At 73.0% G+C, this 57,671-nt stretch carries 36 protein-coding genes (2 of these 36 cut by a window edge); 21 read left to right on the top strand and 15 right to left on the bottom strand.

Features of this window, described 5'->3' with window-relative positions; translation table 11 throughout:
• Nucleotides 1–1,527: the 5' portion of a polysaccharide lyase 8 family protein gene (locus ACWGIS_RS16545; RefSeq protein ID WP_453363116.1), read on the bottom strand. 930 nt of this gene lie to the left of the window's left edge; 1,527 of the gene's 2,457 nt are visible here — the first part of the coding sequence; the start codon lies at nt 1,525–1,527; its stop codon lies off the left edge, out of view.
• A gap of 1,395 nt (nt 1,528–2,922) precedes the next feature.
• Between ACWGIS_RS16545 and ACWGIS_RS16550 the strand changes: the two genes are divergently transcribed.
• The 3 genes from ACWGIS_RS16550 to ACWGIS_RS16560 all read left to right on the top strand — a co-directional run bounded on the left by ACWGIS_RS16550 (nt 2,923) and on the right by ACWGIS_RS16560 (nt 5,973).
• Nucleotides 2,923–3,402, top strand: coding sequence for a peptidoglycan-binding domain-containing protein (locus tag ACWGIS_RS16550; RefSeq protein ID WP_453363117.1), 480 nt, complete (start codon nt 2,923–2,925; stop codon nt 3,400–3,402).
• Nucleotides 3,403–3,984: 582 nt separating this feature from the next.
• Complete coding sequence (locus ACWGIS_RS16555) at nt 3,985–4,809, top strand: pectate lyase (protein WP_453363118.1); 825 nt, start codon at nt 3,985–3,987, stop codon at nt 4,807–4,809.
• A gap of 195 nt (nt 4,810–5,004) precedes the next feature.
• Nucleotides 5,005–5,973, top strand: a complete 969-nt coding sequence (locus ACWGIS_RS16560; protein WP_453363119.1) for an aldo/keto reductase — start codon at nt 5,005–5,007, stop codon at nt 5,971–5,973.
• Nucleotides 5,974–6,076: 103 nt separating this feature from the next.
• On the opposite strand, the gene ACWGIS_RS16565 is transcribed toward ACWGIS_RS16560, so the two are convergent.
• A complete protein-coding gene (locus ACWGIS_RS16565; protein WP_453363120.1) occupies nt 6,077–6,718 on the bottom strand; it encodes a nucleoside/nucleotide kinase family protein in 642 nt (213 codons plus the stop codon).
• A 258-nt stretch (nt 6,719–6,976) separates the two neighbouring features.
• Between ACWGIS_RS16565 and ACWGIS_RS16570 the strand changes: the two genes are divergently transcribed.
• Genes ACWGIS_RS16570 through ACWGIS_RS16580 form a run of 3 tightly spaced genes read left to right on the top strand, consistent with a single transcriptional unit; the run spans nt 6,977 to nt 10,638 of the window.
• The gene (locus ACWGIS_RS16570) at nt 6,977–7,714 is read left to right on the top strand and encodes a beta-phosphoglucomutase family hydrolase (protein ID WP_453363121.1); all 738 of its coding nucleotides are present in this window, start codon (nt 6,977–6,979) and stop codon (nt 7,712–7,714) included.
• Nucleotides 7,711–10,077, top strand: coding sequence for a glycoside hydrolase family 65 protein (locus ACWGIS_RS16575; protein WP_453363122.1), 2,367 nt, complete (start codon nt 7,711–7,713; stop codon nt 10,075–10,077). Before ACWGIS_RS16570 ends, ACWGIS_RS16575 begins: the two co-directional genes overlap by 4 nt.
• Nucleotides 10,078–10,101: 24 nt before the next feature.
• Nucleotides 10,102–10,638 carry an adenylate kinase gene (locus ACWGIS_RS16580; RefSeq protein WP_453363123.1) on the top strand — a complete coding sequence of 179 codons (537 nt, stop codon included), beginning with the start codon at nt 10,102–10,104 and terminating at the stop codon, nt 10,636–10,638.
• A gap of 7 nt (nt 10,639–10,645) precedes the next feature.
• On the opposite strand, the gene ACWGIS_RS16585 is transcribed toward ACWGIS_RS16580, so the two are convergent.
• The 6 genes from ACWGIS_RS16585 to ACWGIS_RS16610 form a co-directional block, all read right to left on the bottom strand.
• Nucleotides 10,646–12,115: a CAP domain-containing protein gene (locus ACWGIS_RS16585; RefSeq protein WP_453363124.1), complete on the bottom strand. Its 1,470-nt coding sequence runs from the start codon at nt 12,113–12,115 to the stop codon at nt 10,646–10,648.
• A gap of 82 nt (nt 12,116–12,197) precedes the next feature.
• Nucleotides 12,198–12,503 (bottom strand): YkvA family protein, encoded by a 306-nt coding sequence (locus tag ACWGIS_RS16590; protein ID WP_453363125.1) that lies wholly within the window; start codon nt 12,501–12,503, stop codon nt 12,198–12,200.
• A gap of 9 nt (nt 12,504–12,512) precedes the next feature.
• Nucleotides 12,513–13,406 (bottom strand): MBL fold metallo-hydrolase, encoded by an 894-nt coding sequence (locus ACWGIS_RS16595; protein ID WP_453363126.1) that lies wholly within the window; start codon nt 13,404–13,406, stop codon nt 12,513–12,515.
• Nucleotides 13,407–13,525: 119 nt separating this feature from the next.
• Nucleotides 13,526–14,092 (bottom strand): antibiotic biosynthesis monooxygenase, encoded by a 567-nt coding sequence (locus ACWGIS_RS16600; RefSeq protein ID WP_453363127.1) that lies wholly within the window; start codon nt 14,090–14,092, stop codon nt 13,526–13,528.
• Between the two features lie 63 nt (nt 14,093–14,155).
• Entirely contained in the window at nt 14,156–14,536 is a 381-nt protein-coding gene (locus ACWGIS_RS16605; RefSeq protein WP_453363128.1) for a hypothetical protein, read from the bottom strand.
• Nucleotides 14,537–14,838: 302 nt separating this feature from the next.
• Nucleotides 14,839–15,762 (bottom strand): MurR/RpiR family transcriptional regulator, encoded by a 924-nt coding sequence (locus ACWGIS_RS16610; protein WP_453363129.1) that lies wholly within the window; start codon nt 15,760–15,762, stop codon nt 14,839–14,841.
• Nucleotides 15,763–15,932: 170 nt separating this feature from the next.
• Between ACWGIS_RS16610 and ACWGIS_RS16615 the strand changes: the two genes are divergently transcribed.
• Both ACWGIS_RS16615 and ACWGIS_RS16620 read left to right on the top strand, forming a co-directional pair.
• Nucleotides 15,933–16,331 carry a hypothetical protein gene (locus ACWGIS_RS16615; RefSeq protein ID WP_453363130.1) on the top strand — a complete coding sequence of 133 codons (399 nt, stop codon included), beginning with the start codon at nt 15,933–15,935 and terminating at the stop codon, nt 16,329–16,331.
• On the top strand, nt 16,328–17,161 hold the full coding sequence (locus tag ACWGIS_RS16620) for a DUF1206 domain-containing protein (RefSeq protein ID WP_453363131.1): 834 nt from the start codon (nt 16,328–16,330) through the stop codon (nt 17,159–17,161). The genes ACWGIS_RS16615 and ACWGIS_RS16620 overlap by 4 nt, the downstream gene beginning before the upstream one ends.
• 211 nt (nt 17,162–17,372) lie before the next feature.
• On the opposite strand, the gene ACWGIS_RS16625 is transcribed toward ACWGIS_RS16620, so the two are convergent.
• The 5 genes from ACWGIS_RS16625 to ACWGIS_RS16645 all read right to left on the bottom strand — a co-directional run bounded on the left by ACWGIS_RS16625 (nt 17,373) and on the right by ACWGIS_RS16645 (nt 22,130).
• On the bottom strand, nt 17,373–18,671 hold the full coding sequence (locus ACWGIS_RS16625) for a ThuA domain-containing protein (RefSeq protein WP_453363184.1): 1,299 nt from the start codon (nt 18,669–18,671) through the stop codon (nt 17,373–17,375).
• 233 nt (nt 18,672–18,904) lie between these two features.
• Complete coding sequence (locus tag ACWGIS_RS16630) at nt 18,905–20,293, bottom strand: ricin-type beta-trefoil lectin domain protein (protein ID WP_453363132.1); 1,389 nt, start codon at nt 20,291–20,293, stop codon at nt 18,905–18,907.
• A 191-nt stretch (nt 20,294–20,484) separates the two neighbouring features.
• On the bottom strand, nt 20,485–20,688 hold the full coding sequence (locus tag ACWGIS_RS16635; RefSeq protein WP_453363133.1) for a hypothetical protein: 204 nt from the start codon (nt 20,686–20,688) through the stop codon (nt 20,485–20,487).
• A 12-nt stretch (nt 20,689–20,700) separates the two neighbouring features.
• Nucleotides 20,701–20,994, bottom strand: a complete 294-nt coding sequence (locus ACWGIS_RS16640; RefSeq protein ID WP_453363134.1) for a hypothetical protein — start codon at nt 20,992–20,994, stop codon at nt 20,701–20,703.
• Between the two features lie 152 nt (nt 20,995–21,146).
• Complete coding sequence (locus ACWGIS_RS16645; RefSeq protein WP_453363135.1) at nt 21,147–22,130, bottom strand: mannose-binding protein; 984 nt, start codon at nt 22,128–22,130, stop codon at nt 21,147–21,149.
• 542 nt (nt 22,131–22,672) lie between these two features.
• On the opposite strand from ACWGIS_RS16645, the gene ACWGIS_RS16650 reads away from it, so the two are divergent.
• The 4 genes from ACWGIS_RS16650 to ACWGIS_RS16665 all read left to right on the top strand — a co-directional run bounded on the left by ACWGIS_RS16650 (nt 22,673) and on the right by ACWGIS_RS16665 (nt 29,608).
• Nucleotides 22,673–23,518, top strand: coding sequence for a type VII secretion system-associated protein (locus tag ACWGIS_RS16650; protein ID WP_453363185.1), 846 nt, complete (start codon nt 22,673–22,675; stop codon nt 23,516–23,518).
• Between the two features lie 68 nt (nt 23,519–23,586).
• Complete coding sequence (locus ACWGIS_RS16655; RefSeq protein WP_453363136.1) at nt 23,587–24,885, top strand: ricin-type beta-trefoil lectin domain protein; 1,299 nt, start codon at nt 23,587–23,589, stop codon at nt 24,883–24,885.
• 143 nt (nt 24,886–25,028) lie between these two features.
• A complete protein-coding gene (locus tag ACWGIS_RS16660; protein WP_453363137.1) occupies nt 25,029–28,346 on the top strand; it encodes a right-handed parallel beta-helix repeat-containing protein in 3,318 nt (1,105 codons plus the stop codon).
• A complete protein-coding gene (locus tag ACWGIS_RS16665; RefSeq protein WP_453363138.1) occupies nt 28,343–29,608 on the top strand; it encodes a S8 family serine peptidase in 1,266 nt (421 codons plus the stop codon). The genes ACWGIS_RS16660 and ACWGIS_RS16665 overlap by 4 nt, the downstream gene beginning before the upstream one ends.
• Nucleotides 29,609–29,633: 25 nt before the next feature.
• Here ACWGIS_RS16665 and ACWGIS_RS16670 read toward each other — a convergent pair whose 3' ends face one another.
• Both ACWGIS_RS16670 and eccCa read right to left on the bottom strand, forming a co-directional pair.
• Nucleotides 29,634–30,572: an NADP-dependent oxidoreductase gene (locus tag ACWGIS_RS16670; protein WP_453363139.1), complete on the bottom strand. Its 939-nt coding sequence runs from the start codon at nt 30,570–30,572 to the stop codon at nt 29,634–29,636.
• Nucleotides 30,573–30,923: 351 nt separating this feature from the next.
• A complete protein-coding gene (gene eccCa, locus ACWGIS_RS16675) occupies nt 30,924–34,949 on the bottom strand; it encodes a type VII secretion protein EccCa (RefSeq protein WP_453363140.1) in 4,026 nt (1,341 codons plus the stop codon).
• 454 nt (nt 34,950–35,403) lie between these two features.
• Between eccCa and eccD the strand changes: the two genes are divergently transcribed.
• The 9 genes from eccD to ACWGIS_RS16720 form a co-directional block, all read left to right on the top strand.
• Nucleotides 35,404–36,810 (top strand): type VII secretion integral membrane protein EccD, encoded by a 1,407-nt coding sequence (gene eccD, locus ACWGIS_RS16680; protein ID WP_453363141.1) that lies wholly within the window; start codon nt 35,404–35,406, stop codon nt 36,808–36,810.
• Between the two features lie 47 nt (nt 36,811–36,857).
• A complete protein-coding gene (eccB, locus tag ACWGIS_RS16685; RefSeq protein ID WP_453363142.1) occupies nt 36,858–38,444 on the top strand; it encodes a type VII secretion protein EccB in 1,587 nt (528 codons plus the stop codon).
• A 501-nt stretch (nt 38,445–38,945) separates the two neighbouring features.
• Nucleotides 38,946–39,281 (top strand): hypothetical protein, encoded by a 336-nt coding sequence (locus ACWGIS_RS16690; protein WP_453363143.1) that lies wholly within the window; start codon nt 38,946–38,948, stop codon nt 39,279–39,281.
• 85 nt (nt 39,282–39,366) lie between these two features.
• Nucleotides 39,367–39,675 carry a WXG100 family type VII secretion target gene (locus ACWGIS_RS16695; RefSeq protein WP_453363144.1) on the top strand — a complete coding sequence of 103 codons (309 nt, stop codon included), beginning with the start codon at nt 39,367–39,369 and terminating at the stop codon, nt 39,673–39,675.
• A 245-nt stretch (nt 39,676–39,920) separates the two neighbouring features.
• A complete protein-coding gene (locus ACWGIS_RS16700; RefSeq protein WP_453363145.1) occupies nt 39,921–40,382 on the top strand; it encodes a type VII secretion system-associated protein in 462 nt (153 codons plus the stop codon).
• Between the two features lie 122 nt (nt 40,383–40,504).
• Nucleotides 40,505–44,188 (top strand): AAWKG family protein, encoded by a 3,684-nt coding sequence (locus tag ACWGIS_RS16705; protein ID WP_453363146.1) that lies wholly within the window; start codon nt 40,505–40,507, stop codon nt 44,186–44,188.
• Nucleotides 44,189–44,447: 259 nt separating this feature from the next.
• Complete coding sequence (locus ACWGIS_RS16710; protein ID WP_453363147.1) at nt 44,448–44,903, top strand: YbaB/EbfC family nucleoid-associated protein; 456 nt, start codon at nt 44,448–44,450, stop codon at nt 44,901–44,903.
• A 2-nt stretch (nt 44,904–44,905) separates the two neighbouring features.
• Complete coding sequence (locus ACWGIS_RS16715) at nt 44,906–45,283, top strand: hypothetical protein (RefSeq protein WP_453363148.1); 378 nt, start codon at nt 44,906–44,908, stop codon at nt 45,281–45,283.
• Between the two features lie 146 nt (nt 45,284–45,429).
• Nucleotides 45,430–57,671, top strand: the 5' portion of a protein-coding gene (locus tag ACWGIS_RS16720; protein WP_453363149.1) for a WXG100-like domain-containing protein. Its footprint extends 6,229 nt past the window's final position; 12,242 of the gene's 18,471 nt are visible here — the first part of the coding sequence; its start codon is at nt 45,430–45,432; the stop codon falls past the right edge of the window.

A 57,671-nucleotide genomic window follows, 5' to 3' on the forward strand; every position in this document is an offset into this window, starting at 1 on the left:
GGCGGTGACGCCGGGCAGCCGGTAGGGGTCGACGGTGGGCCAGAAGGCGTCGCTGTACTGCCCGTTGCCGAACGTGTCGCCCCACCAGTAGAGCATTCCGGAGCCGGTGTGCCAGCCGCGCAGGTTCTCGCCGTTGCCCGTCTCGTAGTGCGTGATCCGGCGGTCGGCCATGCTGACCGACGCGGTCCAGCCGGGGCGGCGGTGCGTGGCGCGGGCCATGTCGGTGAACAGCCGGTGCCCGGTCGGCTCGGCGATCGCGGACACCGAGGTGTCGTCCGCGACTCCCTTGAGCCGGGCCAGACCGGTGAGCCCGAGCGCGGGATCGCTCAACGGCGGGCTGTAGTAGTCACGTTGCATCCAGCCCTTCACCAGGCCGCGCCACCGCGCGTTCCGTGTGCTGTCCGCGCCCTGCCCGAGCAGCACGATCGAGGCGAGGATCGAGTGCCCGCGCAGGTGGTCGTCCTGCTGGATCTGCTTGGCGTCGGACGCGGACAGGCCGCGGCTGATCGCCCGGCCGGACACGCCGTCCATGACGAGCCCGTTGTGCAGGAAGGGCGCCCACGCGTTCTCCACCGCGTCGAAGAGGATCTGCCGGTTGGGGTCGGTGACCTCCCACGTGGAACCGGCGAGCAGGGTGAAGAGCATGCCGAGTCCGCCCAGCATGACCGACCCGTACGACCCGGTGTACGGGACGGAGGTGTGCTGGACGAACGACCCGTCCCGGTAGAGACCGTCGCCGCTCGTCACGTACGGGAAGACGGGGGAGAGCGCGTCCCTGGCCAGTGCGATCTTCGCGGCCTCGGCGCCCACGACACCCCGCAGCGCCAGCACCCGGCAGAGGTCGACCCGGTTGGCCCCCGTGCTCGTGCCGGTGTAGGCGGCCACGGCCGAGTCGGGCACGAAGTGGTCGACCGCCCGCAGATAGGCGGCGATCCGCGCCGCCGGCAACTGGTCGTACATCAGCACGCAGACGTCCAGCAGCGCCTGTGGGGCGCCGATCTGCCAGCTGTACCAGTTCCCGTAGCGGGTCCGGTTCTCGTTGTAGGCCTCGGAGTAGAGATGGTCGAGGCCGGTGAGGACGGTGTCCCTCAGCCCCGCGTCGCCGGTCAGGCCCGTGCCCTGCTGGCAGTAGGCCTGGGCGAGCGTGCTCAGTCTCGTGTAACTGGAGTTGAGGTTCCCCGAATAGCCGTACGACTCCTGGTCGGTGTCGGGTTCGGGGTCCGCGTACACGAGGTCGGGCCACAGGGAGCCGGTGGCGGGCGCCATCGAGGAACGCAACTGCGCCGCGGTGGAGCCGAGTTCGGTGAGCCTGCTCTTGAAGGGCTCGGCGGTGGGGGAGAACCCCTCGCCCAGGAGAAGGGTGCGCCAGGTCGCGCGCAGGGTCGCAAACTCGTCCGCGGCCCCGGTCGTGTCGGTGGCGGACGGGACGGCGGCACCTGCGACACCTGCGGCGCCGGCGCTGCCGAGAGCGAGTGCGGTGCCGCCGCTCGCGGCGAGGAAACCACGGCGTGACCATCGAGTCGTCATGAGCGCGCTTTCTAGCACGGAATTGTTCAAACGCTCAATAAGTGCGGCCGAAGTGAGCGTATTGATCGGTGTGGGAGGGTGGCGTGGACCGGTGGTGGCCGGGATGAACTCGGCGCGCGCCTGCCACGTATCACTGCTCGGGGACGCCGGAAACCGCGCCCGTGGAAGGAGAGCAGTGTGTCGACACCGCCCGAACCCGGCCCGCGGCCGGAGCGCCCGGCGATCGAGCCCACGCAGGTCGAACGCGGGCGTACGTCGGATTCGCTGGCGGACCTGTTGCGGCAGGTCCGCGAGAGGGAGGCCGCCCGCCGCCCGGCGCCCCCGGACGGCCGGCCCGCACCGGCTGACGGGCTTGCGCCCGATGCCGGGCCCGACTTCGAGTCGCGGTACTCGGCTGAGGGGGGTGTGCCGGATCCTGCGTCCGACTTCGAGTCGCCGTACCCGGAAGACGGGGAGGTGCCTGATGCCGTGTCCGGCTTCGGCCCGCCGTTTCCGGACCATCAGCCCGTAGGCGAGCCTGATTCCGCCGCCGCCTTCGAGGCGCTGTACTCGGCTGACGGGGCGGCGCCGGATCCTGCGACCGGTTCCGAGGCGCCGTATCCGGACCATCGGCCCGTACCCGATCCCGATCCTGCCGCCGTCTTCGAGGCGCTGTACTCGGCTGACGGGGAGGTGCCGGGTTCGGCGTCCGGCTTCGAGTCGCCGAACTCGGAAGGCGGGGCGGCGCCGGACCCTGCGACCGGTTCCGAGGCGCCGTTTCCGGACCATCGGCCCGTACCCGATCCCGATCCTGCCGCCGCCTTCGAGGCGCTGTACTCGGCTGACGGGGCGGCGCCGGATCCCCCGTCCGACTCCGAGTCGCCGACCTCAGACGACGTGCCGGTGCCTGAATTCGCGTCCGCCTTCGCCCCGCCGTACCCGGCCCATCAGCCCGCACCCGCACCCGATCCCGGGTCCGCCTTCGACCCGCCCTACCCGCAGTACCCGCCCCCGGCCGGACGCGCCCCTGACGAGAAGTACGAATTCAACGCCACGCCCCCAGCGGCTCCCGCGTCGCCCGCCCCGGGCGACGCGACGGAGGAACTGCCGCCGCCCCCGGTAGGCAGGCCACCCGCGTCGGACGGCGCGGGACCAGCCACCGCAAGCACGGCCGCCGGACGCCCGGTCACCGGAAGCACCACTCCCGGACGTCCGGCCACCGCGAGCACGGCCGCTGAGGGCGACCTCGGTCCGGAAGGCCCGGCGGGCAGCCCGGTCGGCGGAAGGCGAAGCCCCCGGCGGCGACCGGCGGCGGGATGGGCGGCCGGAAAGGGGGCCGTGGGCGCGTCCGTGAGGCGGGTGGCGGCGGGCCGGGGGACCGGGAAACGGGCGGTCGGCAGGGCCACGGAGGGAGCGGTGGGCCGGCGCTCGGGGGCGAGGGCCGCGCGGCGACGGCACCTGCGGCGGCCGGTGGACGGCCCGGTCCTGCGTCGCGCCGCGATCGGCACCGCCGTGGTCGCGGCGGCGGTGCTCGGGTTCACCGTCGCCATGCTCCTGCCCGGTGACGACGACGCCCGTGCCGACCGGCCGACCGCCCCGGCGGGTGCTCCGGTGGGGTCCGCCGACGGCGTGCCACCGGGGGAGGCCGACCCGGACGGCGCGGGCACCCTGCGCGAGGGTGACAGCGGCCCGGCGGTGGCGGAACTGCAGAAGCGCCTGCTGCGTATCCCGGACGTGTACGTGGGCGGGTCGGCCGACGGCACCTACGATGCCGTCCTCACCGCGGCCGTGGCCCGTTTCCAGCTCTGGTACGGGATTCGCGGCGACGAGACCGGCGTCTACGGCGACGACACACGCCACGACCTGGAGGCGCGGACCACACCCGCCGCGAGGTGAAGCGGCGCCCTGGCGAGGAAGCGCCCGGCAGGCTTCCCCCGGACGGCACCCGCCGTGAAGCCTCCCCTGACGCCTGACGCCTGACGCCTGACGCCTGACGCCTGACGCCCGCCCGCCGCAAAGTGAACCCCGCCCTCAACACCCAACGGAAGCCCTGCCTGCCCGAGTTGAGCCTCGGGTGCCCACCACCCCACGGATCGCCGGCCGACCGCGAGATGAGCATCGGGCATCCGACCGACCAACCCCGAACCTGCCGCGCCGAGTTGACCGAATGCGTCCTGCGCGACTCGTTGACTAGAAAGCGCTTTCCCCATACCTTCCCGTTCAGCGACGTGACCCGCGGGTGTCACCCCACGTACGGCCACTCGGCCGCTGGAAGCCCGGCGACCAGGGGCGGTTCGGCTGCCGAAGCACTCTCCGGCTCCCGCGCATCGCGCCCGCAGGCGCACAACGTTCAGCATCACGTGCGTAGTTCACTCCGCTGACCCGCGGAACGGACCGGAAGGGATCCATCCGCATGCGTACGGCTCCGGCGCCGCTGCCGGAGAGCTCCAATCCCCCACGCACAGAAGGAATCGGGACATGACCTCATCAGCACGCCCGCACAGCCGGCGCCGCCCCACGCGGCGCCGTGCCCTTCTCGGCACGCTGGCCGCCCTCGGGCTGACCGGCAGCACCTTCCTCGTGAGCGGCATGGCGGGCACCGCCGACGCGGCGGCGGCCTGGCCGACGCCGACGAGGAACGTGCCGGTCACCGCGACGAAGGCGGTCTCCGGCACGTACGACGGCGGCCTGCAGCGGTTCTACGGCAGCGGTGACCTCGGCGACGGAGGCCAGGACGAGGGCCAGAGCCCGCTGTTCAACCTGGCGGACGGAGCCGTCCTGAAGAACGTCGTCATCGGCTCCCCGGCGGCCGACGGCATCCACTGCGCCGGCACCTGCACCCTGCAGAACGTGTGGTGGGAGGACGTCGGCGAGGACGCCGCCACCTTCAAGGGCAAGTCGTCCTCGGCCACGTACACCGTGACCGGCGGCGGCGCCAAGTCCGCGTCGGACAAGGTGTTCCAGTTCAACGGTGCCGGCAAGCTGACCGTCACCGGCTTCCAGGTCTCGAACTTCGGCAAGCTGGTCCGCTCCTGCGGCAACTGCTCCACCCAGTACAAGCGCACGATCGTGGTCAGCGACGTGGACGTGACCGCGCCGGGCCAGTCCGTCGTCGGCATCAACACCAACTACGGTGACACGGCGACGCTGACGAAGATCCGCATCCACGGCGACAGCAGCAAGAAGATCAAGCCGTGCGTCCGGTACACGGGCAACAACACCGGAGCCGAGCCCACCCAGACCGGCAGCGGCCCGGACGGCACCTACTGCAAGTACACGGCGTCCGACATCACCTACAGCTGATCCGGTGTTCCGGCGGCCCGGCGACCCGCCCTCCCGCGGGTCCGCCGGCTCGCCGGGCGCTTGCCGGCGCGCCGGGCGCCGGAGTGTGTGCGGGGCGGGGCCTGCCAGCGGTTCGAGGCGTGCCGACGGGATCTCTCTTGGGTACCGTCGGCCTGGGGTGACGTGCGCCCCGCCTCCGTGACGGCAGGAGTGAACATGCAGTACGTGAAGCTGGGTTCGACGGGCCTGGACGTGTCCCGGATCTGCGTGGGATGCATGAGTTTCGGTGTCCCGGACCGCGGCACACACGAGTGGACCCTCGACGAGGAGGCGTCGCGCCCCCTGATCCGGCAGGCCCTGGACGCGGGGATCAACTTCTTCGACACGGCGAACGTCTACTCCGACGGCACCAGCGAGGAGATCGTCGGACGGGTGCTCGGCGACCTGGCGCGCCGCGACGAGGTCGTCATCGCGACGAAGGTCAACGGCGCCATGCACCAGGGGCCCAACGGCCGCGGACTGTCGCGCAAGGCGATCATGACCGAGATCGACAACAGCCTGCGCCGCCTGGGCACCGATTACGTCGACCTCTACCAGATCCACCGCTGGGACCCGGCCACGCCCGTCGAGGAGACGATGGAGGCCCTGCACGACGTGGTCAAGGCGGGCAAGGCCCGTTACATCGGCGCGAGTTCGATGTACGCCTGGCAGTTCTCCAAGGCCCAGTACACCGCCCGGCTGAACGGGTGGACGCGGTTCGCCTCCATGCAGAACCACTACAACCTCCTCTACCGCGAGGAGGAGCGCGAGATGCTGCCGCTCTGCGAGGACCAAGGGCTCGCCGTCCTGCCGTGGAGCCCGCTCGCCCGCGGCCGGCTGACCCGCGAGTGGGACACCGACAGCGCGCGCAGCCGCACCGACGAGTTCGGGAAGAAGCTGTACCAGGAGGGCGACCGCGTCATCGTCGACACCGTCGGCCGGATCGCCGCCGAGCGCGCGGTGCCCCGGGCGCAGGTCGCCCTGGCCTGGCTGCTGCGGCAGGACTCCGTCACCGCCCCCATCGTGGGTGCCACGAAGGCCCGGCACCTGGACGACGCGGTCGCCGCCCTGAGCCTCGAACTGAGCGACGAGGAGGCCGCGGAGCTGGAGCGGCCCTACACGCCGCGCGCGATCAGCGGTCACTGACGTCCCCGCCCGGTGGTGCGCACGGCACCGCCGGGCGTGCCCGTTCTTCCGGAGTCACCGGGTTCTCTCGTGCGGGCGGGGAGCCCGGCCGGTGTGCCCGCGCTCAGCCCCGCGGGACGAGCGTCCCCGGCACCACCAGGTCGGCGTGCTCGCGTGTCGTGGCCACCAGCTCGGCGTTGCGCCGGTCCGTGCCGCCGACCCAGGCCACCGCCGTGTCGTGGTCCTTGCCGAAGCGTTCATGGCGGGCGACGAGACGGCGTACGCGCTCCTCCTCGTCGAGCTCGCAGAACCAGACCTCGTCCAGGTGCGGCCGCACCCGCGCCCAGTCGCCGTCCGGTACGAGGAGGTAGTTGCCCTCCGTGACGACCAGGCGCGCGCGGCGGGGGACGGGGACAGCACCCGCCAGGGGCTGTTCAAGGGTGCGTTCGAAACCCGGCGCGTACACGACGTCGTCCTCGTCCTCGCGCAGCCGGCGCAGCAGCGCCGCGTAGCCCGCCGCGTCGAACGTGTCGGGGGCGCCCTTGCGGTCACGGCGGCCGAGCCGGTCCAACTCGGCGTCCGCCAGGTGGAAGCCGTCCATGGGGACGTGCGCGGCCCAGGGGGTGACGCCCTCGTTGAGCGCCGCGACCAGGCGCTCCGCCAGCGTCGTCTTGCCCGCGCCGGGACTGCCCGCGATGCCGAGCAGGGCGCGGCGGCCCGGTCGTACGAGCGCGGCCGCTCGCTTCAGGAGGTCGTCGAAGGTCATGGACGCGTTTCTTCCGTTCGGCGGTCGGGTGGCCACGCCGGCAACCGGCGGGCCGGTGCCGGCAGGACCGGCGGGACTGGCAGGGATGACGCTCCCCGTCTCGGGCACACGTTTTCCCAGATCGTGGAAGGAGTATGAACCGACGATGCCCGCAGCCGGACAGCACCACCGCGCCAGGCGCCGCGCGGCTGACGCACGCGATCGGCGTGTGGCGCCCGCCACCCGCTGGGAGGGCGCCGCCCTGGGAAGGTTCTCACCATGACGCAGCTCGGTCTTCCGAAAGAAATCCAGGCCTGTCTCTTCGACCTCGACGGGGTCATCACCAAGACCGCCGTCGTGCACGCCGCCGCGTGGAAGCGAACCTTCGACGACTTCCTGCGCCGGCGCGACGGCGACGGCTTCCGTCCCTTCTCGGACGACGACTACGACCGGTACGTGGACGGACTCCCGCGCGCCGACGGCGTGCGCTCCTTCCTCGCCTCGCGCGGCGTCGAACTGACCGAGGGCGGCCCCGACGACCCGCCGGACGCGGAGACGGTGCACGGTCTCGGCAACCGCAAGAACGAACTGCTCCTGGAACTGATCCGCACCGACGGCGTCGAGGCCTACGACACCACCCTGCGCTACATCCAGGCGGCCCGCGCCGAGGGACTCCTCACCGCCGTCGTCTCCTCCAGCGCCAACTGCCAGGACGTCCTCAGGTCGATCGGCGCGGAGTCCCTCTTCGACGTCCGGATCGACGGTGTGGTCGCCGCCGAGCGGAAGCTGCCCGGCAAGCCGCGGCCGGACACGTTCCTGGCCGCCGCCCGCGATCTCGGCGTCGACGCGTCGGCGTCCGCCGTGTTCGAGGACGCGCTGGCCGGCATGGACGCCGGCCGCTCCGGGCACTTCGGGTACGTCGTGGGTGTGGACCGCGTCGGCCAGGCGGACGCCCTGCGCGAGCACGGCGCCGACGTCGTCGTGGCGGACCTGGCCGAACTGAGGGAGCAGCGTTGATCACCCACACGTCGTACGCGGTCGAGCCGTGGGCGCTGCGCGAGCACATCCTGCACCTCGACGTGCTGCCGCAGAGCGAGTCGGTGTTCGCGCTGTCCAACGGGCATGTCGGCTGGCGCGGCAACCTCGACGAGGGGGAGCCGCACGGTCTGCCGGGGTCCTATCTGAACGGCGTCCACGAGACGCACCCGCTGCCGTACGCGGAGGCGGGGTACGGCTATCCGGAGTCCGGGCAGACCGTCATCAACGTCACCAACGGCAAGATCATCCGGCTGCTCGTCGACGACGAGCCCTTCGACCTGCGGTACGGGCGGCTGCGTTCGCACGAGCGGGTCCTGGACCTGCGCACCGGTCTGCTCACCCGGACCTGCGAGTGGACGTCGCCGGCCGGTTCGACCGTGCGGGTGCGGTCGACGCGCCTGGTGTCCTTCACCCAGCGGTCGATCGCCGCCGTCGCCTACGAGGTGGAGGCCGTCGGCAGCGAGAGCCGCATCGTCGTCCAGTCGGAGCTCGTCGCCAACGAGCAGCTCCCCGGCCACAACGGCGACCCGCGGGCCGCGGTGGCACTGGACTCGCCGCTGGAACCGGAGGAGCAGTTCGCGAAGGACCGGCGGCTGCGGCTGGTGCACCGCACCCGGCGCAGCGGCCTGCGGGTGGGCGCCGCCGCCGACCACGCCGTCGACGGCCCCGAACCGACGACCACGGACAGCGAGAGCACCGACGACGTCGCCCGCCTCACCGTCACCTCGGTCCTCGCCCCCGGGCAGACGCTGCGGGTCGAGAAGTTCGTCTCGTACGGCTGGTCCAGCACGCGGTCGCTGCCCGCGGTGAGCGACCAGGTCGACGCGGCGCTCGCGGCGGCCACCAGGTCGGGCTGGCAGGGCCTCGTCGACGAACAGCGCGCCTACCTGGACGACTTCTGGGCGCGCGCCGACGTCGAGGTGGACGGTGACGAGGAGATCCAGCAGGCGGTCCGCTTCGCCCTCTTCCACGTGCTGCAGGCGGGTGCCCGCGCCGAACAGCGGGCCATCCCGGCGAAGGGCCTCACCGGCTCCGGCTACGACGGGCACGCCTTCTGGGACACCGAGACCTTCGTACTGCCCCTGCTCATGTACACCTCGCCGGGTGCGGTCGCCGAGGCGCTGCGCTGGCGCCAGAACACCCTGCCGGCCGCCCGTGAAAGGGCCGCCCTGCTCGGGCTGAAGGGCGCGGCCTTCCCGTGGCGGACGATCGCGGGATCGGAGGGTTCGGCGTACTGGCCGGCCGGCACCGCCGCGTTCCACGTGAACGCCGACATCGCCGACGCCGTGGTGCGCTACGTCGCCGTCACCGGTGACCGGCACTTCGAACGCGACACGGGGGTCGAGCTGCTGGTGGAGACGGCCCGCCTGTGGCGCTCGCTGGGCCACCACGACCACCACGGCAGGTTCCACATCGACGGGGTGACGGGCCCGGACGAGTACAGCGCGGTCGCCGACGACAACACGTACACCAACCTGATGGCCCGTACGAACCTTCTGGCCGCCGCCGAGGTCGTCGAGCGCCACCCCCGGCAGGCCGCGGCCCTGGGGGTCGACGACGAGGAGAGCGCCGCCTGGCGCGACGCCGCCGAGGCCATGCACATCCCGTACAACCACGAACTGGGCGTCCACGAGCAGCACTCCGGGTTCACCCGCAACCAGCGCTGGGACTTCGCGGCCACGGGCCCGGAGCAGTATCCGCTGATGCTGAACTTCCCGTACTTCGACCTCTACCGCAAACAGGTCGTCAAGCAGGCGGACCTGGTGCTCGCGATGTACAAGTGCAGCCCGTTCTTCGACGAGGAGCACAAGGCCCGCAACTTCGCCTACTACGAGCCCCTCACCGTCCGCGACTCCTCCCTGTCGGCGTGCTGCCAGGCCGTCATCGCCGCTGAGACCGGCCATCCGCACCTCGCCTACGACTACCTGATGGAGGCGGCGCTGATGGACCTGGAGGATCTGGAGCACAACACCCGCGACGGCCTCCACATCGCCTCCCTCGCCGGTGCGTGGATGGCGCTCGTGGCGGGCTTCGGCGGGATGCGGCACCAGGGCGAGCGGATCGAGTTCGCGCCCCGGCTGCCCGAGCGGATCAGCCGGCTCGCGTTCCACCTGGAAACGCTGGGCCGCCGCCTGCGCGTGGAGGTCACCCCGGCCGCCGCGACGTACACCCTGCTGTCCGGCGAACCGCTGACCGTCCACCACTACGGCGAGCCCCTCACCGTCGACGCGGACAAGGCACGGAAGCGCGACATACCGAAGACCCGGCAGCGGCCGGCACCGGAGCAGCCGCCGCACCGGCGCCCCAACAGCGGACTCCTGGGACGCGTCGACGGGGGGTGAGCGGGCCGGACGTATGCTCACGGCATGAAGCGCGTCCTCGTGGTCGGGATCAGCGGCGCCGGGAAGTCCACCCTGGCGCGCGCCCTGTCGGCCCAACTCGGCCTGCCCTACCACGAGATGGACGCGCTGTACTTCGCGGGGCCCGGCTGGGCGGTGAACGAGACGTTCACCGAGGACGTCGGCCGTATCACCGGGTCCCCGGGCTGGATCGTCGACTCGCTCGGCTATCCGGAGGTCCGCGACCTGCTGTGGGAGCGCGCCGACACGGTGCTCTGGCTGGACTACGGGCGACGCGTGATCATGCCGCGCGTCCTGCGCCGTTCGCTGCGCAGGACGCTGACACGCGAACCGATCTTCGGCGGCAACCGGGAGACCCTGGCCGACTGGTTCCGCGCCGATCATCCCGCCTGGTGGGCGTGGTCCCGGCACGGGGAGCGGCGCGCGGAGATCGGCCGCCGCGCGGGGGACGCCCGGTTCGCTCCGCTGCGGGTCGAGCGCTTCACCACCCCGGGTGAGGCCACCCGATGGCTGCGGTCCCTCACGGCCACCGAGTCCGGCTGAGACGACGTCAGCCGCCGAAGAGCTGGGTCCAGTACGTGCCCGCCGGGCCGCCGCCCGCGTAGCCGACGCCGAGGTGTGTGAAGGCCGGTTTCAGGATGTTGGCCCGGTGGCCGGGGCTGTCCATCCAGCCGCGGACGACCTCGGCGGGGAAGCGCTGACCACAGGCGATGTTCTCCCCGACGGAGCGGTGTCCCGAGCCCGCGGCGGCCGCCCGGTCCCAGGGCTCCCGGCCCTCCGGCGAGGTGTGGGAGTAGAAGCCGCGGACGGCCATGTCGGTGCTGTGCGCCTGCGCGGCCCCGGTCAGCCGGGCGTCCGTCGCCAGCGGGCGCAGACCGGCCGACGTCCGTTCGGCGTTGGTCAGCGCGAGGACCTCCGCCGCCGTCCGGGCCAGTCCGGCGGGGGAGAAGGGGCAGGCCCACAGCGCCGTCCAGAACAGGTCACCCGAGCGCGGCGCGGCGGCGCTGCCCACTCCGACCCGGCCGAACGCCGGTGCGCACAGGGTGAGCCGGGACCGCTCCGTCGAGAGGCAGTAGTCCACGAACTCGCCCGGGGTGCGCGGGCCCGACACCAGGTGCTCGCCGACGGTCAGATACGCGTACCCGGTCGCGGTGAGGCGCTGGTGGACGGAGACGCCGTCCGGGGTCTCGGCGCCGAGGCGTCCGGTGGCGGCCATCGCCGCGGCGTGCGCCTGCGCCGCGGCCGTCAGCCGGGCATCGGTGAACACGGGCGGGGCGCCCGCGGCGGCACGTGCGGCGTTCACGCGGGCGAGGAACTCGTCCGGGGCCCGGCCGACGCGGGGGTCGGCGCCGGGCGGCCGGGCGGCGGGCCGGAGCGGGACGGCCCCGGGTGAGGATCGGGGTGCGGGGACGGGCCGCGCCACGGGAGTGGTGGCCCGCGAGGCGGGGCCGGGGGTCGTGGGACCGGGTCTCGTGGGGGTGGTCCCGGGGGAGGCCGCGCGGGTGGTCTCCGGTGCGCGGCGGCCCGGCTCGGCGGGTGTCTCGTCGACGACGTCGACGCCGAAGTCCCGGGCCACGCCCGCCAGTCCGTCGGCGTACCCCTGTCCCAGCGCGCGCAGCTTCCATCCGGTGCCGCGCCGGTAGATCTCGGCGATCAGCAGGACGCTCTCGCTGCCGGGGCGCGGCGGCGCGAAGCGGACGAGGACCCGCCCGCCCGGCCCGCTCACGTGCAGTACGGGCACGGGCAGCTGGCCCAGGGGCGTGTCCGGGTCGGCGGGACCGACGACCACGCAGACCCGGCAGGCGCCGGGCCGCAGCCCCGCGGGATCCACGGTCAGGCCCTCGCCCGTCAGCCGGACCCCGGGCGCGCCGGGCTGGTTGTAGAACACGAAGTCGCCGTCGCTCCGGACCTTGCCGCCGTCGTCCGTGACGAGCGCGCTGATGTCGAAGGGGCCCGGCACCCGGAGCGTCAGAGTGCCGGACGGGAGGGGCACGTTGCCCCCGGGAACAAGCTCGCTCATCGCGCCGCCCGTCGGGTGTCGGTCGTCCGCAGCGGCCTGCCGAACGGGCGGCCCGCCGTCCTTGGCCGCACCCCTCGGGCCGCTACTCCGACAACGCGCGGCCGGTGCCCCGCGGTTCCCTCGAAGGCACGGCGGTGCGCAGCGACCTGAGGGCCAGCAGCAGGACCCCGATGTCGTCCAGGTAGACGGGGTCGGGAAGCAGGTCGGTGGGGAGCACGAGATAGGCGACGGCACCCCAGAACACCCAGCGGGGGCCGGCCGGGAGCCCCGCGCGGCGCAGGTCGCGGCGGGCCCGCACGAGCCGGACCAGCAGCGCGACGGCCACCGCCAGGACGGCCGCCGCGAGGACCGCGCCGACGACGAGCAGGTTCCGTGTCGTGAATTCCATGTCCGCGTCCTAGTCGTCGTCGGGGGCGTCGAGGCGGCAGAGGACGAAGTCGGTGAAGGCGTGGCGTCCGCGCCGGTCCCCGACCTCGTCGATCGCCGCGCGGATGTCGCGCAGCCGCTCCGGCGGCAGTTGCAGCGGCGGCTCGTCGGGCTGGTACGTGGTGCGCACCGGGTAGTCCTCGCCCGGACGCCGCGTCATCTCGATGTGGCAGCCGAGGACGTGGCTGACGGGCCGGTCCGCGCAGAAGGCGATCAGCCGGTCGATGCTGCGGGTGAAGGCGGGCCAGTCGTCCACGTAGAGGCGGCCCGGGTAGACGGTGTCGCCGGTGAGCAGGAAGCCGGTCCGGGGGTCGTAGTACGTGACGGCCGCCTCGTGGTGCCCGGGGGTGGCCAGGCACTCCAGCACCCGCCCGCCGAGGTCGACGTGCGCGATACGGCCCGGGTCGTCGGTGAAGCCGAAGAAGGCGAAGGCACTGTCCAGGGCCGCGTCCACCACGCGCGTGTGCGGGCGGCCGGCGAACTGGCCGTCGGCGGCTACGTGGTCGCCGTGCGGGTGGGTGTGCAGGACGAGCAGCTCGTAGCCGTCCCGGGGGTGGGCCGCAAGCCACCGGTCCACGAGCCCGTCGACCACACGGCGCAGCGGGAAGAACGCGGGCGACGCGGTCGCCCCGGTGTCGATCAGTATGGCGCGGGCCTCGCCGAACAGCAGGAAGAGGAACGGCGCCTCGTAGTCGACGGCCTTGTTCTGCCGCAGGACGACGGTGTGCTCGTCGTACACGTGGACCTGGATCTCCGGGTCCGTGTCGTGCTTCGCCGACGGTGATCCGTGGATCCACCGCACGTCGAGCGAGCGCACGCCGGGGGATGCTGCGGTGACGAGGCCCTGCGGCCCTGGCGCGTCCACGACGGCTCCTTCGCTGTGCCGGCCTGCCGACCGGGTACGGCTCACCTCCCGCCCGGGACAGGCACGGCCGCGCCGCCGCGGGGAAATTACCACGGCTCGCGTACCCGTCCCGGCGCCGATCAGGCGTCGGGCGAGGGATAGAGCCACAGCCGGAACAGGCGGCTGAGCCCGGGCATGATGACGTAGGTGAGCAGGGGCAGCAGGACGAGCGGGAACACGGCCGCCCGCAGCGGCAGGGGCCAGGCGGCGGTCCGCGGCGTCACCAGCCACTGGATCAGCAGCGTGCACGGATAGGCGCCCAGGAACGTCGTGAGGGCCATCTTCCAGCGCGCGGGTGCCCGCACCGCGGTGCCCGGGAGGCTGAACCAGGTCTCCATCCCGGTCGTCGACTGCCGTTCGCTGTCGACCTCGGTGGCGACGCCCTCGATCCGCGCGTGCCAGGTGGCGCGCTCGGGCGATTCCAGCCACTCGGTGAGCCGTTGCGCGTCGGCGAAGCGGAGCACGGCGTGGCTGAGGTGGCCGTCCTCCGGGCGCAGCCAGGAGACGCCCTCGTTGCCGGTGAACTGTCTCGCGCAGCGCGTGATGCCGCGCGTCCACTCCTCGAACTCGGCCTCGCGCCCTGGACGGACCTTCCAGGTGAGTACGGTCGTGATGGGGTCGCCGTGCCGGCCGTGAGGGGTGCTCATGTCGACATCGTGTGCCACGGGCGGCGCCGGTCATGCACCGGCGCGCCCCCGGGCGGGACGCGGTCAGTGGGAGCGGGCGGCGCCGCCGTCGACGAGGGCCTGGCTGACGGCCCTGATGCTGCGGGCGATGTGGTGCAGCTGGCGGACCTCGGCCGCGTACATCTTGATGGTGTGCTCGATGACGGACTCGGGGATGCCGAGGGCCGGGAGTTCGGCGCGCGCGGTCTGCAGGGCGGTCCGCGCGACCCGGATCTCGTGCTGCACCTGGATCTGCGCGTGGCGGGCGAGCAGTACGGGGTGGCGCATGAGCGCCGGGTAGCTGGCGTAGCGGGCCGGCACCAGGTCGCGCAGCCACTTGGCGGCCGACCTCTCCCAGTCGTAGCTGCCGGGATTCTTGACCTGGCACGGCCAGTCCGTACTGATCGGCGAGTAAGTCAGGGCCATGTTCTTCGCTTCCGGGGGACGTCGGCGGCTCGGTGCGGGTTCTGGGGCGGCCCCGACCTAGGGGATGACCGGGGCCGCCGCCACGGCACTCGTGAACGAGTCCCGTTCCGAGCACCCGGAACCCGTTGGGTAGGAGCGGACGGCCCCGGGTGATCGTCGGACGCGACCCCGGAGGCCTCTGGGGTCACGATCCGCAAGGAGTATTTATATATACCGCCGGATACGCAAGGACATGAAAAAATTCATGCGCGATATGGGACGAATAGTCCAGTGATGACATGGTCACGCACCGTGCCGTGCCGTCAGTCCCTCAGGAAGAAATGGTGCTCCTCGGCGATCTGCTCGTACTCCTCCAGGCGGCCCTGCGTCCGCTCCGGGTCGGCGTCGGTCATGGCCTGGAGCAGGGCGGAGGACATCACCACGGGGGCCGCGTAGGAGTCGAAGACCAGCCGGGAGCCCGTCCCGGTGGCGAAAGTGACGTCGGCCTCGTCGGCCAGCGGACCCAGCGCCAGGTCGGTGACCAGCGCGACCCGCAGCCCGGCCCGGCGCGCCACCTGCACCGCCGTGAGCGTCTCCTGGGCGTGCCGGGGCATGGCGAAGGCCAGCACCCAGGTGCCGCCCGCCTCCCGCGACTGGAGCAGGGCGTCGTACGCGACGCTGCCGCCCCGGGTCACCAGCCGCACGTCCGGGTGGATGCGCCGCGCGGCGTACGCGAAGTACTCGGCCAGCGACACCGAGATCCGCAGGCCCAGCACGGTCAGCGGGGTCGAGCGCGACAGCGCGCGCCCGACGTCGATCACCCGGTCGGGGTCCGCGAAGTCGCGGCGCAGGTTCTCCAGGTTCTCGATCTCGGCGTCCACCGCCGCCTGCAGCTCGTTGCTCCGGTTCTCCGCGGGCGTGGCCGGCGTGCTGCCGAGCGTGGCGAGCGCGATCGCCTGGAGCCGCTCCCGCAACGCCGGGTAACCGCTGAAGCCGACCGCCGCGGCGAAGCGGGTCACCGAGGGCTGGCTGACCCCCACCCGCTCCGCGAGATCGGTGATCGACAGGAAGGCCGCCTCGGTGATGTGCTCGATCAGGTACTGGGCGATGCGCCGCTGCCCGGGCGAGAGCCGGGGGCCGTCGAACAGCTCCCTGAGCTGGGAGGTCGGGGCCGCGCCCGCCTCCGGTGCCGTCCTGCCCGAGGTGATCGCAGATGCCTGCGCGCGTGCCTGCTGCGGCGATGGCACCGGGCCGCCTCCTTCGTGTCCCACGAGGACTCAACATAGCTCACTGTCCGTGCTGACCTGGGCGGGTACGGCCACAAGCAGGTGGCCGCCAACCCGTTTCACCGCCACCCGCGGGGTACCCGTGTCACCACGAACGCGTCTGTGCGCAGGCGAGAGGAAGAAGGTTTTCGATGAGTACGAGTCCGCTGGCCGCATCACAGGTACAGGTGGTGCTCAGCGACTGCTCCGCGGCCGACGCCGGGAGACTGTTCGCCGCACTGTGCAGCCGCTTCTCCTCGGACCGCTGTGCCGAGGACGAGCCCCATGAGACCGAGGGGAACCGGCCCACGATCTGGACCGGCACCTTCGACACCTCCGGCCCGTCCGGAGACACCCCCGTGCCGCCCGCGCAGCTCTCCGCGCCGGTGACCGCGGAGGTCCAGGGCGGTCCTCTCGCGGTCAAGCACCTGCGTGAGGCCCTCGCCGAGGCGTTCACCGTGCACCAGGTGGGCGGAGAGGCCGGTGACCAGGAGGTCGAGGTCCAGCTGCGCCTGGAGAACAAGCCTGAGTCCGGGAACAGCGCCATATGAACGCGGACGCGGTGGCAAGGGGAGGGCGATTCCGCGTCCGACGAGCAGCGACCGGTTCGGCGACGGAGACCGCCGCCAAGGCAGGACTGGCCGCACGTGGTGTGATCTATCTGCTGGTCGGCGTGCTGGCGCTGCAGATCGCCTTCGGTGAAGGGCACCGCCAGGCGGACCGCAGCGGTGCGCTGGAGGAGATAGCCGCGCAGCCCTTCGGGGCGGCGCTGCTGTGGATCCTGGGCGCCGGCCTCGTCGGCATGGCGCTCTGGCGGCTGTCCGAGGCGGTCTTCGGAGCGGTCGGCGAGAACGGCCGCTCCTGGCGCAAGCGGCTCATGTCGGCGGCACGCTGCGTCTTCTACGCGTTCGTCGCCTACTCGGTGCTGTCCTTCGCCGCGGGCTCGGGCGGCGGGCAGTCCAGCGACAAGCAGTCCCGGGACGTGACGGCCCGGGTGCTGGAAATGCCCGGCGGGCAGTGGATCGTGGGCGCCGGCGGCGTGGGCATCATCGGTGCCGGTGTGTGGATCGCCGCGCGGGCCGTGATGCGCAAGTACCACAAGCACATGAAGCTCGGTGAGATGTCCCGTTCGACGCGCCGAGTGGTCGACATCTCCGGTGTGGGCGGCGGGGCGACGCGCGGCGTGGTGTTCGCCGTCGCCGGTGCGTTCGCGGTACGGGCGGCGGTCGCCTACGAGCCCGACAAGGCCAAGGGGCTGGACGACACGCTGAGGTCGTTCGCCGAGACCCCCGTCGGACCCTGGCTGCTGGCGTGTGTCGCCGCGGGTCTCGTCCTGTTCGGGGTGTTCTCCTTCGCGATGGCCCGCTGGCGCAGGGTCTGACGACCCACCAGGAACAGCGGCACACGGCCGGCTCCCGCTCAACGGGGGCCGGCCGTTCGGCGTCACGAGCCCCTTGTGTCCTCAACTCCCGCGCTGGCATTGCCAACTGACGTTCCCTCACCAGCGCCCGCACGGCTGGTGACGGACGCGCCGGTGCCCCCGTCGCACGGTGGCGGCGGGGGCACCGGTCCGATCGGTCGGGGCAGCGCGGTCAGGGTTGCGCGGTCAGGGCGAAGCTCTGCACCGAGGAGTCGTCACACGTCCGCTGGGTCAGCTGGACGCTGTTCGCCGCGGTCGAGGCCGCGCTCAGGCACTTGCCGCTGTGCCGGGCGACGAAGTGGTACCGCCCGCTGCTCTCCTTCACGGGACGCCACTGCTGGTTCGTCCCGCTGGACCAACTCCAGAGCTGGAGAGGCGCGTTGTCCGCCGTGGAGCGGTCGACCACGTCGATCACCTGCTGCGGGTTGCCCCGGACGGCGATCCGCGTGTAGCCGCTGTCCGTGGTACGGAACTGGAACTGCTGCGCCTGCGTGCCGTTGCAGGTGTACTGCTGGACGGCGGTGCCGTTCGCCGTGGCGGCGGAACGGGTGTCCACACAGGTGCCGTTGGCCTGGTTCGTCAGGGAGTACCAGGTGGTCTCGGAGATGCCGTCCGCCGGGGGCGTCGCCGGGTCGGCGCCGCCGAGCCACTTCAGCCCGTCCAGCAGGAACCGGTTCTGGGTCTCGCTCGCGAACGTCGAGGACAGACGCGTGTTGGTCGCGTAGTTCATCGCGTTGTGCCCGAAGTTCGCGTACAGCATCCGGTAGCGGGCGTTGGTCCACAGGATCGGGTAGTAGCCGCTGTACCAGGACTGGTCGGGGTCGGTGCCCAGGGGGAAGCTGCCGGGGTCGACGGAGGCCAGGACCTTGATGTCCGGGTTCTGCCGCAGGTCGTTGGTCCAGCTGTACCACTCGCTGACCGACGAGGTGAAGCCGGCCGGCAGGTTCCTGGTGGCGGCGTGGGTGCCGTTCTCGACCTTGAGCTTCGCGCTGGTCGGGCCCCAGGTGTTGGACTTGAAGTCGCCGCTGCCGAGGAACTGGTTGTGATACCAGGGCCAGGCGGCGGCGTCGGTCGTGAACGCGGCCACGTGGAAGCCCATCCAGGCGCCGCCACCTCGCATGTACTGCTCGAAACCGGCCCGTTGGGCCGCGGTCCCCGGCGCGTCGTCGAGGAACAGGACGACCTGGTAGGCGTTCACGCCGCCGTTGCTCAGCAGGTTCCAGTCGGTGCTGGGCGTGTAGGTGAAGCCGTTCGCCGCCGCCTGGCGCGGGAACCAGTCGTTCGCCTCCTTGACGAAGTCGATGTGCGCCGCGTCGTAGGTGCCGCTGTAGAGCGCCAGCACCTTGAAGGGTGTCGCCGCGGGAGCGGCGGGAGCCGCGTGGACGGGTGTCACCGCCAGGCCGAGGAGGGTGGCCAGCAGGAGCAGCACGCGCAGTGCGGCGCGGGCCGGTACGGATCCGGTCGCGGACATCGGGGCATCGGTCCCTTCGGTGCGGCTCACGGGTGACTCACCATGGGCATCGCGGCGGTAGTAGCAGCGGTGGTGGCCCGGGCCGGTGCGGCGGGCGCCACTCCGGTCGCGGTGGCAGCCACGAGGGCGCAGACGCCGATCAGTCCTGATGTCCGGCGGTGGCCGGGTTCTCGCGTCGATCTGGGCACGGCTACTCCTGTGAGGTGGGGGGGTGGGGAGCGTGAACCGTGCGCTCAGCCGGTGTACTTGGCGAAGATGCTCGTGAACTGCCACGGGGTCTGGGCCACGCCCGAGCAGGTGTCGTCGTTCGGGTAGGCGCCGGGGCAGGGCCGGTCGCGGTTGGCTGACCAGAAGGTCAGGCGGGCCAGGTGGTGCTGCTGCGCGTAGCCGAGGATCGTCTGGAAGTCGGCGGGGGTGACGGTCTCGTTGACGTCGGTGATGCCGTTCATGGACGAGATGCCCATGCCGCGGTAGGCCTGGTCGTCGCTGTAGCCGTACGCGCTCTTGAGCGCTGATTTGAGGCCCTCGGCGGCCCGCAGGGTGAGCGTCCCCATGTTCTGGCCGGCGCCGCCGAAGTCGAACGGCATGATGGTCCAGCTGTCGACGGTCAGGCCGGAGGCGGCGGCCCGCTTGATCAGGCTCGTGTCGGGACCGCTCTGGCCGGTGCCGATGGTGACGTACACCTTGATGCCGGGGTTTCTGGCCTTGACGGTCTTGAGCGCGTCCACGGTCCGCTGCTGGACGGTGCCGTTGCTGTAGGCGTCGGCCTCCAGGTCGATGTCGATGGCCTTCAGCCCGTAGGTGTCGATGACCTTCTGGTAGGCGGAAGCGAGTTCGCCGGCGCTGGAGCAGGAGCTCTCCAGCTTGTTGCCGCTGTAGCCGCCGAAGGACGGGATGACGTCGCCGCCGTTCGCCCGCACGGTGTTGACGGTCTGCTGGTCGACGCCGCCGGTCAGCGGGCGGCCGCCGTCCCACTGCGGGTTGCAGTAGCCGTTGCTGAGGACGAAGGCCAGCGTGAACCACTTGACCCCGGTGGCGTTCATGACGGTGGCCGGGTTGGGCGGGCTTCCCCAGCCGTTGTAGAGGTACGGGGCGACGGCCATCGGTGCGGAGGGGGTCGTGCCGCCACCGCCGGCGGCGGGCGCGGTCCACTTCTGGTTGGCGGCGCCAGTACAGCTCCACAGCTGCACGGGGGTGCCGTTGGCCGAGGTGTTGCCGGTGACGTCCAGGCACTTGTCGGCCTGCGGGTTGACGATGTCGCGGGCCGCGGTGACCGTCCACCTCTGGTTGGCGCCGCCCGTGCAGTCCCACAGTTGCAACTTGGCCCCGTCGGCCGTGGAGTTGCCGGTGATGTCGAGGCACTTGCCCAGCGCCCGGATCGTCTGGTCGGAGCCCACCGTCCACTGCTGGGCGGTCGTGCCGTTGCAGTCGTAGATCTGAACGGCGGTGCCGTTGGCGGTACTTGCCCCGGCGACGTCGAGGCACTTGCCGCCGAGCCCGGTGACGGTGCCGGTCGCGGCTGCCGCGGGCGACACGGTGAGAGCGCCTGCCGACAGGGTCAGGGCTGCTGTCGAGAGGGTGACACGGAGCGCGGTCGAGCGCGCGCGGGAACGTCCGGCCATAGGGATCACGGCCCTTCACTGGTGGCTGACGGTGGGGGAGTTCATGTACATGGAGTTCACGTACATGAACATCGAGCGCATTCGTGGAGGCTTGGTGATCGGTGAACCTAAAGGTCTGAACCAGACACGTCAAGAGGTGAAGCGAAGGGTCCCGGGAACAGGCCTGGCGGCGCGAGGAGTTGAAGGGCGGCTCAGAACGCCTGGAGGTGGACCCCCGCCCGGCCGCCGTCCAGCGTCTCGACGTAGACGTCGATCCACTGCACACCTCCGCCGCGCTCGTCCCCCACGCACGGAGGGCGGACCCCGGCCCAGCGGGGACGGTCCAGGGCCTGGGGTTCGGTCAGCCCGAGATGGCCGGAACGCCGCCCTTGCGGGGCGACGTCCTTCGTCCTCACCTACAGGGACTGTCAGGAGCCCAGATCGGCCGCGATGCGCTCGCCCTTTCTGCCGCTGGTGACGAAGGAGAGCGGGTGGACGTCCTGCTGCGGATTGATCCGGACGGCGCCCCCGGTCCCGGTGGCGTCCTCGGGCACCGCCCCACGCATGAACGCGGAAGCCTCGGCCGCGCCCGCTTCCTTGTCCCAGTGCCGGTCGCGTCCCTCGGCCGCGCGGTGGTCGTCCCCGTCCGATCCGGTGCAGGAGGCGAGGAGGCCGCCGGTCACGAGGACCGCGACGAGGTGGGTGCGGCGTCGGGTGTTCAACGCTCCTCCTCGCCGCCGCGGGACACGTTCACGCGGTGGCCTTCGCGGGCCCCGGCGTGGAGGCACGGCGGGCAGGCGGGTCCGGTGGTCGTCTCGCGGTCCGCGCGGTGTGCTGCGCGTGGCCGAGGCCGGCGACCGGACCCGGCACCGCGTCAGGTCGACCAGACCACCCCGCCGTTGTGCAGGATCACCACCTTGCCGTCCGCGCGCAGGACGAGCTGGGCGTTCTCGTGGCCGTGGCTGCGGGAGGCCCAGATGGGACGGTCGTCGCCGTTGTGGATGACGAGGTTGCCGTCCTGCTGGAAGATCGCCCGGTGGTCGGACCCGAAGGTCATGGACGCCCAGATCGCCTTGTTGTGCTCGTTGTAGACGACCAGGTTGCCGTCGGTCTGCATGATCATGCGGATGCGGTTGGTGGACCAGGACTGCCCGACCCGCAGGACGCTGGTCGCATAGACGGTCCTGGTGCCCCAGTTCGGCTTCGGGTCCGCCTTGGGCTTGGTCTCCGCCTTCGGCTTCTTCTCGGGTGACTTGCTCGGCTTCACCGACGGCGAGGGCGCCGGCGGAGCGACGGCGGCCTTCGGGGCCTCGCTCTTCTTCGGCTTCTTGCGGCTCGGTGACACGCTGGGCTTCTCCGCCACGTAGTCGTCGAGCGCGGCGGGCGCGGAGCTGGCGTTCAGGACGGTGTCGGAGCCCGCGGCCAGCCCCTTGGCCGAGCCGGGACGCTCGTCGTCCGCGCTGCCCGCCAGCAGCAGCGGGATGGCCACCAGGACGGCGCCGGCGATCGCCGCACCCGCCAGGACCGGCTTGCGGGGGCGCCCGGTGCCGACACCGGTCTCGGACGTGACGTCCGGCGGCGTCGCCGCGACGGCCACCGCCGTGGCGGCACCCTCGTCGGGCTCCTCGGCGGGCTCGGCGGCGGCCGGGGTGCCCGACGGTGCGGGGGCGGCCGGGGACGCGGGCCCGGTGGCGGTCCCCTCGGTCTCCGGGGTGCTTCCGGACTCCGCCTCGGGGGCGGCGGCCACGCTCGGGGCCTGCTCGTCCGGCGCCGGGGACGGGGGCGGGGACCCTGCCTCCGCCGCGCGGGCGGCGGCCGCCTCCGCGTTCGCGCCGGGGGTCTGGGGCGTGGGGGACATGCGGTACTCCTCCTCGGTGGCGGAGCTGTCGGTGGCGGGCACGGACCCGCGCGGCGGGCGGGCCGGTGAACACCGGTTCGCTCGGCGGGCATCGGTCACGTGCGCGTCGGGCTGCGCCGGTTCGGCCCGGTCCGGTCTTCGCCGGGCGCGCCGGTCCGTCCACGGTGGCGGCCGCGGCCGGTCCGAGGCCCTCCGAACCGCGAAGTCCCCCCGTACGGACCTGGCTTGGACGTCCGGGCGGAAGGCGCGTGCATGTTCGACGGGCCCGCTGGCGTACCCAACTTAGCCCGTCACAAGGGCGACAGCAGCACCGGCCGTCCCGAAGGCCACGCCGCTTTGTCCCCCCACGCCTCACTGCTCCCGGAAAGTTCTCCGAACGGGCAGGAAACGGGCACGTGAGAGACCCCATACGGGCCCTTCCTTGGCGCATACGGAAGGGGCGTGTGTGGCATCCTGTTGGCTCCCCGATCTGATCAGTGTCGGCGTGCGCGCCTCCGGCGCGGCACCCAAAACCCCGTACGGACCGAAGAGTTCAGGTGAAGATGCGGCCCGGAGACCGGCAAGAGGGCAGGCATGACGCCCCGTCCGCGGTGCCCGACGCGGCCGGCCCCACCGCCCCCGAGCCACTCGTGGCCGAGGCCCCCGAGCCGGGCGGGAGCGCCGACGCTCCCGAGATACCCGAGGCCGTGTGGGACGCCGCCCGCCGGGCACCGGGGCACTGGATCGGCGTCGTCGACCCGGAGTGGACCGAGGAGCGGACCCCGCCGGAGTGGGCCGTGGTGGGGGAGTGGCAGTCGGACGAGAGCGGCGGCGTGGGCGACTACCGGGCCAACCCCGCCTACCGGCCCTCGGCGCGCGTCCTCGGCTGGCCCGAACCCACCGACCCCGTGGACGCGGCGGCCCAGCGCGCCGCCACCGGCTACGGCTCGGTGGACGAGGCGATCGCGGCGCTCGCGGACGCCGAGGTCACCGTGGTGAGCGGGGCGGACGGCCGCCCGCTCACGGCGGCAGGCCAAGACGGCACGCCGGTGGTGCTGTTGTTCACCTCACCGGTCCACGCGTTCATGTCCCCGGCACTTCGGCACGGCACGCTGCCGGCCGGGGACCTGGCCCGTTCACTGAGCGGTTCCGGCACCCACTTGCTCGCCAACCCCGGGGCCGCGGCGCCCCTGCTCGTACCGGCGGACAGCCTGCTCGACCCCGTACGGGCGGCGGGAGTTGCACCAGCACCAGCACCAGCACCAGAACCAGCACCCGCGACCGGAGCCGTCGACGCCGGGAGCGACGACGGCGCGGCCGGCACCGGGGCCCCGGCCGGCCCCGCGGTCTCATCCCCCGACGACGACCCCGCTCGACCCTGGCCCCACGCCACCGGGAGGACCACGTGACACGTTCGGCCCAGCAACCCCCCACCTCCCCGCGTGCCGCGTCCGCGGCGGACGGCGAGGAGCCGGCCGTGACCACCGCCGCCACCGGGGTGCCCGCGCCGGGCTCCGAGCCGGAGGAGACCCCGGTCGCGGCGGGCGCCGAGGGCGGCACGGCCCCCACGCGGACCGGTGAACCCGAGCCCGACTCCGAGCCGGCCGAGACGACGGCCGCCGCCGAAAGCGAAGGCGGCACCGGCACGTCCGCCGCGAACACCGATGAAGGTGGCATCGGTACGTTCGCCGCGAACACCGGCGAAGGCGGGACCGGTACGTCCGGCGCGTACACCGGCGAAGGTGGCACAGGCACGTCCACCGCGAACACCGTCGCAGGCGACCCGGCTTCGGGAGTCACGACGGCCGCAGCGGAACCCGGTGCCCGTACGGAGACCGGTGAGGCCGAGGGGGCGGCCGTCCCGGGCCGGGCCGCGGAGCCCGACGCCGAGAGCGATCCCGGTGCCGCCGCGGCGGCCAAGAGCCGGCTGCCCGCGCTCGTACGGACGATGACCGCGACCGCGATCGACCGGCCGGAGCAGGAGGCCCGGCCGGTGGGGCGGCCCGGCAGGGCGGTGCTGGCGGGAGCGGCCGTCGCGGGCGCGCTGCTCGTGTCGGTGCCCCTGCTGATGCTCGGCGGCAACGACGACAAGGACCGCAAGGGGCCCGCGTCGGCCGGAACCGTCCTCGGCGGCGACGCCCAGGAGGCGCCGGGCGAGTTCGCGGCCGCCACACCCAGCACCCGTTCCCCGGGCGCCGACGCCAAGGACTCCGGCGACAAGCGGAAGAAGCCGGAGAAGAAGGGGTCCGCGTCCGCCGCCGCGAAGGCCCCGGAGCGAACCGGCGCGAAGGGCACCGCCGAGAAGGAACAGCCGACGAAGCGGGACGGCGGGACCGGCGCCGACAGCGGCGACGACCAGCCGGCGAAAGCCGGTTCGGGCGTCACCCTCGGGGCACCCGTCTCGCTGCACAGCCACCTCTCTGGCCGCTGCGTCGACGTACCGGACGGCGACTTCTCGGACGGCAAGCAGCTCGTCGTGTGGGACTGCAACGGCAGCGCCGCGCAGAAGTGGCAGTTCGCGTCCGACGGCACCGTCCGGACCAAGGGGGGCCTCTGCCTGGACGTGGCCGGCGCCGACTACAACGACGGCACGCCCATCCAGATCGCCTGGTGCAGCGACAACAACGCCCAGAAGTTCGTCCTCAACGCCAGCCACGACCTGGTCAACACCGTCGTCGGCAAGTGCGTCGACATCAAGGACAACGACAGGGGGAACGGGGCGCGGCTCCAGCTGTGGAGCTGCGCCGGGACCGACAACCAGAAGTGGAGCGCGTGACCGCACGCCCGCCGGGCGGGACCGCACTCCCGATGTCCCTCCGTCTCGCGGGCGGGGCATGATGGCACCGTCGGCTCGCCGGCACACGCCCCCGAGAAGGGGGACGTTCACTGAAGACGCCCCCGTGGCAAGGAGGTCGGTGCGTGGCGCGCCAGGTACTGTCGGTCGGCCCGGGAGACCGGGACCGCTACCGGACGATCGGTGAGGCACTCGCGGCTGCCCGGACCGGCGCACTCATCAGCGTCCGGCCCGGCACGTACGCGGAGAACCTGGTGATCAACACCAGGGTCACCCTCACCGCCGCCGAAGGGCGGGGAACGGTCGAGATCCGGCCGCGCTCGGGCAGCGTGATCGCGCTGCGCGCCGACGCCGTGATGCTCTCCGAACTGACGCTGCGCGGCGGCGACGCCGAACTGCCGGCCGTGGACGTGCGGCGCGGACAGGCCGCGCTCGACGGCTGCGAGATCGTCGGAGCCGCCTGGACCGCGCTGCTGGCCGGCGGAACGGGCTCGCTCGCGCTGCGGGAGTGCCGGATCAGCAACGCGCAGGGAGCCGGCATCGTGGTCACCTCGACCACGCCCACCACCGTGGAGTCCTGCACCTTCGAGCACCTGGGCACCAGCGGCCTGGTCCTCGCGGAGCAGGGCGAGGCGCGCGTCCGGGGCTGCACGGTGCGCGACGCCCGGGGCAACGGGCTGCTCGCCAACGACGACTCCCGCGGCACGGTCGAGGACTGCGACATCTCCTCCACCGACAAGCCCTCCATCGCCCTGGAGGCGAACTCCTCGCTCTCCGTGGTCCGCACCGTCGTGCACGACACCAGCACCGGCGTGCACCTCAGCAGCACGGGCCGTACGACGCTGGAGGACGTCCGCGTGACCGGGGCGTCCGGGAACGGGATCACCCTCGCCCGGGGCACCGACCCGGTGCTGCGCCGCTGCCGCGTCTCGCGCACCCGCGGACACGGCGTGCTGGTCACCGACCGGGCGCGCGGCACCTTCGAGGACTGCTGGGTGGACGGCGCGCAGGGGGCGGCGCTGCGGGTCGCCGGGGCCGCCTCCCCGGCCCTGACCGGCCTGACGGTCCGCGACTGCGAGCAGACGGGACTCCTCCTGGAGGAGGACTCGGCGGCGGAGCTGGACCGCCTCGAAGTGATCGGCGGCTCGCCCGCCGTCGCGGTGCGCGGCGGCGCCAACCCGCTGCTGCGCCGGGCCCGCCTGGTGGAGCCCGCCGGTGACGGCATCTCGGCCGCCAAGGACGCCCGCGGCCGGGTCGAGGACTGCGAGGTCGTCCGGCCGACGGGCGCCGGGGTGCGCGTGGCTGCCGGCAGCACGCTCTACCTGGCCGGGGGCGGCGTCTCCGACACGGCCACCAGCGGACTGGTCGTGGAGGACGGCGGCAACGTCACCGTGCGCGACTTCCGCGTCGAGATATCCGGCGAGGACGGTGTGGTCGTCGCGGCCGGCGGTGAACTGACCGCCAACCGCACCTCCGTGCACGCCGCGCGGGGGCACGGGTTCCTGCTCCGTGAGGGCGCGCTCGCCTCGCTCAGCGGCTGCGAGGTCTCGGGTGGCGCCCAGGACGGCTTCCGGGTGGAATCCACCGCGCCGGTCTCCCTGGTCAACTGCCTCGCCCGGGAGAACGAGGGCGGCGGCCTGGTGCAGACCGCGCCCGGCGACCGGCTGGCCGTGGACGGCCTCAACAGCACCGGCAACGGCAAGCGGGACGCCTGGGGTTCCGGCAGCGCCGAGAACACCGACCCGGCCGGGTCCGGCGCCGCGGACGCGCCCCCGCCGGACCGCGCCGACGGCCCGCTCGGCGCCCTCAACGCGCTGATCGGCCTGGAGAACGTCAAGCAGCAGGTGCGCACCCTGGTCAACCTGACCCAGCTCGCCCAGCGCCGCGAGCAACTCGGCATGTCCGCACCGCCGATGAGCCGGCACCTGATCTTCGCCGGTCCGCCCGGCACCGGAAAGACGACGGTGGCCCGCCTGTACGGGGCGATCCTCGCCGAACTGGGTTCGCTGCGCAGCGGACACCTCGTCGAGGTCTCCCGCGCCGACCTCGTCGCGCAGGTCGTCGGCGGCACGGCCATCAAGACGACCGAGACCTTTCAACGAGCGCTCGGCGGTGTGCTGTTCATCGACGAGGCGTACACCCTCGCCTCGGACAGCGGCAACGGCGGCGCCGACTTCGGCCGCGAGGCCGTGGACACCCTGCTGAAGCTGATGGAGGACCACCGCGACGACGTGGTGGTGGTCGCGGCCGGGTACTCCCGTGAGATGGAGTCGTTCCTGGGCTCCAACCCCGGTCTGGCGTCCCGCTTCTCGCGGACCGTGGAGTTCGAGAACTACTCGGTGCCCGAACTGGTCGCGATCATGGAGAACATGTGCGCCCAGCACCAGTACGAGCTGGGCGAGGGCACCGCGGCCGCGCTGGCCGCGCACTTCGAGGCGATGCCGCGCGACAGCGGGTTCGGCAACGGCCGTGCCGCACGCGGGGTGTTCGAGGAGATGGTGGACCGGCAGGCGGTCCGGCTCGCCTCGCTGCCGCAGGTCGGTGAGCACGATCTGCGGCTGCTGCTGCCGGAGGACGTCTCCGCCACCGCGGCGGCGCAGGCGACGCAGACCACCGCTCCGGCCGACGACCCGCTGACCCGTCTCGGCGACATGATCGGCCTGGCCGAGGTGAAGCGCGAGGTCGCGGACCTGGTCAACCTCATCACCACCGCCCGCCACCGCGCCGCCGCCGGCCTGCCGGTGCCCTCGCTGAGCAACCACCTGGTCTTCACCGGGCCGCCCGGCACCGGCAAGACCACCGTCGCGCGGCTGTACGGGGAGATCCTGAGCCAGCTCGGCATCCTGGACCGGGGGCAGTTGGTCGAGGCGGCCCGCGCGGACCTGGTCGGCCGCTACATCGGCCACACCGCCCAGCTCACCCGCGAGGTCTTCGAACGGGCCCGCGGCGGCGTCCTGTTCATCGACGAGGCGTACACCCTCACCCCGCGCGGCGGCGGCGCCGACTTCGGGCAGGAGGCGGTGGACACCCTGCTGAAGCTGATGGAGGACCACCGCGACGAAGTGGTCGTCATCGTCGCCGGCTACACCGACGAGATGGAGCGTTTCCTCGCCTCCAACCCGGGCCTGTCCTCCCGCTTCCCGCGCCGGATCGGCTTCGCCGACTACTCCTCCGAGGAACTCGTCACCATCGTCCGCGCCCAGGCGGCGGGCATGGGCTACGAGTGCGGACCCGGCACCGGCCCGCTGCTCAAGGAGTACTTCGACTCGCTGCCCCGGGACCGCTCCTTCGGCAACGCCCGGCTGGCCCGCCAGGTGGTCGAGTCGATGGTCACCCGCCAGGCTGGGCGGCTCAGTTCACTGGCCGCGCCCACGCTCGACGACCTGCGCATCCTGCTCCCCGAGGACATCGTGTCCGCGGCACCGAAGGTGGCCCCCCGGTGAGAACGTCCACCCGCGGGGTCGCCCGCCTGCTGTCCTGCACGGGCCTCGCCGCCGCGCTGGTGCTGCCCGCGGCCGGGCCCTCCCCGGCGCTCCCGTCCCGGCCCCCGTCGGCCGACGGGAAGAAGGGCCAGGAACTGCCCGGCATGCCCTCGGCGCTCGCCGCCGGCTCCGGGGCGCAGGACTGCACGCCCGCCTCCCGTGAGAAGGCCAGGAAGCAGGACTGGTCGCGCCAGCGCCTCGACCTGGACCGGCTGCACGGCTACAGCACCGGTGCGGGGGTGACCGTCGCCCTGATCGACACGGGCGTCGATCCGGACGCCGCCGGACTGGACGGCCGGGTCACCGCCCCCGGCGCCGCCGCCGAGGACTGCGTCGGGCACGGCACCTTCCTGGCCGGGCTCGTCGCGGGCACCGGCGAGGGTGACGCGCCGCTGACCGGGGTCGCCCCGGGCGCGGAGATCCTCGCCCTGCGCGGCACCGACACCCGCGGCCGGGCCAGCGCGGCCCTGGTCACGGCGGCGGTGCGCGAGGCGACCGAGGCGGAGGCCGGGGTGATCGCGGTCGCGGTGGCCCTGCCGCGCCGTGACGCCGAGTTGAGCCGGGCGGTGGCCGAGGCCCGGGAGGCTGGCGCGGTGGTGGTGGCCGCGGCCACCCCGGACCCGCCGCGGAGCGGCACCGACGAGATCCCGGCCCGCACCTACTGGCCGGCCGGCGAGCCCGGCGTCCTGTCGGTCGCCGACATGCTCCCCGGCGGCGGACGCCCGGAGAACGCGCTGCCCACGAGCGGGATCGACTTGGCCGCGCCGGGCGCGGGGGTCGTCTCCGGCGGCCCGCGCGGTGACGGCCACTACCTCGGCGCCGGCGCCTCGGTCGCCACGGCCTACGCCGCCGGGGCCGCCGCCGCGGTGCGTGCCGCCCGCCCCGGCGACTCGCCCGCCGCCGTGGCGCGCCGCCTGACCGCGACCGCGTATCCCGCCGACATCCCCCAGCTCGACCCCTACGCGGCCGTCACCACGGTCCTCGGCGGCGCGGGCGGAGCCACCGGCTCAGGGCGGACCGCGGTTCCCCTCAGCGTCCGCGACACCTCGTCCGCCGACCGTGCCACGGACCGCGCCACGCTCTTCGTCCTCGCCGGCACCGGCGGCGTCCTGGCCCTGCTGTGGGCGGCCTACGCCGTCCCCAGGGCCCGGGCGCGGGGCTGGCGCCCGGCGGAGGCGGGCGCGGGCGCGACGGCGACGGCGGGCGCGACGGAGGAGGACTGAACCCTGTTGCCGACTCCCTGGTGTACTAAGGCACGAGGACGATCTTGCCCTGTACCCGGCCGGTCTGGCTGAGGTCGTGGGCCTTCGCGCACTCGGTGAGCGGGAAGGTCTCGGAGACCGTGGGGCGTACGCCGTGGGTGTCGACGAATGCGGCGAAGGCGGTCAGCACGGCCGGGGTGGGCTCCAGGGAGAACTCCACGAACCGGATACCGAGTTCGGCGGCGCGGGCCGTCACCTCGGTACGGTCCACGCCGACGCCGACGACGTCGACCAGGACGCCGCCCGGCTCCAGGGTGGGCAGCGAGCGCGGGCCGTAATCGTTGCTGACGGTGTCCAGCACCACGTCGATGCCGCGCAGCGCCCCGAAGTCCTGCACCGTGTAGTCGATCAGCTCGTCGGCGCCGAGTCCGCGCAGGTGGTCGTGCTTGGCGGCGCGGGCCGTGCCGATGACGTACGCGCCCCGGGCCTTGGCGATCTGTACGCCGAGGTGGCCGACCCCGCCGGCCGCGCCGTGGATCAGGACTCGTCCGCCGGGCTGTACGTCGGAGAGGGTGACCAGGGCCTGGTAGGCGGTGAAGCCGGAGATCGGCAGGGCGGCGGCGCCGACGTGGTCGAGGGTGCGCGGCTTGGGCGCGATCCGGTCCTCGGGGACCACCACGTGGTCGGCGTGACTGCCGTGTGGCGGGAGGGTCCAGCCGTAGACGTCCTCGCCCACCGAGAAGCGGGTGGCGCCCTCGCCGACGGCCTCCACGGTGCCGCTGTACTCGTGGCCGAGCACGAACGGCGGCGGGCCGAAGAAGTCCACCTTGCCGATGCGGACCTTCCAGTCCGCGGGGTTCATGCCGGCGGCCCGTACCCGGACCAGGACCTCGCCCGGGCCCGGCGAAGGGAGGGGTGTCTCGGCGAGTTCCAGTACGTCGGAGCCGCCGATGGTCCGCTGTGTGATCACCCGTGTCGTCGTCATGCGGGTCATTCTGGGCCCGGTGATCCGGGAGCACAGCGGTTCCACCCCAGCCGAGTGGCAGCTCGGTTCCCACCGGTTCGGTCGCCTTTCCGGACAGCCGGCACCTCAATCGCGCGGCAGCCGCTCAAGGTGCCTGCGGATTCTCACCGTTGCTCTGCCCACCAACTGGCATGAGCGGCTGAGACACAGGCACCGCAGCGAGAGCCCGACGTCCCTTGCGGCGCCCTGGTACGGCTGAGGCGTTCACGGGCCGGTCCTCGCGAGGCGTACACGAACGGAATCGCGAGTCGTACGCCAACGGAAGCGGGGGCCGTCCCGGGCGGCCCCCGCTTCCGTCGTGCCCGGGGCCCGTCAGTCGGTGGCGGACTCCGGTACCAGTGCCGTCTGCATCAGCCTCGCGCGGCGGCGCGCGATGTGCAGGGCGCGGCCCGGGGGAAGGTTCCTGGGCTTCGCGTTGCCGAACAGGCGGCCCTCCGTCGGCGGGCAGGAGAGCAGCACGGCCGGGTTGTTGGCCTCGTCGAGGCGGCGGATCAGGCCGTCGCTGAGGCCGCGCCCCGCACCCATGGCGCTGCGGGCGACGACCAGGTGCAGACCCATCTCGAAGCCGAGCGTCAGGTACTCGAACAGCGGCTCCATGGGGCTCTGGAACGAGCTGCCGGAGACCATGTCGTAGTCGTCGACGAGGATGAACAGCCGGGGTCCCGTCCACCAGTCGCACGTGCGCATGCGGCTGGGCGCGATGTCGGCGCCCGGGACACGCGTCTTCATGGCCCGGGCCGCGCCCTCGATGGTCTCCTTGAGGTTGTCCAGGGAGATCACGTGCCCGATGCGGTACTCCTCGGGCACGGTGTCCACCAGGGTGCGGCGGTAGTCCACCACGATGATCTTCGCCTCGGCGGGGGAGTAGCGCGAGGTGATGCCCGCGGTGATGTTGCGCAGCAGGTTGGTCTTGCCGCTCTCCGTGTCGCCGACCACGATCAGGTGCGGGGTGCGGCTGAAGTCGTGCCAGACCGGTTCCAGGGCGTCCTGGTCGATGCCCAGGGCCAGGCGCATGCCGCCGCCCTCGGTGGACTCGGGCGCGGGGAGTTCGGCGGCCGGCAGCCGGTGCGGCAGCATCCGGACCTGCGGGGCCGGCGCGCCGGGCCAGTGCCGGGCGATCTCCGCGACCAGGTGGGTGACCCCTTCGCCGAGGTCGTCGAGGGAACCGCTGCCGTCCAGCCTCGGCAGACCGGCGAGGAAGTGCATCTTGGTGTCGGACGTGATGCCGCGACCGCCGCTGCGGGGCACCGAACGGGCCTTGCGGGTGTCGATCTCGGAGTCCATCGGGTCACCCATCCGCAGTTCGAGGCGGGTGGCCGACTGGTCGCGGACCTGCGCCGACAGCTCCACCCAGCGGGTGGTGGTGATGAGCAGGTGGATGCCGTAGTTGAGGCCGCGCGCCGCGAGTTCGTTGAACTTCGGTATCAGGTCGTCGTAGTCCTGGCGGACCGTGGACCAGCCGTCGACCACCATGAACACGTCGCCGAACGGCTCGTCGGGGAACTCCCCGGCGGCCCGGCGGCGGCGGTAGGACTGCATCGAGTCGATCGTGTGGTCCACGAAGAACTGCTCGCGCCGGGCGAGCAGCGTCATGACCTCGGCGACGGCGCGGTGCACCCGCTCCGGATTGAGCCGCGCCGCGACCCCGCCGACGTGCGGCAGCGCGGCGAGCTGCGAGAGACCGCCGCCGCCGAAGTCGAGGCAGTAGAACTGTATTTCGGCCGGTGTGTGGGTGAGGGCGAGGGCGCCGATGAGGGTGCGGGCGAGCGTGGACTTGCCGCTCTGCGAGCCGCCCGCGATGGCGACGTGACCGCCGGCCCCGGACAGGTCCACCACCAGCGGGTCGCGGCGCTGCTCGAACGGCTTGTCCACCAGGCCCACCGGTACGCGCAGCTTCCCGGTGCCGCCCCAGCCCGCGGCGGTCAGGCCGCGCTCGGGGTCGACGGTGAGGCCCCCGGGCAGCAGCGCGTCCAGCGGCGACGGCTCGTCCAGCGGCGGCAGCCACACCTGATGGGCGGCGGGACCCGAGTCGCGCAGCCGGTCCAGGGCGACGGCCAGCAGCGTCTCCTCGTCCTCCTCGCTCTCCGGTTCCGGCTCGGGGGCCGCCTCCAGCGTGCGCGGCACGACCCAGCCGCTGGTCCACGGCACCACCTGACTGGCCACCCGCGCCTGCACCACCGCGCCGGTACGGCGGCGGTAGGTGCCGGACGAGTACGCGGCACGGAACCGGGTCAGCGACTCCACGCCCGACTTCAGGTAGCCGCTGCCGGGCTGCGCCGGGAGCTCGTAGGCGTCCGGCACGCCGAGCACGCCCCGGCTCTCCATGGCGGAGAAGGTGCGCAGGCCGATGCGGTACGAGAGGTGGCTCTCCAGCTGGTGCATACGGCCCTCGTCCAGGCGCTGCGAGGCGAGCAGCAGGTGCACCCCGAGGGAGCGGCCGAGGCGGCCGATCATCACGAAGAGGTCCATGAACTCCCGGTGTGTGGACAGGAGTTCGCTGAACTCGTCGACGACCACGAAGAGGCTGGGCAGCGGGGTCAGGTCGGCGCCCGCGGCACGGGCGCGTTCGTACTCCAGGGCGGAGGTGTAGTTGCCCGCCGCGCGCAACAGCTCCTGGCGGCGCATGAGTTCACCGTGCAGGGCGTCCTGCATGCGCTCCACCAGCGCGACCTCGTCGGCGAGGTTGGTGATGACGGCGGACGTGTGCGGAAGTTCCTCCAGGCCCAGGAAGGTGGCGCCGCCCTTGAAGTCGACCAGGACGAAGTTCAGGGTCTCGGAGGAGTTGGTCAGCGCGAGACCGAGCACGAGCGTGCGCAGCAGCTCGCTCTTGCCGGAGCCGGTGGCGCCGATGAGCATGCCGTGCGGGCCCATGCCGCCCTGCGCGGACTCCTTGATGTCGAGTTCCACCGGGCGGCCGTCCACACCGACCGCCACCGGGACCCGCAGCCGCCCGGCGCCGGTGTGCCGTGCGAAGAGCGTGGCCGGATCGTGCCGGTGCAGGTCGGGAATGCCGAGCAGCGTGGTCAGTTCGACGTCGGCGTCCAGCGGCTGGGCGATGTCGGTGCCCAGGCTGATCCGGCGCGAGGTGAGCAGCCGGGCCAGTGACTCGGCACCGAGCGGGCCGAGCCGGTCCGGGCGGCCGAGCGGCACGGAGCGCTCCTTGCGGCTGCGGTCGGTGCGCACCAGGCTCACCCGCTCGGGACCGACGGTCAGCCGCAGCGTGTTGCGTCCGGGCCGCCAGCGCAGCGCGCCGGACACGTCGAGGACGACCGCGTTGCGGTAGCCGTGCCCCTCCCAGCGATGGCCCTCGGGGACGGTGACGCCGTCCAGGACGACGACGGTGAAGGGCTCGTCGCGGCCGGGACGGCCGTCCGGGTCGAAGCCCGGACGCTCGGCGAACTCGGCGCCCAGCAGGTCGTCCAGCTCGGTGAGGTCGGCGGTGATCCGCCGGACCTGGCCCGCGCCGTCCTCCTCCTGTGGATGCAGCGCGTGCGGCAGCCACTTGACCCATTCCCAGTCGGGCCGGCGCTCGTCGCTGACGCAGATCGCGAGCCACAGCTCCTCGGGCGCGTGGAACACCGCGAGCTGGGCGAGCGCGGCGCGCACCAGGGAACGCACGGCGTCGGTCGGGTCCTGGGCCGGGGCGCCGCCCGGGGTCCGGGTTCCGTCCGGCTCCCCGTTCGGTGTGACGCCCGGTGCGGCCGGCGCCCGCGCGGCGGTGTCCTCAGGACGCAGCAGGATCCGCGCCGAAGAACGCAGGTACAGGCCGAGCGGCTGGTCGGGGACGGTGGAGTAGGCGCGGATGAAACGGCGCAGGGCGTGCGCGCACAGCGGTTCGAGGTCCTCGACCGGGCGGGTGGAGACCGGCTGAAGGGTGAGCGCGAGCTGCTGCTCCCCGACCGCGAGCCGGGCCTCGCCGAAGTCCTCGTCGGCCGGGCGGCGCTCCCACAGCCGCGAGGTGCGGGCCAGGGAGCGGAGCGAGGCGGGGTCCGGGTGGCGCCAGGCGAGCGCCCGCTGCTGCTCCACGATGGTGGACCGGACCCGCTTGCGGGTCTGCGCCAGGTAGCGGAGGTAGTCGCGGCGCTCGCCCTTCAGTCGCTGCTTGCGCTCGCTGGAGCGGCGCATCAGCTGCCCCAGCAGCATCGCACCGGCGGAGAGCGCCATGACGCCCATCGCCAGATACATGAAGACGCCGTTCCCGCCGCCGGGGCGCAGGAACATCAGCATCATCGACACCGACATGAGCGCCATCGGCAAATAGGTCCATATCGCCGAGGTGTCGGGCACCGTCTCGGCGAGGACCGGTGGCTCCTGCAGGGTCAATTGGCCCTCGGGCATCTCCGGTCCGCGTCTACGGGCCGGCCGGCGAAACAGCACCACACTCAAGGAACGAAACCTCCGGTTTCACTGGCTTTCCGGCCCGCGCCGAATACCGGCGCACCCGGCAGCGGGAAAGACCGTACCGGGCTCATTCTCCGGACCGCGCGTCATGCGGTGAACGCCGGGGTGAATGTTTCGAGCGGATGGCGGCGACGGTCAACTCCCGTGAAGGACAACTCCATACCGGACATCGAGTCCGGTCCGCAGCACGATCCGGCGGGCGCAGGCAGTAGTCTGCATTCACGGAACGCGACCTGTCCATGCGGGAGAGACGGTCGCCGACGGCGCGGACACAACTCTCCTGTTTCATACCCCCCGTTCGCCGCCGCGCCGGGCTTCCGTACTCTTCGCAGGTGCCCCTCGCGGGGAAGTCCTCGTGCCAAAGCCCCCACGGAAGACGAGAGTTCAGCTGATGACCGACAGCGCTGTGGCCGAACTGTGCCGCCTGACCGTACGTGCGCCGAGCGTCTCCGTCGATCTGGCCGTACCCGCCGACGTGCCGGTCGCCGATCTCCTCCCGACGCTGCTGCGCTACGTCGGCGAGGAAGCCGAGGAGGCGGGCCTCGACCACGCAGGCTGGGTGCTCCAGCAGCTCGGCGACGCCCCGCTCGACGAGGAGACCACCCTCGCCCGCGCCGGGCTCGCCGACGGCGCCGTGCTCTACCTGCGCCCGCACACCGAGGCGCTGCCCGAGGCGCGGCTCGACGACCTGGTCGACGGGATAGCCGACACCGCGGGCCGCAAGCTGCACACCTGGCATCCCGGAGCGGCCCGCGGACTCCTGGTCGGCACGGCGGCGGCCACCGTCGCCGCCGCGCTCGCCCTGGTGCTCTGGCCCGGTGCGACCGGCTCCGGCCGCCTCCAGGTCGCCTTCGCGGCCGTCACCGGGCTGCTGCTGCTAGCGGGCGCCGGTTCGGCCAGCCGCGCGGTCGGCGACCGCCTGTCCGCCACCGCGCTCGCCCTGCTGGTCGCGCCCTGCCTGGCCCTCGCCGGCTGGCTGCTGCCCGGCGGCGACCTGACCGGACCGGACGCCGCCCAGGTCGCGGGCGCACGGCTGCTCGCCGCGGGTGCGGCCGGCGCGGGCGGCGCGGTCCTCGCCCTCGCCGCCACGGCCGTCGGCGCCCCGGCCCTCTTCGCCACCGCGGTCGTCTCGGTGGCGACCGCGGTCGCCGGCGCCCTGATCGGCTACTCCGGCCTCGGCGTGCCGGCCTCGGCGGCCCTGGTGGCGACCGTGGTCGCGCTCGCCGCCGGAGCGGTGGCACCCTTCGCCTTCAAGCTGGCCGGCATGCGGCTGCCCTCCCTGCCGTCCTCCGCCGCCCAGCTCCAGGAGGGCATCGAGCCCTACGCGGGCGACGAGGTCGCCGAGCGCACCGAACTGGCCGGGCGCTGGGTCACCGCGCTCTTCGCCGCCACCGGCGTCATCGCCGCGGCCGCCCTGGTCGTCCTCACCGACCGGCCGAACCTCCCCGAGGTGCTGACCGCGCTCGGACTGAGCCTGCTGCTGCTCCTGCACTCCCGCGGGCTCGTGCACATCGGGCAGCGGCTCACCCTCGCCGTGCCCGGCGTCTGGGGGCTGCTGCTGCTCGCCCGCGCCTGGGCCGCGGACCACGACGGCGACGGACGCGCGGTGGTCTTCGCGGTGCTGCTCGCCGCCGCGGCCGCGCTCGTGATCGCCGCCTGGACGGTGCCCGGCCGCCGGATGCTGCCGTACTGGGGCCGCGCGGCCGAACTGGCCCACACCGGACTGGCGGTGGCGCTGCTGCCGGTCGCGCTGTGGGCGGCCGGGCTCTTCGGCTGGCTGCGCGGCCTGTTCGGCTGAGCGCACCCTCCGTACGCCGCGGCACGACAAGGAGTTGAGGAGAGGCCGTGCAGTCCAAGAGAGACCAGGTACACGCCCACACGTTCATGATGGGCAGACTCAGTTCGAGCCTGCTCATGGCCGACCCGGACGCCCCGGAGAGCCCGCTCGGGCGCACCACCCGCGGTGTGGTCTTCGGGGTCCTGGCCACCGTCCTGATCGGCGCGGGCGCCACCGTCTACGGCCTGCTGCGCCCCGGCGGGAACGACGGCTGGCGTGACGGCGAGCACCTGGTGGTCAACCGTGACACCGGCGCCCGGTACCTGTGGACGGGCACCGACGGCGTACTGCACCCGGTGCGCAACTACGCCTCGGCGAAGCTGATCGGCGGCTCCGACCTGGCGACCGCCGACGTACGCACCCCCTCGCTGCGGGGCGTCCCGGTGGGCGCCCCGGTGGGCATCCCCGGCGCCCCGGACGTCGTGCCCGCTCCCGGGCAACTCGACGACGGGGCCTGGCACATGTGCGTCACCGGGCCGGACGGGGCGCTGCCCGACACCTCCGGCGCCGTGACGACCGGCGGGGTGGGCAAGCCGGGCGCGACGACCGTGGCGGCCGGTACGTCCCTGGACTCCCGCGCCATCGGCCGCGACCGCGGTGTGCTCGTGAGCGGGCCGGACGGCGCGGAGTACCTGGTGTGGCGCGGGAGCCGGCTGCCGCTGGACCGTGACTCCGACGCCCGCAACGCCCTCGGCTACGGCTCCCGGAAGCCGATGCCGGTCTCCGCCGCGTTCCTCGACGCGCTGGCCCCCGGCCCCGTCCTGAAGCCGCCGGTCGTCCCCGGGCGCGGCGAGGAGGGCCCCGTCCTCGGGGGCGAGGCCAGCAAGACCGGCCAGCTGTTCAAGATCAGCGTGCCCGGCGGCGACAGCACCTACCACCTGCTGCGCAAGGACGGCCTGGTGCCGCTGACCCGGCTCGGCGCCGCCCTCGTCCTGGGCGACCCGGCCACCCAGAAGGACGCCTACGAGGGGCAGTCGCCGCAGGTGCGTACGCTCGGTGCGGACGCGCTGCGCGAGCACGCGGCGAAGGACGCCGGTGACGCCGCTTCCGCGGAACTGCCGGACGCGCCGCCCCTCCCGCAGTCCACGGAGCGGGGCACGGCGCTCTGCGCACAGGTGGACGGCGACAACGGCGGCGTACGGATCAGGTCGGTACTGGTCCCGCTGACCCGGCTCGCCCCCGTCGCGGTGTCCCAGGGCACCTCGCAGCCGCTCGAACCGGCCTGCGTCCCGACGGACGCGACGGTCGTACGGCCCGGGCACGGCGCCCTCGTGCGGGCGCTGCACGCGAGCGGCGCGGCACACGGCGCCACCACCTACCTGGTGGCGGAGAACGGCGTGAAGTACCGGGTGTCCGCCAAGGAGTCGCTGGCGGCCCTCGGGTACGAGCCCTCGGACATCGGCTCGGTCCCGGCACCGCTGCTCGCCGCCTTCCCCACCGGCGCGGACCTCGACCCGGCCGCCGCCTCCGGCGCCACGGAGCCCAGGGTCACGGCTCCGGAGTGCGGCGCCGGCCGCTCGCGGAAGGCGGGGAGCGGTGAGGAGCCGGACAAGCCGGGCGACGCGGCCGCGGCGGACACCGGTTCCGCGAACTGACAGCGCGCACCGATGCCGGCAAGAAACGCATACGGGTCACCGGAAAGGAACGGGCGAAGGAGAGCCAGGGAAAGAGTCAGGCCGAAATCGGCGCCCTATGGCGTGAATTCGCCAGTGCCGTCGTGTGTCATCACGCCGGTCACCGCGGAGAAAGCTCAGAACAACCTCAAATTGTTCGGACGGAGTGCCTTCCTGGATTCCCGCGGCTGCGCGCACAAAGCCGCGTCGGCCCTCTGCGTGACCGTTCGGCCCCTTCGCGTGCCCGCTTTCTGCCCGCTTCGCGAGTCGTCACAGGCAGTCCGCGCCCGGCTTCTCCCGGCGACCGGGCCCGCCTGTTCATCCCGCTGCAACGTACGCACAACTCCGTTGCCATGCGGGCGAATTCCGGCGGACCGGCTCTTGCTCACATCCTTCCTGCACGCATTGCGCGGAACCCTGTTTTCTCTTTAGCCTCAGCAGGCAACGGTGCGTTGAGGCGCGCCTGAACGAAGGGAGCGTGACATGGCGGACAGCGCCGCGAGGAAAGCGGACTATGCCAAGGGCTTGGGGGGCGTCTCCTCCCTGGAGACGGCCCGCGACCAGGTCGAGAAAACGCAGAACAACGTCGCTGAGATCGCCGCGCGTTCCGGCGTCGGCGGCGACGAGGGCCAGGCCCTGCTGAAGCTCTTCCGCAGCTGGAACGCCGAGGCGCAGAAGGTCGTCGTCCAGATCAGCACGATGATCGACGCGCTCCAGGAGAACGTGACCTCCGCCAACCGCCTGGCGAAGGAGAACCAGGACCTGACCGAGGTTCTCAACAGCAAGACCAGCCAGGGCGTCTTCGAAGCACTGAGCTGAACCACCCGCGGTACCGGCCCCCTTCGGTGCGGCCGGACTTCGTGAGCTTCCCGGGCCCCGCGCCCGGCCTTCGAGAGGAGACGTCATGGCCGACGGCATCATTGACGTGCAGTACCCCAAGGTCCAGCAGGCCATCGAGGAACTGATGGACCAGACCCAGGTCATCATCAACACCCTCAACACCCTGGAGGACGAGCTCAAGCCGCTCGTCAGCACCTGGGAGGGCGCGGACCAGGAGCAGTACCGCGTCGTCCAGGCGGAGTGGGACAACGCCACCAAGAACATGGCGCGGCTCCTCGGCGACAACGGCGAGCTGATCCGCACCATCCACGACAACCACTCCCGCGACGAGCGCAGGAGCGCCGACAACTGGGGCAACGTACGCGCCCGTTGAGCCATCGGCCGCCGGTCCGCCCGCGGTAGCCACTCCGTCCTGAGACCGGGCCCGGCGTCGCGCGCGGGCGACGGGGAACGCCGGACCGTCCGCATGGCGGCGTCATGCGGGCGGTCCGGGGCGGGCCCCGTACGGCCCGCCGCGGCCGAGGGCCGCGATACCGGCCGCGGCACCGCCCGGTCCGCCCGTCAGGGCCGCCCCGTCCCGTACTCCCGTCCGGCACCTAGCAGCAGGAGATCGTCCCAATGGCCGGTGAAAAGGCCGACGTCAAGCACTTCGACCTCAAGCAGATGGAGAACTTCCGGGACAACGAGGTACAGCCGGTCCACACCGCCGCGAAGAAGCACCGGGAGGAGGGCGACGGCGCCAGCATCCGCCCCCTCGGCCACCTCGTCGACGGACACACCACCCCGGACAACCTCGACCAGAACAAGCAGCTCCTGCGCATCGGCAAGATGGTCACCGACCCGCTGGTCTCGGGACCCAAGCTGATCGAGGGCGTCCGCACGGCTGCCGAGGCCGTCGACAAGCTGCTCGGCGACCAGATGGAGCTGTTCAAGGAGCTGAAGGAAGCGCTCACGGACACCATCGAGGAAGCCAACAAGACCAAGGACAAGAACCTCGGGGCGATCGACGCGCAGACGCTGCTGCAGACCTTCGAGGAAGTCGACACCCTCACCGCCGGCAGTGCGGAAGAAGAGGACTGACCCCGCACGTGCCGGCGGTGGCCACGGCCGACCGGCGCGCCCCCTCACAGACACACGCCCGCGCGACCGTACGAGGACACGGTGCGCGGGCACGGACGACAACCGACCAGAAAGGGCGCCCGGTGGCCGATCGCTACGACCCCAACTCCGGCACCAACCTCGACAAGTTCGACAACGCCGGCGACCCGTCGAGTGACACCTGGGCCACCCTGGTCACCCACATCACCGGCTATCCCGTGCCGGACCGCAACACCATCTTCGACACGCTCCGCTCCGACCACGGCGGCAAGCTCTTCCGGATGGACATCAAGGAGCGCAGCCTCAGCCTGATGGTCAAGGACTCCGGGTTCCTGACCAACACCGGCGAGGACTACGACATCTTCTTCTTCGACGGCGGCAAGAAGAGCAAGATCATGCAGGCCCGGATCGTGTTCGAGGGCCGCGTGAAGGCCGGCGAGGAGATCATCTTCGCCAGTCCGGGTGCCGACAACGTCAACGACGCCCAAGTCCGTGAGGGCAACGAGTTCACGGACTACAACAAGGACAAGATGTCGACCATCCCGCTGGCCCGGTACATGAACGGGCCGCGGACGGCGCTTCTCGAACTGCTGAGGGGCGGCACGCAGAACGCCCGGTTCAGCAACCTGGGCGTCGGCGGCAGCGACGCGGTGGACCTGAACTCCTTCAACAGGACGGGTGAGTCCTTCGACTACGCCGCCAAGTTCTTCCGGGACCACGCGATCGTCCTCAAGGACTGGGAGGACCGCTTCGGCAAGGACGACGCGAGCTGGAAGGGCGAGGCCGCGGAGGTCTTCCGCAGCCTGCTGACGAAGATCCGCGAGAACTACGACGCCTACATCGAGACCTTCGACTCCAAGGCCGGCACCGGCGACGAGACCGGAACCGGCAACACGGTGTACTCGCGCGCCCTGTCCCTCGGCCGCAAGTACCTGGAGGACGCCGCCGGCAAGCTGCTGGACGCCTGGCTCGCGTGGGCCAAGTCCCCCTACTACGACCCGCATCAGGTGCTGCGCTACGTCCTGGACGAACTGGCCCAGTGGGTCGACGCCAACAACGTCTCCAAGACGAAGATCACGTCGACCAGCAACCGCTACACCACCACCGTCCGGCACAGCCCGCAGGGCGGCTTCGCGCAGGTGCACCCCGAGTACGGCGACCTGACCGACATCGCCAACTGGGCGAAGGTCGGCGACAAGGCGGTCAAGGTCTGGAGCCAGGGCGTCGCCGAGTACCTGGGCAAACCCGCGGCCACGGTGCAGTCCGACCTCAACAACCGCTTCCTCGAACTCGGCGAGGACTTCGCGGACAACGTGCCCAAGCCGAAGTCGACCGGCACGGCCTCGGACGCCTACGAGAAGAAGCAGCGGGAGAAGGAGAAGGAGGAGATCAAGAAGCAGAACGAGGAGAACAAGAAGTACCAGGACGAGCTGCGCGCCGAACAACAGCGGCAGCGCGAGGAGGACAAGAAGTACCAGGAGGAACTGCGCGCCGAACAGCAGCGGCAGCGCGAGGAGGACAAGAAGTACCAGGACGAACTCCGCGAGGAGCAGCGCAAGGAGCAGGAAGAGGCCAAGCGCGAGGCCGAGGAGCTGCGCAACGAGCAGAACCAGCAGCGCGACGAGGACAAGAAGTACGCGGACGAACTCCGCGAGGAGCAGCGCAAGGAGCAGGAAGAGGCCAAGCGCGAGGCCGAGGAGCTGCGCAACGAGCAGAACCAGCAGCGCGACGAGGACAAGAAGTACGCGGACGAACTCCGCGAGGAGCAGCGGCGCGAGCAGGAAGAGGCCAAGCGCGAGGCCGAGGAGCAGGCCAAGTCCGTGCAGGAGAGCCTCGGAGGGCTCAACGACCCCGACGCGCTCACCACCGAGAACCTCGACGGCCTCGACGACCTGCTGAACCAGAACAACGCGGTCACCACCGAGAGCCCGGGCGACTTCGGGGACATCAACGGCGACGGGCAGGGCCAGACCGACCTGGGCCCCGTCACCCAGAACCTCGGCAACCTCGGCGGACTGAACGCCGGGGGCGGCGCCCTCACCACCCCGACCGGCGGGAAGACCCAGGCCGACGGCGGCAAGCTCACCACCGACTTCCCGGACGGCAGCAGCACCTCCTTCGACCCGGACAGCGGGGTGCTGACCTCCACGTCGCCGGACGGCACGGTCACCACGCAGGACCTGGGTGACGGTCTGAAGGTGACGAACCCGGACGGCTCGGTGACGTCGCTGGGTGACGACGGGAAGCTGACGACCACGTTCCCGGACGGCACGACGCAGACCGTCGACCCCGCGACCGGCCAGGCGGTCACCACGAACCCGGACGGCAGCACCACCACGACGGACCTGGGCAGCCTTACCGACCTGAACGGCAGCCTCAACGGCGACGGTGTGCTCCAGGGGCCGACCGGCACCGACACCCAGCTCAACAACGCGGGTGACCTCACCACCGACTTCCCCGACGGCAGCAGCACCTCCTTCGATCCGGACAGCGGGGTGCTGACCTCCACGTCGCCGGACGGCACGGTCACCACGCAGGACCTGGGTGACGGCCTGAAGGTGACCAACCCGGACGGCTCGGTGACGTCGCTGGGTGACGACGGCAAGCTGACGACCACGTTCCCGGACGGCACGACGCAGACCGTCGACCCCGCGACCGGCCAGGCGGTCACCACCGACCCGGACGGCAGAACCACCACCGAGAACCTGGGCAGCCTGGGCGACCTCAACGGCCGGAACAACCTCGGTGGGCTCGGCGATCTGGGCGATCTCGGTGATCTGGGCGACCTCGGCTCCGACGTGACGACCGAGACCATCGGTGACCTCGGGGACATCAACGGCGACCGGTCCGGCCTGGAGACCCCGACCGGCGGCCACACGGCACTCGACGACAGCGGTGACTTCACCACCACCTTCCCGGACGGCAGCACCGCGACGTTCGACCCGGACAACGGGATGCTCACCACCACCGACGCGGACGGCACCACCACGACCACCGACCTCACCCACGGGGCGAGGGTGACCAACCCCGACGGTTCCACCACCGTCCTGGACAACGGCCAGCTGACCACCACCTTCCCGGACGGCAGCAAGCAGGTCATCGACCCCGACACGGGCATCGCGACCGTCACCGACCCCCGGGGCCACACCGAGCGGGTGGACCTGCACGACCTCAACTCGCCGTCCGGACGCGACGGTTTCAACATCCTCGACGGTCTCGGCGACCTGAACACGAGCGGCGGCGGGACCACCTCCCGGGACGTGCCCCTCTCCGAACTCGGTCTCGGCGGCAGCGGCGGGGGCGGGGCCGGCGGAGCCTTCGGCGGCGGCCTCTCCGGTGGGGACTCCCTGTCCTCGGACGCCTTCGGCGCGTCCGGCGGCTCCCCTCTCGCGGACGGTACGGCCGCCTCGCTCGGCGCCTCCTCCCCGGCGTCCGGCGCCCCCGGTGCCCCGGGCATGCCGGGCAGCCCCGGTATGCCGATGGGCGGCGGCACGGGCGGCATGGGCGCGGGCGGTGAGAAGGGCAACGGCGAGCGGGTGCGCGCCGTGCTGGTCGACGCGGCCGAGGAGAGTGAACGCCGCAACCGGCGCCGGCGCAGCCCGTGGAACCGCCAGGAGGACAACGACACCTTCCTCGCCCCGTCCCGGGTCAGCACCACCGGCGGCGACTCCACCGAGGAGGAGGCGGCGCCTGGACGCAGGTCCACCAGCTCCGCCGACTACCTGGAGGAGGACGAGGACGTGTGGGGCACCGAGGAGGGCGGCACCCCGGCCGTCATCGGCCGGTGACCGGCGTACGGACCCGGCACGGCCGGCACGGGGAGACGAATCCCACCCGGCCCCGGCTTCCCCGGGCCGGGCTCCACCAGGCAAGATCGGCAGGGCAGTTGAAGGACACGGAACCGGAGTCGGCCCGGCAGCCGGACGCGGGGACCGCACGTGCGGGCATGCCGTCCGTACGGCGGGCCGTACGGGACGGGCTTCCGGCCGCACGCACCGGCCGGTGGGCGGTCGTGCACACGGACCGAAGCAGAAGGGCGGGGCGGGCGTGACGGAACCGCTGGACAAGCGCCTGGAGAAGGCGATGGCCGAACTCCAGGCCGCCCAGGAGGCGGTCGCGCGCACCGAACGGGAGCTGCGGCAGGCGTCGTTCGCGGTGCTCTCGTCCGACCGCGCCGTCCGCGCCAGGGTCGGCCCGCAGGGGGAGCTCACCGGGATCGAGTTCCTGGAGAACAAGTACCGGGACATGTCCCCCCAGGAGCTGGCGGCCAGCGTCCTGGAAGCGGCGAACGCGGCACGCGTGAAGATGAACCGGCACGTGATGAAGGCGATGGCGCCCTTCACCGAGCCCAGTAGCAACGTGCCGGAACTGAAGGGCTTCGAGGTGGACTGGGAGCGGATCTTCGGTCCCGAGGTCCTGCGCGAGGACGACGAGGACACGGTGCGCGGCGGCGAGGCAACCCCCGCCTGGCGGGACGCGCTCGGCGAGGACGGGGAGGACTGACCATGGGGGAGCGGTACTACGTGGACCCGCAGCGCATCGAGGCGCTGGCAGGTCAGCTGGAGGAGATCGGCACTCTGGCCAGGAGCATGACGGAGGAGTTCCTCGACGAACTGGCCCCCACGGTCAGCTGGCCCGGCACGGAGGGCGAGTTCGCCGAGAAGGCCAAGCCGCAGGAGCAGAAGGAGCGGCAGACCACCAAGGACACCATGATGTCCATCCGGGACGCCCTGGTCGGCATCACCGACGCCACCCTCAGCCAGGTCCGGTTGATGAAGACCACCCGTGACGGCAACATCGAGGCGATCGAGCAGAACAACCGGGAGCTCGACACCCACGGTCTGGACGGCAACGACGGCCCGGGCGGGCATGGCCGCCGCTGACCTGAACGCCGTCGGCCGCTCCCGCACCGCGCCGGGAGCGGCCACGCCGTGCTGCCCGAACTCCCCCCGGGGCGGCGCCCGATGAGTCTGACCAGGCCGGGCGCGACCCCGGTGTGCCGCCGTGACTTCCCTCGGGGCGGCGTCCGATGAGCATGATGCCGTCGCCCGAGGTCAACGCGATGATCTTCATCCTCACCGGGGAGAGGCTCATCGACGCCGACGAGGACCTCGCCTACGAGAGCCGCCGGCCCTACTCCGGTCTGGGCCGCAAGCTCGACAGGATGTCCTCGCTGATCGAGAAGTCCGTCCACGACATCGCCGAGGTCATGCCCGACGACCTCGCCAAGTCGTACGCCAAGGCGATGGGCATGCTCATCGACGACGGCGGCAAGAACTACCTGCGCGACTTCGCCGAGCAACTCGACAAGATCGCCGAGGGCCGGCGCAAGACCTCCATGGACATCATGGAGTCGAAATGGCAGGTCATCGCCGAGGTCATCCGGCTGCTCATCGAGATCGCCCTCTACCTCGCGATGTCGTTCTTCACCGGCGGCGCCTCGGCCAGCCAGATCATGATGGCCAAGCTGCGCAGCCGGTTCATGATCCTCACCACGCTCAGCCACCTGCTCCAGCGGCTGCACCTCGCGCCCTCGCTCACCGAGGCCTTCGCCGAGGCGTTCACCACCTTCGCCGTCCGCCTGGCGATGATGAACTTCGCCCCGAACGGCCGCCGCCCCGACGGCTTCGACTGGAACGACATCCTCAAGTCGGCCGCGTTCGGTGCCGCCGCGGGCTTCCTCACCAGCATCTTCGACGACCTCGCGAAGAACATCGTCAAGAGCTACGACAACAACTTCCTGAAGAACGGACCCGACCTCAACTTCAAGAACAACCCCAACCTGAAGAACCCCCCGAACCTCGACATCAAGAACAACGGCCCGAACCCCAGGCCCGACCCGGACCCCACACCCAACCCCCACGACAACACCCCGAAGGACCGCCCCGAGCCCACCCCGTACGGGAACGGCCCCGACGGCAGCCGCACGCCGGTCACCTTCCGGAACGACCCCCTGTCCTTCCGGAACAACACCAACCTGTGGCGGAACAACCAGATCCTGCGCCACAACGCCGACCGGCCGGGCGCGGTGGCCGGGCACTACGGGCTGAAGGGAACGGCAGACTTCCTGGCCGCCGGATCCGGTGAGGCGCTCGCGGAGATCCTCATCAAGGGTGCCTTCGACGGCGACTGGTCGACCAACTGGTCCACGTTCGTCGGCGCGGGTCTCAGCAGCCAGGTCGAGGCCACGCTCAGTGACACCGCCCTGAACACCGGCGCCGAACTGCGCCACGCCATCGACAAGTTGAGCAACCCGCCGACCGTCTCCGGTGGCAGCGGCGACACCGGCTCCGGCACGCGCGATCCCGACTCCGCGCGGTCCCACGACGACTCCGACCGCACCGACGGCGCCTCGGGCACGGACACCCCGGGCCCTTCGGGCGGCAGCGCTTCCGCAGGCCCCTCGCCCTCACCCTCGTCCGCCACCCGGCAGGGCACGGGCACGCGGGACTTCGCCGGCGTCGACTCGCCTCCGCCGTCGTCCGCCACCGGGGACCTGCCTCCGTACACCAGCGTCGACCCGCCGGCGTACACACCGGGCCCGCTGCCGGTGACCGCCGCCGAGAACGAGCTGTGGCAGCAGATCCACACCGGCACCGCCGACGTCCGCGAGCAGGCCCTGCTCGACCTCGCCGCCGTGCGCGGCTCCCAGCAGCCCGGCAGCACCGAGATCGGCGTCCGCGACAGCCTGCACGACCACCTGTCGCAGGTCCCCGAGGTCCGGGTGGTGCCGGCCGGGAACAGCCCCGCCGCCCAAGTCGACACCGACGCGATCCGCCGCGCACTCGACGCCTTCGGCACACCGGTGACGGTGGACTCACCGCTCACGTCGTCCCTCACGACGAGCGGATTCGGGGACGGTGCCTCGCCCGAGACGGTGCCCGGGAGCCCGGTGGGGGAGTCTCCGGCGCCGGGGCGGGGGACCGGTCCCGTCACGTCCGGCGGTACCGCCAACTCGGCTGCCGACGATGTGGGTTCGGGCTCCGTCTCGGGGGCAGGAACGGGTCCGGGTACGGTAACGGGGTCCAGCTCGGGCACAGGAGCGGGAACAAGCGCAGGCACGGGCACAGGCACGGGCACGGGTCCCGGTGCGCGACCGAGTGGGGTGCCGACCGGTGCGGGCGGCCAGAACCCCACGGGCGCACAACCCTCAGGCACCCGCAGTGCGGACGTGACGGCATCGGCGGAAGGCTCGAAGAGCGGGTCCTCCGACACCTCCGGCACGACGGAGCACGACGGCCCGACGACCACGTCCGACGACCGGCCCCGGGGCACGGCCGACGGCGGTTCCCCGGCCTCGTCGTCGCCGCAGTCCGCCGACTCTCCCGGGACCACCGGCTCTCCGGACGTCTCCTCGACTCCGGACGGCGGCTCGCCCTCGGTGATCTCGACGTCCTCGTCGCAGGACCTCGACTCCGACATCGGTCACGGCACTTCGGTGCGCGCCGAGACCGGTTCCGCCCCGGTCGTGGACGTCGACGCCGGTCCGCCGCCGAAGGTGGGCACCTCCGGTTCGTACGCCGATACGGACGGCGGGGGCGAGGGCGGTGACGTACGTGATGCGGGTGACGGACGCGACGCCGGTTTCCCGGGCGACGTGAAGGCCGGGCCGCCCTCCTCCGTCACCGATCCTTCGTCCACCTCCGCCCGGCCGTTGACGATCGTGGTCTCCCAGGTGCCGCCGCCGGGGGAGGGGGCACCGGAAGCGGCCGAGCTGCTGGACGGGGCCGGGGTCGACCGGGCCGTCGTCCTCGGGCCGGCGGTCACCCCGGACGGGTCGGGGCGTCCGGTGCGCGCCGCCGTGGAGCTGACCCGCGAGGCACCGGGAGCCCCGGTGCGGGTCCGTACGCTTCACGGCCCTCCGACCGCTGTGATGCCGGACGGCACCCTCGACACCTCGGACGCCGCGTTCCCCGGCGCGGACGTGCTGCTGCCGCTGGCCGACGCCCTCGGTCCCGGCCCCGCCACGACCGGCGCGCCCGTGACGCAGGGCGAGGTCAGGACCGACAGCGGGCCGGCCCTCTCTCCGACCAGTGGTCCCGTCCTGCCCCAGGGCGGCGTGAAGGCCGACAGTGGCCCGATCACCTCCACGATCACAACTCCCGCCGTGCAGGGCGGCGTCAGGACCGACAGCGGCCCGGCACCGGCCACGCGTCCGAAGCTGGTCTCGGATGCTTCGACAGCGGACGACGGCGGAACCGGCCGCCCGCGCCCCGCCGATACCGTCACCCTCGACACATCCAGTCCCGACACGTTCACCCCCGCTTCGGCCACTGCCGACACAGTCGTCCCCAACGCGGTCGCCCCCGCCCCCGCCAAGCTCGCCACGCTCTCCCGCCCCTGGAGCGAGACGGCCACCGACCTGCACCTGGAGTCGGGCAACAGCGACGCGCACGGTGGGCGGACCTCCGGCCCCGGGCCGGACGGCGGCCGGGGGCGTGGCGACGGCGGGACGCCTCCGCCGCCTCCCACCGATCCGGACAACGGCCCGGCGACACCGGCGACGCCCCCCGGGGTCCTCCCGCACACCGGGCGGATCGTCGTACGAGCCGCGGACGGCGGACCCGGAACCGGCAACGGGAACGGCCCCGCACGGCCCCCCGCTGAGCCGGCCGTCACCACCCTGGACGGGCACAGGGTGCCCCTCACACAGCTGCGGCGTCTGGTGCCCGAGACGAGCGTCGGGCCCCGACCGGGGCGCGCGGTACAGACGGTGACCATCTCGCAGAGCGCCGCCGAGGACGGCACGGCGCACGAGGCGGGGCGCCGCGCGCTGCTCGGCCAGGACACGTTCCGCGGCGTGCGCACCACGTCCGCCGGTCCCTCCCCGGCGGTCTCGCAGCCGCCCGTCCCGCGCACGGTGTTCACCGGCCCGCCCGCCCCGCTGCCCGGCTCGGGCACCGACCGGGGCGCCGACTACTTCGTGGGGCACGCCACCTCCCGCACCGTCACCCTCGGCACCGACGACGTGGCGCGCCCCACCGTGAAGGTGAGCGGTGTGCAGCTCGGCGAGGTGCTCAAGAGGTGGGCGCGGGACGGCGACGACGACCGTCCGCTGGTGCTGTTCTCCTGCGAGACCGGACGGCAGCCGGAAGTGGCGGGACTGCCGGTGGCGCAGCACGTCGCCAACCGCACCGGGCGGCAGGTGTACGCCCCGACCACCGAGGTCGGCACGGCCCGGGACGCGGACGGCAACGTCCGCGCGGTGCTCAGCGAGGGGCCGGACGGGCCGGGAGCCTGGAAGCTCTTCACGCCGGAGCCCGCCGGCACCGAGCTGGACGCGCTGGCGCGCGACGCGGGCCTGCACACGGGCCCGGACCCGGCCGACCCCTTCACCCGGGCGCGCACACTCCAGCAGATCCGCACCCTGCGCGACGTGCTCGGCACCGACGCCGAACAGCGGCCCGAGAACCGGGAGTTGCTCGCCGGTCTCGCGTACGTGGACGGTCTGCGCTGGCTCAGCCCGGACACCGCGGCCCGCTACGGCGACGGCCGGATGACACCGGACCTGCTGCGCCGCATGGCCGCCGACCGGGCCCGGGTGACGGGCACCGCCACGGGGGACGCGGCCACCGGGCCCTCCGCCGCCCGGTACACCGAGTTCCTGAGCGCCGCGGCCGGACTGCGCCGCACCGCGGGACCCGACACCACGCTCGACGCCCTGCTGCCCCCGCCGCCGCCCGCGCTCCCGCCGGACACCCCGGTCCTGCCGGAGGACGTGCGCGGTCTCGCCTACGCGCCCTCCGCGCAGATCACCTGGTCGCTCTCCAGCACTCCGCTGCCGCTGTCCGAGCTGGGGCTCAGCGCCGAGGACACCGCCGAACTCGCCCGCCGCAGACCCGACCTGGCGCCCGCGCCGGGCCGTGCGGAGAGCCTCGCCGAGGACACGGCCCTCCTCAGCAAGACCGCGCCCCCCACGGCGGACACCGTGCGCGCGGACGGTCTCGCCTTCCGGCGGCTGGAGACCCCGGGCGGCGGGAACTGCCTCTTCCGGTCGCTCCTGGACAGCGCGCGCGGCCAGGACGTCCCGCCGGCCTGGGCCGCACGGAACGTCGCCGGGCTGCGCGGCCTGCTGCGCGACCGGATCACCGGCTCCGAACTGGGCGACACGGTGAGCCTGGCGATCCCGGACCCGGTGTTCGCCGTGGTGGACGACCTGCGGATGCGCGCCGTCGGCGGGGTGCGGGACGAGGCCGAGCGGAACCGGCTCACGGAGCACTGGAACCGGATCGCGCGGGACGTCGTCACGGGCGCCGACGCCGGCGAGTGGCAGCGGATCCTCGCCGGGAGCGACTACCCGCAGCTCGCCGCCGTGGCACCCACCCCCGCCGCCGCGCGGCGACTCGGCGCCAGGGGGCTCGTCGCCGCGGCGGCCGAGCTGCCCGCGCTCTGGTCCTCACCGTTCGCCGACCTCCTCCCGGAGGCGCTGGCGCACACCCTCGACCTCGACCTGCGGCTCGTCCAGCCGGACCCGCAGTCCCCGGGCACCACCTTCGTCAACACCCTCAACCCCGGCGGCCGGACCGGCACCCTGCACCTGTCCTACAACGGCACCGACCACTACGACGCCCTGGTCCCGGCCTCCGCACCGCTCACCCCCGTACCGGACCAGGAGACCGCCCCGGACCCCGATCCGGTCACCGCCCCGGAACCGATCGCCACCCAGGACACGGCCGTCCAGGACGAGGAGGCGTCCGGCCCCCTCGGGGAGTGGCTCCGCAGCATGGGCGGGATCACCGACCTCGACGCCCCCGCCACCGAGGCGGCCGACCGCGGCGACCTCGTACCGCTGGAGACCCAGCTGGACCGGCACCGCCCGGCGCGGCTGCTGACCGGCGAGGACGCCCGGCCGCCCGGCCCGGTTCCGAGCACCGTCACCTTCGAGGACGGCAGCCGGCTGCCCGCCCTCCTGATCAACCCGGACGCCGACCCGGGTGACGGCACCCCCGGCCGCCCGACGGACGGCAGCCCGCGCGGCCGCTCCACCGGCCTCTTCACCGGCCCCGGCATGACCACCCTGCGCTCACCCGAGCAGGTGGCCGAGGAGATCCTCGGCAAGCTGCCGAAGAAGCTGCGCGCCCAGTTCGACGAGGCGGAGCTGCTGCGCCTGCTGATCGAGCAGCCGGCGGCGTTCACCGCCCCGCGCGGCGCGCGTTTCGTGGGCCGGGAGAAGTCCGGGGTCGGCCACGAGATGACGGTCGAGGCCATCCCGTACCACCGCTGGGAGCGCTTCTCGGACGTGAACGGCGGCACCGTCCGGCTCGACACCATGCGACGCGGCCAGGCCGGTACGGGCGGCGGGCGCAGCGTCGGGTTCGGACGCCGGATCGCCGGCGGGCTGAGCATGGGACCGCCGCTCAACTGGCTGCTGAAGATCGGGGTTTCGCTCGGCTGGACCCGCAGGACCGACTACGCGCAGGGCACCCAGGCGTACAACCAGTCCGAGTGGCGGGCCCACGAGGGCTCGCACCTGCACCTGGACGACGTCCACTACCGGGTGCGGGTGGACCGCGTCACCGAGGCACCGGGTTCCGGGCGTACGGGCACCCCGCCGGGCCCGGGCAACACCGTCCGGGACCGCGGCGTCCTGCCGAAGCCCGACTGGCAGCGCACCCAGGTGCACACCGCCGAGTTCGCGATGCGCGACGGACTGAGCTGGCGGCTGCCCGACGACCTGACCGTGCCCTACAAGGGACCGCGGCGGGCGCCCCGGACGCTCACGTTCCCGGACGGCGTCGAGCCGCGGATCACCGACATCACCGGGCTGCATCTGCTGGACCCGCCGGAGGACATGGCACTCGCCATCTCCGGTGCCCGGCCCGGCAGTTCGGCGCACCGGACCCTGATCTCCTACGTCCGTCCGGGACGGCTGCTCGCGCTGTTCGGCCGGTTCGCCGGGCCGGTCACGGGACCCGAGCTGACCCGAGGCGGCGGACAGCACCCGCTGGGACACCTGATCGTGCAGGCGTCGGTGCCGCACCGGGCCACCCTGGTCACCGAGTCGGTGAAGGCCGAGCTGCGCGACCTCACCCAGACCACCTACCAGAACGAGCGCGGCCACGTCCGTGACACCCGCCTCGGCCTCCAGGTCACCGCCGGGCCGAACTACACCCTGATCGGCCCCGACACCGATGTGCGCCTCCAGGGCGGCCCGCTGGTCCGCGCGGACGTCAGTGCCGGACGCGGCCACTACCTCGGCGTCGACGCGGCACGGAAGACCACCGGGCGGGTGCGCAACCACCCCATCGCCCTGTACCGGGTGGAGCGCACCCTGATGGTGCGCAAACCCGGTGAACCGGCGTCGGCCGCCCGCCCTGTCCGGGTGGTCACCCTGGACTGGATCTCCACCCAGGACGCCCGCCGCCTCGCGGGCTGGGACAGCCGCACGCCCGGCCGGACGGGCCCCCACCCGGACGCGGAGCCGCCGGTGCCGTGGTACCTCACCCGTGAGGACCCGGTCCACCTGAGCGGCCAGGTCCGCGCCGAGGGCTTCCGTCCTCTCCGCCCGCAGGCCCAACTGCCGTCCACCCAGGAGCAGTCGCAGTCACAGCCCCGACCCCCGGTGCAGACCCAGCAGGAACCGCCGCAGACCCGGCCGTCGCCGCCGCAGGCGCAGAATCCGCCGACCGCGCCGCAGGACCCCATGCGGGCCTTCGCGGACACGGTCCTGGACACCCTCCACCAGGCGTACCCGTCGCTGTTCGTGCCGCCGTTCATGCTGCGGCACCCGCGCCTCGCCAAGTTCTGGTACGGCGACGGGCGGATGAGGACCGCACTGCACAACGACCGGCAGGTGCGCGAGGCGCTGAACCGGCCCAGCCTGGCGCAGAGCCTGGACGACCTCACCACCACCGGCGTCCCGGTCACCCTCACCGAGGACGGCAAGGTCCGCCGGGGCCACCACACGCTCATCCTCAGAGCGCGCCTGACCGACCGGCGGTTCGAGACCACCATGAGCGAGCGCTCCCTGCGCAACGCGGTGATCGGCACCGAGATCTCCGGCCAGGGCCAGCAGGCGTCCCTCACCCTCTCCGGAGGCGTCGAGCTGGGCGTCTCGCCGCGCGACCACGACAAGGTGCCCGATGTCGGGCTGCCGCGCCAGGCCGGCAACGTGACCGTCGGCGTCCGCCACGCCAAGACCGACCAGAAGGCCACCAGGAACACCGTCGCGGTCGCCCACGACCAGCTGACCTTCCAGACCGGGGCCGACCTCTACAGCTACCAGGTGGAGCTGGGCGCCTCCTTCGAGGGCCACCGCCGCCCGCGCGGGTGGGCCCGGCTCGTCTCGGTCGGCCTGCTCGGCGCCGGCGTCTTCGTCAGCAAGGTCGAGGAACGGCCCCTGTTCAGCCGCGGCAACGAGACCGTCGGGCGGGTCGAACTGGCCGTGCCGGCCGCGCACGGCTCCGAACGCTACGCCCCCGCCGACCCGCCGCCCGCGGCCACGCCCGCGGCCACGGCACCGCGGCAGCTGACCGCCACCGAGGCCGACCAACTCCTCGACGGCACCCGCCCGTCGCCCACGACGGACTCACCCGACGAGCGCCTCACCAGAAGACTGCTGAGCGTTCCCCACGTGGTGCTCAGCGCCGAGGGCGGTCCGCAGCGCCAGCAGCTGATGCAGGACACCGCCGACCGCGCGTCCGGCACCTCCTGGCACGTCAGCGCCCCCGGCGCGCCGGTGCGCGGCGCACTGCGCCGGGCGATGGCCAACCTCAGCGTGGCCGGGCAACTCGGCCAGTACCTCGGCCCCTTCGGCTCCCGCGTGGCCGGGCTCAACGGCGCCGGACCGTTCCGTACGCACTACCTCAAGGCGGCCGTCCGCGGCGAACTGCGCGACTTCCGGGTGATGAGCGACCCCAAGCCGGCCAGCCTGGAGGCCACCATCGGCAACGAGCACCGCGTCGCGGGCAGCACGAGCACCGTCTCGCGCACCACCGTCGGCCTCCAGGGCGCCGACATGCCGCTCCAGCAGGCTCCGGGCCAGGCCGCGGTGGTCGGCTCCTACTCGACCGCCCTGCAGTACGCCTGGGGCAAGGGCCGCAGCGTCTCGCAGACCCTCACCCGGGGACGCAACACCACCCTCACCTACGCCGGGCGCATGTACCTGGTGGTCGCCGACGCCGTCGAGACCGTCGCGGTACGGGACCGCTGGACCGCCGCGATGGGCGCCGTGGGCACCCGCGCCGGGGCCCGGATCAGCTCCGCGGCCGGCCGGCTCTCCGGGCGCCTCGGCGACAGCCTCGCCCCGCGCCGGGCCGCCGCCGCGCTGCACCGCATTCGCGACGCCGTGATGTTCCACCTGCCGATGCAGGACGCCATCGAGGCCGGCCTCGCGCCCGACGGCCTGGGCACCGGCACCCCGCACAACCTCGGCCGCGGCTACCGGCTGCCCCCCTACCTGCGCCACCGGCGCTTCCCCAGCCACCCCAGCGGCCGGCTGGACGCCGGTCCCGCGGCGCAGGGACTGCTCGATCAGCTGGAGCGGATCGGCGTGCCCTCCCACGACCGGGAGCAGGTCCTCCAGCGCCTCTCCCCGGACTTCCTCCGCGCCCACCTGCACGAGCTGACGACCGACGGGATGAACCTGCCGGTCCGCTACCGCGCCTGGTCCCGCCCGCACCACCTGCCGGTCGGCGGCAGCCCCGGACAGCTCCACTTCGCGCTGACGCCCGTCACCACCACCGTGGACCGGCTGCGTACCGGCTTCGAGCTGGAGGACTACCGGACGATCGCCCGCGACGACGCCGGCGGCACCTCCCAGGACCGCGGCGCCGACGTGACGCTCAGCGCCGGCCAGCGCGCGGCGGAGAGCGGCATCCTCGTCGCCAACCCATCGCTCCAGGGCATCGCGGCCAAGCAGCGGGCGAGCACCAGGACCCAGACGGCCGGCACCACCTCGATGCCGAACATCGCCACCACCCAGGCGCACGCCGAGATCGTCACCAGCTACGTCCTGACCGTCACCATGACCGACGCCACCGGCGACCCGCTCGACCCCGGCGTGCGCGCCCCGGTCGGCAGCCTCAACGAGATCCTCCCGGCGAACCTGCTCACCCCGGACGGCGAGGGCGCCGACGGCGCGCTCTCCGAGCAGGACGTGCCCGAACCCGAGCGCGCCGTACGGCTGCTGACGGCCGATCAGGCCCGCCCGGAGAACATCGGCGCCTGGCGCGCCTCCGGGGACGGCACCGGCGGCGCGGACCCGGACGTCCTCCCCTTCGACGACCGGATCGGCTCCGGCATCCTCGCCGTGGACGTCCGCGGCGCCGCCAACGTGCGGGACGCCCTCACCCTCGCCACCGCCCGCGCCGACGGCCTGGGGGACGGCGACCTCGGCCGCCGGCACACCGGCGACGTTCTCGGCGCCCGCGTGCGCATGGCCCGCCAGACCCCGCTCACCGGCCTCGGCACCGCCTCCGCCCAGGCCCAGCAGGAGGCCACCGCGCAGGGCGGTCTGACCGCCGCCTTCCGGGAGGCCCTCGGCGCGAACGGCTCACCACTGCCCGCCCAGGCCTCCGCGCGCCTCCTCGGCCAGTACCACACGGCCGACTCCCGCCTCTACGCGAAGATGCACCGCCGGGGAGCCCGCCTGCTCGCCGTGGAGAACAAGCCGCGCATGGAGGCGATGCAGCGGGCGAAGACCTCCGACGCGCTGGAGGCCGGCATCACCGACAACGTCGAGGGCGCGGTGGGCACCGCGCCGATGGCCGGCAACAGCAACGCGGGCGTCACCAACCCCGGCGCCACGGTCCCGATCGGCGGCACCAACGACGGCACCGTCCTCAAGGGCACGGCGGACACCACCCTCGGCACCCACCTCAAGGTCGTCACCGACCGGAGCATGCTCTTCGCGGTACCGGTGACCTGGCTGTCCGTGGCCGAGGTGGACCACCGCATCACCGACAGCCGCCCGCTGCACGCCCTCGGCAAGGCCAGGCGCGGTCCACGCGCCGCCGAGGCCGAGACCACCGCGCTGGTCTGGCTGCGCGAGGACATCGCCCGGGACTACGGACTGCTGGACGACACCACGTTCCCCGACGAGGTCCTCGCGGCCTGGGACAGCCAGGCCAAGGCGGCCGCCGACCTCGCCACGGCCGAGAAGAACTACTACGACGCCCGGGCGCGGGCCCGTGAGGCGTGGCTCGACCTGAGCCCGGCCGAGCGGACGGCGCTCGGCGACGACAACGCCGGACCGCCGGCCGACCTGCCGCCGGACGTCATCTGGTCCCCGGGCGTCGTCGCCTGGCAGGCCGCCCGGCAGGAGGTCCACCGCTGGGAACAGCACACCGACGCCGCCGCACAGGACCACCACCGGCTGCACCTCGCCGCCTCCCGCCTCACCGCGCACCACCAGGGGTCGGCCGCCGCCCCCGTCCGCGACCTGCCGCAGGAGTACACCGAGCCGTCCTGGCGCTCCGAGGCACCCGCGCCGTACGTGATCACCGACGGGACCGGCACCGCCCCGCGCACTCTCACCTCGCCCGACGGGGCCACGGTGCGTGACCTGCACGACGTACCGCACGACGGCGCCTCGTTCTTCCACGCGCTGCTCGCCGCCGCCGCGGCACGGGGCCGGCTGCCCCATCTGCTCGGCCACGACCTCGCCGGCCGGTTCGCGAGCGCGCCCGGCGATCCGGCGGTCACCGCGGAGGCCGTCGACACCGCCCGTACGCGCCTGGCCTGGGCGCTGGGCGAGGACAGCAACCAGGACCTGCTGGACGCGCTCGCCCTGGACGCCGACGACACCTTCACGCAGGCCGAACTCGACCTCGCGGGCGTGGAGTTCAGCCCGGCGCAGCAGGCCGAGTTCGACGCCTTCGGACGACTCCCGCAGACGTTCTGGCCGACGCCCGCACAGCGGGTCGCGCTCGCCACCGCCGCCCTGTCCCGCCCGTTCGCGAGCGAGCCGCCCCAGGACTCCGGCACCCGCGGTCCGGTCGACGAACCGGCCCCGCCCGAGCGCCGGGCGGGCGACCACGGCGGAGCCGACCTGCTCCCCGCCCTCGCCGCCCGGGTCCTGGGCACCCCGCTGACCGTCGTCACCGGCGAGGGCCGCGACCAGCTGTTCCTCCCGCACGGCGCGGACCCGGCGTCCGTCGACCCGGCCGCCGACCCGGTCCTGTTCGCCTCCGAGGGCTTCTTCCACGCCGCCCTGCCGCCCGGCACCCCTGCCCCGGCCGCCACCGCCCTGCCCGCCGCCACGGACACCCGTACCGCGAGTGCCGACCCCGCGCGCCCCACCCCGGAGCAGCCGCCCGCGCACCGCAGTCA

It is taken from the genome of Streptomyces sp. NPDC054842, assembly GCF_053611025.1.

Coding starts and splice junctions, on each gene's coding strand:
- ACWGIS_RS16670 (WP_453363139.1), bottom strand. CDS start 30,572: ATGACGACGACACGGGTGATCACACAGCGGACCATCGGCGGCTCCGAC.
- ACWGIS_RS16630 (WP_453363132.1), bottom strand. CDS start 20,293: ATGGCCGGACGTTCCCGCGCGCGCTCGACCGCGCTCCGTGTCACCCTC.
- ACWGIS_RS16715 (WP_453363148.1), top strand. CDS start 44,906: ATGGGGGAGCGGTACTACGTGGACCCGCAGCGCATCGAGGCGCTGGCA.
- ACWGIS_RS16620 (WP_453363131.1), top strand. CDS start 16,328: ATGAACGCGGACGCGGTGGCAAGGGGAGGGCGATTCCGCGTCCGACGA.
- ACWGIS_RS16570 (WP_453363121.1), top strand. CDS start 6,977: ATGACGCAGCTCGGTCTTCCGAAAGAAATCCAGGCCTGTCTCTTCGAC.
- ACWGIS_RS16645 (WP_453363135.1), bottom strand. CDS start 22,130: ATGTCCCCCACGCCCCAGACCCCCGGCGCGAACGCGGAGGCGGCCGCC.
- ACWGIS_RS16625 (WP_453363184.1), bottom strand. CDS start 18,671: ATGTCCGCGACCGGATCCGTACCGGCCCGCGCCGCACTGCGCGTGCTG.
- ACWGIS_RS16560 (WP_453363119.1), top strand. CDS start 5,005: ATGCAGTACGTGAAGCTGGGTTCGACGGGCCTGGACGTGTCCCGGATC.
- eccD (WP_453363141.1), top strand. CDS start 35,404: ATGACCGACAGCGCTGTGGCCGAACTGTGCCGCCTGACCGTACGTGCG.
- ACWGIS_RS16590 (WP_453363125.1), bottom strand. CDS start 12,503: ATGGAATTCACGACACGGAACCTGCTCGTCGTCGGCGCGGTCCTCGCG.
- ACWGIS_RS16565 (WP_453363120.1), bottom strand. CDS start 6,718: ATGACCTTCGACGACCTCCTGAAGCGAGCGGCCGCGCTCGTACGACCG.
- ACWGIS_RS16650 (WP_453363185.1), top strand. CDS start 22,673: ATGCGGCCCGGAGACCGGCAAGAGGGCAGGCATGACGCCCCGTCCGCG.
- ACWGIS_RS16615 (WP_453363130.1), top strand. CDS start 15,933: ATGAGTACGAGTCCGCTGGCCGCATCACAGGTACAGGTGGTGCTCAGC.
- ACWGIS_RS16695 (WP_453363144.1), top strand. CDS start 39,367: ATGGCCGACGGCATCATTGACGTGCAGTACCCCAAGGTCCAGCAGGCC.
- ACWGIS_RS16700 (WP_453363145.1), top strand. CDS start 39,921: ATGGCCGGTGAAAAGGCCGACGTCAAGCACTTCGACCTCAAGCAGATG.
- ACWGIS_RS16605 (WP_453363128.1), bottom strand. CDS start 14,536: ATGGCCCTGACTTACTCGCCGATCAGTACGGACTGGCCGTGCCAGGTC.
- ACWGIS_RS16690 (WP_453363143.1), top strand. CDS start 38,946: ATGGCGGACAGCGCCGCGAGGAAAGCGGACTATGCCAAGGGCTTGGGG.
- eccCa (WP_453363140.1), bottom strand. CDS start 34,949: ATGCCCGAGGGCCAATTGACCCTGCAGGAGCCACCGGTCCTCGCCGAG.
- ACWGIS_RS16585 (WP_453363124.1), bottom strand. CDS start 12,115: ATGAGCGAGCTTGTTCCCGGGGGCAACGTGCCCCTCCCGTCCGGCACT.
- ACWGIS_RS16555 (WP_453363118.1), top strand. CDS start 3,985: ATGACCTCATCAGCACGCCCGCACAGCCGGCGCCGCCCCACGCGGCGC.
- ACWGIS_RS16580 (WP_453363123.1), top strand. CDS start 10,102: ATGAAGCGCGTCCTCGTGGTCGGGATCAGCGGCGCCGGGAAGTCCACC.
- ACWGIS_RS16600 (WP_453363127.1), bottom strand. CDS start 14,092: ATGAGCACCCCTCACGGCCGGCACGGCGACCCCATCACGACCGTACTC.